The sequence below is a fragment of the Bradyrhizobium sp. SZCCHNR1098 genome, from assembly GCF_032489375.1.
Taxonomy (GTDB): Bacteria; Pseudomonadota; Alphaproteobacteria; order Rhizobiales; family Xanthobacteraceae; genus Bradyrhizobium.
Genome location: NZ_JAUEXY010000010.1, coordinates 111,964 through 167,223 on the forward strand (window position 1 = coordinate 111,964; position 55,260 = coordinate 167,223).

The 55,260-nt window shown below is 65.6% G+C and carries 56 protein-coding genes and 1 pseudogene (2 of these 57 cut by a window edge); 19 read left to right on the forward strand and 38 right to left on the reverse strand.

Going from position 1 to position 55,260, the window contains the following annotated elements; translation table 11 throughout:
• Both QX135_RS21520 and QX135_RS21525 read right to left on the reverse strand, forming a co-directional pair.
• Positions 1-824, reverse strand: the start of a protein-coding gene (locus QX135_RS21520) for a PAS domain S-box protein (RefSeq protein ID WP_315741147.1). It extends 1,243 nt beyond the left edge of the window; the window shows 824 of its 2,067 coding nt (coding positions 1-824); its start codon is at positions 822-824; the stop codon falls past the left edge of the window.
• A gap of 61 nt (positions 825-885) precedes the next feature.
• Positions 886-1,623, reverse strand: coding sequence for a Crp/Fnr family transcriptional regulator (locus QX135_RS21525; protein WP_315712288.1), 738 nt, complete (start codon positions 1,621-1,623; stop codon positions 886-888).
• 396 nt (positions 1,624-2,019) lie between these two features.
• Here QX135_RS21525 and QX135_RS21530 point away from each other — a divergent pair, with 396 nt between their 5' ends.
• Entirely contained in the window at positions 2,020-2,196 is a 177-nt protein-coding gene (locus QX135_RS21530) for a hypothetical protein (protein ID WP_316159887.1), read from the forward strand.
• A 110-nt stretch (positions 2,197-2,306) separates the two neighbouring features.
• On the opposite strand, the pseudogene QX135_RS21535 reads toward QX135_RS21530, so the two are convergent.
• The 5 genes and pseudogenes from QX135_RS21535 to QX135_RS21555 form a co-directional block, all read right to left on the reverse strand.
• A pseudogene (locus QX135_RS21535) lies at positions 2,307-2,450 on the reverse strand (DUF305 domain-containing protein); the annotation flags it as partial.
• Between the two features lie 26 nt (positions 2,451-2,476).
• Positions 2,477-3,271: a DUF72 domain-containing protein gene (locus tag QX135_RS21540; protein ID WP_316159999.1), complete on the reverse strand. Its 795-nt coding sequence runs from the start codon at positions 3,269-3,271 to the stop codon at positions 2,477-2,479.
• Between the two features lie 95 nt (positions 3,272-3,366).
• Positions 3,367-3,573 (reverse strand): hypothetical protein, encoded by a 207-nt coding sequence (locus QX135_RS21545; protein ID WP_316159886.1) that lies wholly within the window; start codon positions 3,571-3,573, stop codon positions 3,367-3,369.
• Between the two features lie 129 nt (positions 3,574-3,702).
• Positions 3,703-3,900: a hypothetical protein gene (locus QX135_RS21550; RefSeq protein ID WP_315755672.1), complete on the reverse strand. Its 198-nt coding sequence runs from the start codon at positions 3,898-3,900 to the stop codon at positions 3,703-3,705.
• Entirely contained in the window at positions 3,873-4,094 is a 222-nt protein-coding gene (locus QX135_RS21555; protein WP_410052061.1) for a DUF2231 domain-containing protein, read from the reverse strand. The genes QX135_RS21550 and QX135_RS21555 overlap by 28 nt, the downstream gene beginning before the upstream one ends.
• A gap of 488 nt (positions 4,095-4,582) precedes the next feature.
• Here QX135_RS21555 and QX135_RS21560 point away from each other — a divergent pair, with 488 nt between their 5' ends.
• The 5 genes from QX135_RS21560 to QX135_RS21580 all read left to right on the forward strand — a co-directional run bounded on the left by QX135_RS21560 (position 4,583) and on the right by QX135_RS21580 (position 9,100).
• Positions 4,583-5,434, forward strand: coding sequence for a 3-hydroxybutyryl-CoA dehydrogenase (locus QX135_RS21560; RefSeq protein WP_315741150.1), 852 nt, complete (start codon positions 4,583-4,585; stop codon positions 5,432-5,434).
• Positions 5,435-6,324: 890 nt separating this feature from the next.
• On the forward strand, positions 6,325-6,621 hold the full coding sequence (locus QX135_RS21565; protein ID WP_316180166.1) for a copper-binding protein: 297 nt from the start codon (positions 6,325-6,327) through the stop codon (positions 6,619-6,621).
• A gap of 25 nt (positions 6,622-6,646) precedes the next feature.
• Positions 6,647-7,480, forward strand: a complete 834-nt coding sequence (locus tag QX135_RS21570) for a DUF2066 domain-containing protein (protein ID WP_316180164.1) — start codon at positions 6,647-6,649, stop codon at positions 7,478-7,480.
• A gap of 115 nt (positions 7,481-7,595) precedes the next feature.
• On the forward strand, positions 7,596-8,435 hold the full coding sequence (locus tag QX135_RS21575) for an SH3 domain-containing protein (protein WP_410052057.1): 840 nt from the start codon (positions 7,596-7,598) through the stop codon (positions 8,433-8,435).
• Between the two features lie 230 nt (positions 8,436-8,665).
• The gene (locus QX135_RS21580) at positions 8,666-9,100 is read left to right on the forward strand and encodes a Rieske (2Fe-2S) protein (protein ID WP_315712272.1); all 435 of its coding nucleotides are present in this window, start codon (positions 8,666-8,668) and stop codon (positions 9,098-9,100) included.
• 27 nt (positions 9,101-9,127) lie between these two features.
• Here QX135_RS21580 and QX135_RS21585 read toward each other — a convergent pair whose 3' ends face one another.
• The 6 genes from QX135_RS21585 to QX135_RS21610 form a co-directional block, all read right to left on the reverse strand.
• The gene (locus QX135_RS21585) at positions 9,128-9,358 is read right to left on the reverse strand and encodes a zinc ribbon domain-containing protein (RefSeq protein WP_315755665.1); all 231 of its coding nucleotides are present in this window, start codon (positions 9,356-9,358) and stop codon (positions 9,128-9,130) included.
• A 228-nt stretch (positions 9,359-9,586) separates the two neighbouring features.
• Positions 9,587-9,802 carry a hypothetical protein gene (locus tag QX135_RS21590; RefSeq protein ID WP_315741157.1) on the reverse strand — a complete coding sequence of 72 codons (216 nt, stop codon included), beginning with the start codon at positions 9,800-9,802 and terminating at the stop codon, positions 9,587-9,589.
• A 467-nt stretch (positions 9,803-10,269) separates the two neighbouring features.
• Complete coding sequence (locus tag QX135_RS21595) at positions 10,270-10,461, reverse strand: hypothetical protein (protein ID WP_315741158.1); 192 nt, start codon at positions 10,459-10,461, stop codon at positions 10,270-10,272.
• A 63-nt stretch (positions 10,462-10,524) separates the two neighbouring features.
• Complete coding sequence (locus QX135_RS21600; protein ID WP_315741159.1) at positions 10,525-10,875, reverse strand: zinc ribbon domain-containing protein YjdM; 351 nt, start codon at positions 10,873-10,875, stop codon at positions 10,525-10,527.
• Between the two features lie 132 nt (positions 10,876-11,007).
• Positions 11,008-11,292, reverse strand: coding sequence for a DUF2312 domain-containing protein (locus QX135_RS21605; RefSeq protein ID WP_315780548.1), 285 nt, complete (start codon positions 11,290-11,292; stop codon positions 11,008-11,010).
• A gap of 147 nt (positions 11,293-11,439) precedes the next feature.
• Positions 11,440-12,255, reverse strand: a complete 816-nt coding sequence (locus QX135_RS21610) for a transglycosylase SLT domain-containing protein (protein WP_410053226.1) — start codon at positions 12,253-12,255, stop codon at positions 11,440-11,442.
• Between the two features lie 128 nt (positions 12,256-12,383).
• Between QX135_RS21610 and QX135_RS21615 the strand changes: the two genes are divergently transcribed.
• Entirely contained in the window at positions 12,384-14,453 is a 2,070-nt protein-coding gene (locus QX135_RS21615) for a methyl-accepting chemotaxis protein (protein WP_316234265.1), read from the forward strand.
• Positions 14,454-15,353: 900 nt separating this feature from the next.
• Positions 15,354-15,587 (forward strand): DUF2171 domain-containing protein, encoded by a 234-nt coding sequence (locus QX135_RS21620; RefSeq protein ID WP_315798501.1) that lies wholly within the window; start codon positions 15,354-15,356, stop codon positions 15,585-15,587.
• 197 nt (positions 15,588-15,784) lie between these two features.
• On the opposite strand, the gene QX135_RS21625 is transcribed toward QX135_RS21620, so the two are convergent.
• On the reverse strand, positions 15,785-16,096 hold the full coding sequence (locus tag QX135_RS21625) for a helix-turn-helix domain-containing protein (protein WP_316234266.1): 312 nt from the start codon (positions 16,094-16,096) through the stop codon (positions 15,785-15,787).
• Between the two features lie 90 nt (positions 16,097-16,186).
• Between QX135_RS21625 and QX135_RS21630 the strand changes: the two genes are divergently transcribed.
• The 3 genes from QX135_RS21630 (at position 16,187) to QX135_RS21640 (ending at position 19,756) form a co-directional block, all read left to right on the forward strand.
• Complete coding sequence (locus tag QX135_RS21630) at positions 16,187-16,939, forward strand: glucose 1-dehydrogenase (RefSeq protein ID WP_316234267.1); 753 nt, start codon at positions 16,187-16,189, stop codon at positions 16,937-16,939.
• Positions 16,940-17,354: 415 nt separating this feature from the next.
• Positions 17,355-18,896, forward strand: a complete 1,542-nt coding sequence (locus QX135_RS21635; RefSeq protein WP_316234268.1) for a hypothetical protein — start codon at positions 17,355-17,357, stop codon at positions 18,894-18,896.
• A gap of 605 nt (positions 18,897-19,501) precedes the next feature.
• Entirely contained in the window at positions 19,502-19,756 is a 255-nt protein-coding gene (locus tag QX135_RS21640; RefSeq protein ID WP_316234269.1) for a hypothetical protein, read from the forward strand.
• A 42-nt stretch (positions 19,757-19,798) separates the two neighbouring features.
• Here the strand turns inward: QX135_RS21640 and QX135_RS21645 are convergent, their stop codons facing one another.
• The 4 genes from QX135_RS21645 to QX135_RS21660 form a co-directional block, all read right to left on the reverse strand.
• Positions 19,799-20,500 (reverse strand): metallophosphoesterase, encoded by a 702-nt coding sequence (locus QX135_RS21645; protein ID WP_316234270.1) that lies wholly within the window; start codon positions 20,498-20,500, stop codon positions 19,799-19,801.
• A 132-nt stretch (positions 20,501-20,632) separates the two neighbouring features.
• The gene (locus QX135_RS21650; RefSeq protein ID WP_316234271.1) at positions 20,633-21,688 is read right to left on the reverse strand and encodes a PIN domain-containing protein; all 1,056 of its coding nucleotides are present in this window, start codon (positions 21,686-21,688) and stop codon (positions 20,633-20,635) included.
• Between the two features lie 76 nt (positions 21,689-21,764).
• Complete coding sequence (locus QX135_RS21655; protein WP_316234272.1) at positions 21,765-22,547, reverse strand: ImmA/IrrE family metallo-endopeptidase; 783 nt, start codon at positions 22,545-22,547, stop codon at positions 21,765-21,767.
• Between the two features lie 167 nt (positions 22,548-22,714).
• Positions 22,715-26,488, reverse strand: coding sequence for a vitamin B12-dependent ribonucleotide reductase (locus QX135_RS21660; RefSeq protein WP_316234273.1), 3,774 nt, complete (start codon positions 26,486-26,488; stop codon positions 22,715-22,717).
• An 831-nt stretch (positions 26,489-27,319) separates the two neighbouring features.
• On the opposite strand from QX135_RS21660, the gene QX135_RS21665 reads away from it, so the two are divergent.
• Complete coding sequence (locus QX135_RS21665; RefSeq protein ID WP_316180140.1) at positions 27,320-28,213, forward strand: DMT family transporter; 894 nt, start codon at positions 27,320-27,322, stop codon at positions 28,211-28,213.
• Positions 28,214-28,215: 2 nt separating this feature from the next.
• Here QX135_RS21665 and QX135_RS21670 read toward each other — a convergent pair whose 3' ends face one another.
• The 3 genes from QX135_RS21670 to QX135_RS21680 all read right to left on the reverse strand — a co-directional run bounded on the left by QX135_RS21670 (position 28,216) and on the right by QX135_RS21680 (position 34,131).
• Positions 28,216-30,468 (reverse strand): CHASE3 domain-containing protein, encoded by a 2,253-nt coding sequence (locus QX135_RS21670; RefSeq protein WP_316180138.1) that lies wholly within the window; start codon positions 30,466-30,468, stop codon positions 28,216-28,218.
• Between the two features lie 214 nt (positions 30,469-30,682).
• Entirely contained in the window at positions 30,683-33,001 is a 2,319-nt protein-coding gene (locus tag QX135_RS21675) for a CHASE3 domain-containing protein (RefSeq protein WP_315774616.1), read from the reverse strand.
• Between the two features lie 455 nt (positions 33,002-33,456).
• The gene (locus QX135_RS21680; protein ID WP_316180135.1) at positions 33,457-34,131 is read right to left on the reverse strand and encodes a BA14K family protein; all 675 of its coding nucleotides are present in this window, start codon (positions 34,129-34,131) and stop codon (positions 33,457-33,459) included.
• A 162-nt stretch (positions 34,132-34,293) separates the two neighbouring features.
• Here QX135_RS21680 and QX135_RS21685 point away from each other — a divergent pair, with 162 nt between their 5' ends.
• Entirely contained in the window at positions 34,294-34,704 is a 411-nt protein-coding gene (locus tag QX135_RS21685; protein WP_315755810.1) for an NADH:ubiquinone oxidoreductase subunit NDUFA12, read from the forward strand.
• A gap of 87 nt (positions 34,705-34,791) precedes the next feature.
• On the opposite strand, the gene QX135_RS21690 is transcribed toward QX135_RS21685, so the two are convergent.
• Positions 34,792-35,490: a DJ-1/PfpI family protein gene (locus QX135_RS21690; protein WP_316180133.1), complete on the reverse strand. Its 699-nt coding sequence runs from the start codon at positions 35,488-35,490 to the stop codon at positions 34,792-34,794.
• Positions 35,491-35,662: 172 nt separating this feature from the next.
• Here QX135_RS21690 and QX135_RS21695 point away from each other — a divergent pair, with 172 nt between their 5' ends.
• The 5 genes from QX135_RS21695 (at position 35,663) to QX135_RS21715 (ending at position 39,896) form a co-directional block, all read left to right on the forward strand.
• Positions 35,663-36,604, forward strand: coding sequence for a GlxA family transcriptional regulator (locus QX135_RS21695; protein WP_316180131.1), 942 nt, complete (start codon positions 35,663-35,665; stop codon positions 36,602-36,604).
• Between the two features lie 72 nt (positions 36,605-36,676).
• A complete protein-coding gene (locus tag QX135_RS21700; RefSeq protein ID WP_316180129.1) occupies positions 36,677-37,006 on the forward strand; it encodes a hypothetical protein in 330 nt (109 codons plus the stop codon).
• 158 nt (positions 37,007-37,164) lie between these two features.
• The gene (locus QX135_RS21705; protein WP_316180127.1) at positions 37,165-37,923 is read left to right on the forward strand and encodes an SDR family NAD(P)-dependent oxidoreductase; all 759 of its coding nucleotides are present in this window, start codon (positions 37,165-37,167) and stop codon (positions 37,921-37,923) included.
• Positions 37,924-37,945: 22 nt separating this feature from the next.
• Positions 37,946-39,196, forward strand: a complete 1,251-nt coding sequence (locus QX135_RS21710; RefSeq protein WP_316180125.1) for an FAD-dependent oxidoreductase — start codon at positions 37,946-37,948, stop codon at positions 39,194-39,196.
• Between the two features lie 31 nt (positions 39,197-39,227).
• Entirely contained in the window at positions 39,228-39,896 is a 669-nt protein-coding gene (locus QX135_RS21715) for an amino acid ABC transporter permease (RefSeq protein WP_315780581.1), read from the forward strand.
• Between the two features lie 127 nt (positions 39,897-40,023).
• Here QX135_RS21715 and QX135_RS21720 read toward each other — a convergent pair whose 3' ends face one another.
• The 9 genes from QX135_RS21720 to QX135_RS21760 all read right to left on the reverse strand — a co-directional run bounded on the left by QX135_RS21720 (position 40,024) and on the right by QX135_RS21760 (position 48,181).
• Entirely contained in the window at positions 40,024-40,902 is an 879-nt protein-coding gene (locus tag QX135_RS21720) for a transporter substrate-binding domain-containing protein (protein WP_315737759.1), read from the reverse strand.
• Positions 40,903-41,035: 133 nt separating this feature from the next.
• On the reverse strand, positions 41,036-42,049 hold the full coding sequence (locus QX135_RS21725) for a Na+-dependent transporter (RefSeq protein WP_316180193.1): 1,014 nt from the start codon (positions 42,047-42,049) through the stop codon (positions 41,036-41,038).
• 101 nt (positions 42,050-42,150) lie between these two features.
• Entirely contained in the window at positions 42,151-43,215 is a 1,065-nt protein-coding gene (locus tag QX135_RS21730) for a ketopantoate reductase family protein (RefSeq protein ID WP_315755634.1), read from the reverse strand.
• A gap of 260 nt (positions 43,216-43,475) precedes the next feature.
• A complete protein-coding gene (locus tag QX135_RS21735; RefSeq protein WP_315737761.1) occupies positions 43,476-44,087 on the reverse strand; it encodes a YitT family protein in 612 nt (203 codons plus the stop codon).
• A 25-nt stretch (positions 44,088-44,112) separates the two neighbouring features.
• Positions 44,113-45,279 carry an amino acid aminotransferase gene (locus tag QX135_RS21740; protein WP_316180121.1) on the reverse strand — a complete coding sequence of 389 codons (1,167 nt, stop codon included), beginning with the start codon at positions 45,277-45,279 and terminating at the stop codon, positions 44,113-44,115.
• Positions 45,280-45,470: 191 nt separating this feature from the next.
• Complete coding sequence (locus tag QX135_RS21745) at positions 45,471-45,806, reverse strand: hypothetical protein (protein ID WP_316180120.1); 336 nt, start codon at positions 45,804-45,806, stop codon at positions 45,471-45,473.
• A gap of 72 nt (positions 45,807-45,878) precedes the next feature.
• On the reverse strand, positions 45,879-46,235 hold the full coding sequence (locus QX135_RS21750) for a cupin domain-containing protein (protein ID WP_316159873.1): 357 nt from the start codon (positions 46,233-46,235) through the stop codon (positions 45,879-45,881).
• Between the two features lie 181 nt (positions 46,236-46,416).
• The gene (locus QX135_RS21755) at positions 46,417-47,379 is read right to left on the reverse strand and encodes an alpha/beta hydrolase (protein WP_316180117.1); all 963 of its coding nucleotides are present in this window, start codon (positions 47,377-47,379) and stop codon (positions 46,417-46,419) included.
• Positions 47,380-47,407: 28 nt separating this feature from the next.
• Complete coding sequence (locus QX135_RS21760; protein ID WP_316180115.1) at positions 47,408-48,181, reverse strand: SDR family oxidoreductase; 774 nt, start codon at positions 48,179-48,181, stop codon at positions 47,408-47,410.
• Between the two features lie 213 nt (positions 48,182-48,394).
• Here QX135_RS21760 and QX135_RS21765 point away from each other — a divergent pair, with 213 nt between their 5' ends.
• A complete protein-coding gene (locus tag QX135_RS21765; protein WP_315737766.1) occupies positions 48,395-49,375 on the forward strand; it encodes a DUF2155 domain-containing protein in 981 nt (326 codons plus the stop codon).
• Between the two features lie 6 nt (positions 49,376-49,381).
• Here the strand turns inward: QX135_RS21765 and aat are convergent, their stop codons facing one another.
• From aat to aroQ, 7 genes are all read right to left on the reverse strand, one after another.
• Positions 49,382-50,062: a leucyl/phenylalanyl-tRNA--protein transferase gene (gene aat / locus QX135_RS21770; RefSeq protein ID WP_315798524.1), complete on the reverse strand. Its 681-nt coding sequence runs from the start codon at positions 50,060-50,062 to the stop codon at positions 49,382-49,384.
• A 59-nt stretch (positions 50,063-50,121) separates the two neighbouring features.
• Positions 50,122-51,210 (reverse strand): sensor histidine kinase, encoded by a 1,089-nt coding sequence (locus tag QX135_RS21775; RefSeq protein ID WP_315774627.1) that lies wholly within the window; start codon positions 51,208-51,210, stop codon positions 50,122-50,124.
• Complete coding sequence (locus QX135_RS21780; protein ID WP_315737769.1) at positions 51,207-51,644, reverse strand: response regulator; 438 nt, start codon at positions 51,642-51,644, stop codon at positions 51,207-51,209. The genes QX135_RS21775 and QX135_RS21780 overlap by 4 nt, the downstream gene beginning before the upstream one ends.
• Positions 51,641-53,161: a sensor histidine kinase gene (locus QX135_RS21785; protein WP_315737770.1), complete on the reverse strand. Its 1,521-nt coding sequence runs from the start codon at positions 53,159-53,161 to the stop codon at positions 51,641-51,643. Before QX135_RS21785 ends, QX135_RS21780 begins: the two co-directional genes overlap by 4 nt.
• A 114-nt stretch (positions 53,162-53,275) precedes the next feature.
• Positions 53,276-54,625 carry an acetyl-CoA carboxylase biotin carboxylase subunit gene (gene accC, locus QX135_RS21790; RefSeq protein WP_315737771.1) on the reverse strand — a complete coding sequence of 450 codons (1,350 nt, stop codon included), beginning with the start codon at positions 54,623-54,625 and terminating at the stop codon, positions 53,276-53,278.
• A gap of 83 nt (positions 54,626-54,708) precedes the next feature.
• Positions 54,709-55,194, reverse strand: coding sequence for an acetyl-CoA carboxylase biotin carboxyl carrier protein (accB, locus tag QX135_RS21795; RefSeq protein WP_315737772.1), 486 nt, complete (start codon positions 55,192-55,194; stop codon positions 54,709-54,711).
• 51 nt (positions 55,195-55,245) lie between these two features.
• Positions 55,246-55,260: the final stretch of a type II 3-dehydroquinate dehydratase gene (aroQ, locus tag QX135_RS21800; protein WP_315755619.1), read on the reverse strand. The gene runs 465 nt beyond the window's last position; only the last 15 of its 480 coding nucleotides appear in the window; its start codon lies off the right edge, out of view; the stop codon is at positions 55,246-55,248.

A 55,260-nucleotide genomic window follows, 5' to 3' on the forward strand; every position in this document is an offset into this window, starting at 1 on the left:
TAGCCTGTCATCGCCAAGAAGGCCTCGTTGGCGTCGATCAGGGTGCCGGCTGCATGATCGAAGAACAGCACGCCGACCGAATCGATCTCGAGGAGGCGGCGCAGTCGATGATCGCTGGCATCGCCGCCATTCGAATGCGGCTGCTGTGCGGGCGGCCCAGCGTCCGGCAGCTCGCTGCAGCCGAGGCAGACGGCGAGCTCAGGATCGGCCTGTGCGAGGGCAAGCACATCGGAATCGATCGTGAGCAGGTGAGCATCGGCCCAGAAATGCGCTGTGCGCAGATAGGCGAGGAAGGCCGCCAGCAGATCGAACCTGGTGTTGCCGAACGCGTGTCGGATCGCGCGCCGCGAGCGGTCGGAATCAGCACTTTGCATGAACAGCACCGACGCTGCCTCGAACAGGTCCGCCTCGCCGTCGCTGCCCGGCTCCGGGATGTCGAGCGGGGGCTGGAGAATCTCAAGCCGGCCCAGCGCCGCCGCGGTGCGCACGGGATCCGCGAGCGGCCGCGCGAGCAGTTGACGCGCCCGATCGATCGTCTCGGGGCGGGATGCCGAGTCGCCCGCGGGCTTGCCCAATCCGACCAGAAAACCGAAATGCCGGGTCAGACAATAAGGCGAATGGTTGAGGCGCGACAGATGGACGGCGAGCCGCTCCTTGAACAGGGCCGGCAGCGGGGTGTCGAGATAGGCGGATTTGGCGAACTGCCAGAGCTGTCGGGTCGCCTCAGGCGCTGACGGCGCCGACCTGAACAGGTTGGGCATCAGCCCGAGGCGCTGCACGATCTCCTGCTCGAAGGGTCCGTCAACCATGCGCTGTTCGACCATCGCCGTTTCCCCGGCAGAGTGCCGAGCCGGTCAGCATAGCGCAAGCGCCGCTCCGAACCTCTCACTCATTCGCGTCGAGCTGACGGCCTTCGCGGTCCAAATGCAAGTAATTCGCGTTGAACAGGCCTGCGCTCATCAGGCGCTCGAGGTCCGGAAGTACCAGCATCTTGCCCTTGAGCACGATCAGGTTGCTGGCGCGCAGTTCCTGCAGCGTGCGGTTGACGTGGACCTTCGACAGGCCGGTCGCCTCGGCGAGATCGGCCTGGGTGAGCGGGAAGCTGCAGCTGCTGTCGTCGGCGAGACCCGCCAGGCGCAGCCGGAAGAACAGTTCGCACAACAGGTGCGCCATGCGTTCGGACGCGGTGCGCTGCCCGAGATTCATGGTCCATTCGCGCTGGATCGCGGCATTGACCAGCGTCTCCCACCAGAATGCGGTCGCAATGCGCGGATAACCGGCGCTGATCTCGTCGAAGAACTCGCGCGGCAGATCGGCGATCGACACCGGCGTAATGGTGCCGATCGAATGGTCCATCTCGCGCAGAATGAAGATGTTGAGATCGCAGATATCGCCAGGCAGGAAGAACGAGACGATCTGGCGGCGGCCGTCCTCGAGCTGCTTGTAGCGGCAGGCCCAGCCGTTCAGGATCAGATGCACGTCCTTGGGCTTCTCGCCTTCGCGCGCGATGTCGGTGCGTGGCGCGAAGGTCCTTACCCGCTGAGCCGCAGCGCGGTTGAGCATCAGGCGGTCGGCCGCAGAGAGGCGGACGAAATTCTCGAGCTTGCGTACCAGATGACTCAAAGAGCGGTTCCCCCGAGTTAGTTTATTGGGGTTCCATGTGGTGCGACTTCAATAACTTATGTTAGCATCGTACCGCGTTGGCCGCTGGATCTTTCTACACTTGCATGAGGAATCAGGGCGGGGCCCGGAGTCGGAGAGATTGCCGCGGCTTCTTGCGATGCCCGTGCTCCCAAGCGATGCTCGAAGCACGAGCAACATCGCGCGATCCCGACCAACCCTTCGCGCCTCTGTCGTGGAACTCTCATGAAAGCTGATGAGGACCACCGTTGAAGCCCGTTGATTTACGGGAATCGAAGCGTGGTGGCGACGATCTGGCGCCACGCCAGGTCCGCGGACTTAAGACCCCCTCAGGCTCCGCTTCCTAAGTTGATCAAAACAATCAACTGGAAATGCATCATGCGAGTCGGTCAGCTCTTTGCGCTGTCGATGCTCTCGGTCACGGCGCTTGCCTGTATTCTCGGGGCCCCGGCGATCGGCGCCAAGCGCCCGCTGGCTGCGGCCGAGTACTCCAGCATCGATCGCGCGCAAGGCCGGATCGAGGTCGATCGCGAACGCGATCGAATCGAGCATTGATCAACTCGGCAATCCTCCGAAAGTCGCGCAGGCGATGTCTGTCGAGGCGTATTTCACCAATGCAGCGGGACTGATCGAGAAGGAGACCGCGGCGTCGCGCAGCAATGCCGGCTGATGGCGACCTGCTTGACGAAGTCCTCCGTGCTCGGCGCAATGCCGAGCGCCGAATTCACCCCGGTCTTTTCGCAGACTGATTGGGCGAGGGCAGGGCCGGCGAGTACCAGGCAGCCAAGCGTGCTGAGTGTGCGTCGCATGGGTTGTTCCTCTCGTTGGTTGCGGCCTAAACCGAGAGATGTCCACGATGTTCTGTCGACCTCGCGCGCGCCGCGCCGTGTGTCCGGTGAGGGGACGCCGCGAGCAACCGGCGCAGCCGCAAAGCGTCGGCGGGCGCCGCGCTCTTCTGGTCGTTGTCGAAATAGACGTAGACGTCGATCCCGTGCGTCGCCCAGGCGCGAATGCGTTTGGCCCAGGTCGCGAGCGTTGCGTCGGTATAGTTGTCCTTGTAGCGGCCGTCGGGGCCGTGTCCGCGCACATAGACGAAATCGGCCGTGCGCTTCCACGGCGCCGGGGCGTCGTGATGGTCCGACAGGCAGAGCGAGATGTTCGCGTCCCTCAGCAGGCGCATGATGGCCGGCGTGTACCAGCTCGGGTGACGGAATTCGAAACTGTAGCGCCGGTGCCTCGGCAGCAGCGGCAGAAAGGACTCGAGGCGCTCGGGATTCGCTTCGAAATGCGGCGGCAGCTGGAACAGCACGGGGCCGGCCTTGTCGCCGAGCAGCGACAGCCGGCTCTCCATCAGCGCAATGCTGTTGACCGAGCGCGCGGATAGGCGCTTCCAATGCGTGATGAACTTGGAGGCCTTCCAGGCAAAAACGAAATCGGGGCCGGTCTGATCGCGCCAGCCGCGGACGGCGGCTTCCGTCGGCGTCCGGTAGAACACGCCATTCAGCTCGGTGGTCTCGAACTGGCTGGCGTAGTAGGGCAGCTGGTGCCTGATCAGAAGGCCCCGCGGAAAGAAGGCGCCGCGCCAGGACCCGTAATGCCATCCCGATGTGCCGACCACGACCCGGGCCATCATCGTCCTCTCGCCGAGACAAGAACTCGAGAGCAAAGCATCGTGCCGGCGTTCGGGTTCCTCTCGCAATCGCGACAGATGACGAGGCGAGTGTCCTAACGCCCCGCGGCGTGCAGCACGGGCGCACTCAACAGCTCGCTGATATGCGCCGCCGTCTCGGCCTGCATCGCCTTCTTCAGCATGATGTCGCGTTCAGGGCCTACTGGAAGACGCGCTGCCGCCTCGCGGGCAGCGGTTGCAGCCTGCTGCAGCCGCTGGCCGAACGACGCTGTCTGCTTGCGCCGGTTCCGGTTGACCTTCATGGCGAAACTCCTGTTCCTTTTGGACAGAAGTGTGCGGCGCCGAGCCTGTGACGTCGCTAACACACGTTACCGTGCAGTTCACTATCCCTGGAGGTCATTTTGGACCCAACAACAAGGATGCCGTGCTGATTAGTTATTTGATCGATCGGGGTCGTTACCCGGAACGCTGAGGTGCACCTCATGACCCTGCTTGATGGCAAGCGTCGCGGCTGATGCCGCCGATTCGAACGCTGCTTCCTTGGTGGCATAGTCGCCGTGCGCGTTGCCGTCGTGCAGCACGCTCCAATGATCGTCCACTGCTACGATGGCGTATTGAGCCAGTCCCATGTCGTCCTCCGTTTCTCCGCGTCCAATTCGAGGAAGTCGATGAGGCCGGCGATGCCGGCCAGCACGCCCATGATCGGTCCGGCCAGCAGCAGCCAGGCGGAGATATCCGCCCACATGATTTCGGCGGTCCGCCAATAGGCGATGTCGGTGACGAGCGTTCCGATGAAGCAGACGATAGGGAATGGCACCAGCATCGGGTGGATCGAACGCCGTGCGATCTGCGCCGTCGGCTGCAGGGAAGGTCGGGTGGTTTCGGCGGTCGCCACGGGGGTCTCCTCGATTGGGCACGGCCTGTTGCTGCGTGGAGAACCGTCGGCCTGACCGGGCGTTCCGATGACGACGACGGATTTGGCGTGGCGCTCACGCGTGACACGCGACAGCGGGTCGACCGCCCGGTCACCCGTGCCTGCGTATCGGTCAGTGGTTCCTGTTCAGCGGTCCGCTGCCGCGCCCGGCGCGGCTCATCTCGCCGAGCACGAGACCAACCAGAGCAAGTTGCATCCGTTCCTGCGCATGCGGACGAACCTCGGGTGACGCGTCCGCTTCCCGACGCCGGCGAGCCGTGGGGCAGCCGGCCCGGTCTGGCTCGTCGTGTTGGGTCTACCCGGCCGGGCGATAGCCTGTTAAGCAACGGCGCAGGACGGGGCGGTCCCCGCGGATACGAGACTGAGAGGGAGCGGCAATGATTCAGACGGTCGGCATCATCGGAGCAGGCACCATGGGCAACGGCATCGCGCAGGTTTGCGCCGCCGCGGGCGTTCCGGTCGTCATGGTCGACATCTCGGAGCAGGCGGTGGCGCGCGGGCTCGCGACCGTGGGTTCCAGCCTCGACCGCCTGGTCAAGAAGGAGAAGATGACGGCCGCCGACAAGGACAGGGCGTTGTCGCTCATCACCGGCACTGCCGACAAAGCGAAGCTGGCGAGCTGTGACCTGGTCATCGAGGCAGCGACGGAGAACGAGGAGCTGAAGCTCAAGATCCTCAAGGACCTCTGTGCCGGCCTGAAGCCCGAGGCGCTGATCGCGACCAACACCTCTTCCATCTCGATCACCAAGCTCGCCACCGCCACCGACCGGCCCGATCGCTTCATCGGCATGCACTTCTTCAATCCGGTGCCGATGATGGCGCTGCTCGAACTGATCCGCGGCCTGCAGACCTCGGATGCGACCCATGCGGCCGCCGCCGAATTCGCCAAGCGGATCGGCAAGGTTGCGATCACCGCGAAGAACAGCCCGGGCTTTGCCGTGAACCGCATCCTGTGCCCGATGATCAACGAGGCGATCTTCGCATATTCGGAAGGCATCGCGACCGCCGCCGACATCGACGAGGGCATGAAGCTCGGTTGCAATCACCCCATCGGTCCGCTGGCGCTGGCGGATCTGATCGGTCTCGACACGATGCTGTCGGTGATGGAGGTGTTCTACAACGGCTTCAACGATCCGAAGTATCGTCCGGCGCCGTTGCTGAAGGAAATGGTGGCTGCAGGCCAGCTTGGCCGCAAGACCGGCAAGGGCTTCTACGACTACAGCAAGTAGCTGCGGCAGATTGCTTCGGCGGCGGGTGACGCCTGCGCCCGCCGCGCATCAGCCGATGATGGATTTCGTTTCGGGGACATTGGGAATGCGGCGATGCCGCGAGCCGATATCTCGGCTGGCATTGGTCACCTGATCGCTGCACGCGATCGGCTGATCACACGTTCCAATGTTCGCGTTGCGCAGTATCAGCCCGAGTATTGCCGCAGCTCCCGAATGATAGCTACCAGGCTCGCGCTGAAGTGATCCAGATGGACGGCACAGCGCCGGGCGGGCAAGGGGCCATGCCTCGCTGATGCAGCCCACTAAGCCGCGACCCGGCGTGCCGTTCGTGATTTGCCGCTATGCGATGGTCCGAAGCGAGTCCCGTCGCACTCAGCGGATCTGGTACGGAGGTGGAGTCATAGAACCTCCCTGCAATCAGATGGGTTGTTGTCGTTCGGACATCACCGGCACCGTGGTGAGCGGCCACCGGAAATGCACGACGGGGTGATCGTCCTCCTGGCTGTCTGTGCTGTCAAGGTGCATCCTGACGCATTGATGAATTCGGCGTTACAGGGCGTCGATACTGCGAGTGCAGGAAAACTTTGATCACGCGGCGGTCTGATGACAAATCCGTGCAAATCACTACATGAGGGTGGCCGAGCCGTGTCGGTCGAAGAAGGTTCGCGTTTGCGCCCGGTCGAGCGCGCGTCGTCCGCAGGGCGGAGACGATCAGGATCTTGTATGTAGGCGTAGTGCTTGGGGGGCAACAAAAAAAGCTGCACGGCGCAGCGACATTGATTGCGGTGCGTCAAACGGCCCTAGGTCGTCAGCGACGAAGCTGAAGGTTCCGGGAACCAAAGAATTCGTGGTGTTTTGTTTGCCGCGAAAAGCAAGGCAGGAGAACAGCGATGAGAGCAGTTGGCATTACTCTGGCGACGGTCGCCCTGTTTGCGGGGACTCTGCCCGCTCTCGCAGCGGAGCAGGGCACGGCGGGCATGGTCACGGGGATCAACCGTCTCAACGGCACGATCGCGATCAAGCGCGTCCCCAACGGGACCGTCGGCGCCAACACGGTGGGAGCGGACCAGGAGTTCAAGATCAAGGACAGCGCCATGATCGAGAACATCCACGCCGGCGATCGGGTGACGTTCTCGACGTCCGACGCCGCCACACCGACGATCATCAAGCTCGATCGGCAGAAATAGCCGACATAGCCGGATCGAGGACGCGATGCAGCAGTACGGTGTTCTCCGCGGGCTGGGCGTTTGGCGTCTCGGGCTCTGGGTGATGATGACGGTCGGGGCCTGCACCGTTGCGAATGCGGCCTCGACCGACCTGTATCAGGCGCAGACGGTCGTGACCGGTCAGGGCGATGACAATCGCCGGGCAGCCTTTGCAGCATGTCTGGAGGACGTGCTGATCAAGGTATCCGGTGCATTTCAGCTTAGGAACGACGCAAGGCTCGCGCCACTCGAGGCGCGGGCGGCGGAGTTCGTCACCGGTTTCGACTATCACGATCAGATGTCGGGCAAGCCGAAGCACGACGAGCAGGGCACGCGCGACCGGCCGTATGACCTGACTGTGTCATTCGATCGCGCGAGGATCGATCAGTTGCTGGCGAGCTTGAACGTCAAGCCGTGGCCGGGGCCGCGCCCGTCGATTGCCGTGATCGTGGCGATGACGGCAGGCGGCCGCACGTTCCTCGTTGCATCCGACGACCGGACGTCCGATCTGCAGCGCGACGCACTGCGCGCGGCTGCCGTCAAGCGTGGACTCGAGATCGCTCTGCCAAGCGCCGCCGAGATCTCGAAGGCCGCTATTGAGAAGACCAAGCTGAACGGTGTCCAGCCCGTGGCCGTCGCGTCATGGTTTCCCGGAGCTGAGGTCATGCTCTTCGGTGATCTCACCTGGGACGACGCCGAACTGGGCTGGGTCACGCGATGGCGCCTCGATCGCGCGGGCAAGCAATATCGGTGGCAATTCCGTGGCGTGACGTTCGACGAAGCATTTCGCCGCGCTCTCGGTGGAGCAGCGCAGCTCCTCTCCGACAACGGAGCGCCGTGAGGTTGCCGCGATAGTCTGCAACCATCCCTGTCGAGTGCATGCTGGAGCCGCGCATGCGGGCGCGAGAGTCTCGCGCCCGAGCTCGCTCCGGCAAACAGACAGGAGGGTGTCCGTGGTGAAACTCAGAACGTGTCTCGTTGCTGCGCTGTTGATTGCCACGCCCGCCTCGCTGGCGGTGGCTGCGCCGGGCCTGGTGCGCACCGCGGCCGCCATGCGCGCAGGACCTGGCCCGGGTTTTCCCATCGTCGAGCGCATTCCGGCCGGGGCCCGGATCACCATCCATGGCTGCATTCAAGGCGGCGCGTGGTGCGATGTCAGCTTCGGAGGCGAACGCGGCTGGGTCTCGGCGCGGACACTCGCCTATCTGTACCGTGAGCAGTACGTCTACCTGCCCGAATATGTCGAGTACGTGCCGACTGTCGGCTTCACGCTGACCACCTATTGGAGCAGCTTCTATTTCGGACGGCCCTGGTATCATCGGCACGCGTTCTGGAACCGCTACTGGCATCGCCATCCGCCGGTCATGGCGCAAAATCCGCCTCAGCCTGGCATGACCCCGGGAATGCCGGGTCGTGGTCCCGGCGGAACGATCCAGCCTGGCGCCGGAGCGGGCGCGGTCGCCGGCACAGGCCAACAATCCGGACCGCCTTCGGGCATGCAAGGTCGTGTGCCGCCTGCGACTGCCGCCGGCCCCGCCGCACCTCCTGTCGTGGCTGGTGCTCCCGCTCGAGCTGGAACACCACCCATGATGCAGCCTCTGATGAGCCGGAGCGGTGGTGCGCCGCAGAGCGCCCGCGCGCAGATGGGCGGCATGCGCATGGTCGGGACTTCGCCGCAAATCGGCTTGGCGCATATCGGGGGCGGCCCCGCCATGGGTGCTGCGCGTGTCGGCGTCAGTGGCCCTCGCGGCGGCGGCGGGCGTTCCGGCCCGGGCGGCGGTTTCCGCAGGCACTGAGTCTTCAGCGCTGGCGTGGTGTCCGGATTGTGAAGGTGGCGTGCCGGCCGGCGCTGGCGACGGCGGGCGCTGAAATTTCCCGGCATCGGCCGCCTCGGCATGCCACCGGCCTGAGGCCCGCGATCTGCCTGTCGGGCACTACTGGCTGGCATGCTGCTTGCTGCGAGCCTCTTCAGCGCGCCTGCGATGTCGCGGATGCGCCAAACGCCGGGCGAGGCGAAAAGAGGCGGATGATGAGCACGCTGTTTGCGATCTGCGCGACCTATGAGGTGGACGATGGCGCGGCGCGGGGCTTCGTTCTCCAGCGCCGCGAGCCCGATGGCAGCGCCAAGCCCTGGCCGATCCTGGTCACGCGCAAGGGCAACAATTTCTACGGCTTCGAGAATGCCTGCCCACATCAGGGCGCTCGCCTCGACAAGCATCCTGGCGAGTTCATGGACGAGGAAGGCAATTTCCTCGTCTGTGGCGAGCATGGCGCGCAGTTCGACCTCGATACCGGACAATGCTTCATCGGGCCGTGCCAGGGCCGGACGCTGTCTCCGGTCGAGCTCGTGATCGATGACGGTGACATCTGCCTCTCCGGGATCGATCTGGATGAGGAGGACGGCCTCGACATCGACGATCCCGAGGATGACGTGCCCGAGGTGCAGATCACATCGGACTGAGGCTGAGGGCCGGCCGCCGCTGCCGGGTTAGCGCTTCTTTCGTTCGGCGCGGCTGTAGTTGCTGAAATGCCCCTCGCGCGCTGCCTGGCTGCGCGCGGCCTTGATCAGGCCGGGGCTGCGCGCTGGCGGCGCCGGCAGCGAGGGCAGGCGGGTCAGCTTGCGACTGCCACAGGTCGGACAGACCGGCCTTTCAGAAATCCCGATCAGCAACTCGAAATCCTCTGCGCAAGCTGCGCAATGGAAGCTGTAGAACGGCATGACGTCATCCCCCATTGTCGCGAGGGGCATTGCACGAAGCGGGCCAGCGTCATTGCGGGTCGAATCGCCGATTCCGGGCTCGTTGGCACGCGAACGGCAGCATTCTCTTTGCTGCGCGTGTCCCGAATGCGACGCGGCTGGGGTCGAACATTCGACAGCAGCGCAGAGGTCCTGCGCCCGGCCGGCCGGTCCCGGATACCCGGGCGCCGGCCGGATGGGCAAAGCGGATCAGGCGTTGGTCTTCGGCACGTACTTACCGGCGACACACTTGTAACTCTGCAGACGCCACTCGTGATAGGGACCCTTGGACATCCAGTCTGCGATTCCGATCTGCGCGCTGACGGCGCAGGATGTCATCGTGATGCCGGACATCTCGCTGTTGGTGACGACCTTCTCCATGCAGAGCTGGCCGTTGCATAGCATTGCGACGAGAGTGACGAGCACGTTGATTCTGCCTCCATAGAGTGGGACCCGGTCAGGATCGAGAAAGCAGGGTTCATGCCAAGTTATGAATCTGGGCCGTGCTCCTACGGAACGGATTGCTACGGGTGTCACTTCATGGCTACAGAAGCGTGATGGATTCACTGCTTGGATCACGCAGCGTTCGGCAACGGACCCGCGCGGGCTGGCCGATGAATTCGGGATTTGCTTGTGTGCGGTGCCTTCGGCCTGATGGTCGAGGCTGGCCCGGGTCTGCCGTGCCAAACAACAGGCACCGCCTGCGCAGTCCTGCGGCGCTCGCGGCCATTGGACGGCCGGGTCTCTTGATGAACGCCGGGGCCGAACACGTAGACTTGCGCGACCAACATCCGATGCCCAGGACACGAGAATCAGTCGGAAGCCCGTCTCATTTGGCGGGCTGATATCAACGGCTTGATGCAGATGCCGGGGCCCTTCGGTCGTCCGTGGCGTCAGGCCTCGTTCAATCCGGCACCTCGATCGGTCAGGATCTTCTGCCCCTTCGCCGTCAGCTCGTAGATGTCGCCGTCCTTGGCGACATAGCCTTCGCGGATCAGTCCATCGAGCTCGTCGTGCCGGTCGGGCGAGAAGGCGATCGCCTGGCCGATATCCGAAAGCGTCGCGATCTGGTCGTCCGTCAGCATGGCCATCCTCCCGTTGTTGATCCGAACGCCATAGCGTCGCGAATGTTCCGGGAGCACTCGGAACTACGCCTTGCGCACGAACTCCGACTTCAGGTTCATCTGGCCGATGCCATCGATCTTGCAGGCGATGTTGTGGCCGTCGCTCGCTTCTTGCAGGCGGATGTTGCGCACCTTGGTGCCGCCCTTCACCACCGAGGACGATCCCTTCACTTTCAGGTCCTTGATGACGATGACGCTGTCACCGTCGGCCAGAACGTTGCCGTTGGCGTCGCGGATGCTGGCATCGTCGCTGGACGCTGCCGCGACCGCGGCGTCGCCGCTCCATTCATGGCCGCATTCCGGACAGACCCATAGCGCGCCGTCCTGATAGGCGTGCTCGGAGCGGCATTGCGGGCAGGTCATTGCGTCGGTCATCTCATCCTCGGGCGCGGGCAGGAGTGTAGCGCAGCGTTAGAGGCTCGGACGGAACCGGGCAAGAAAAATCCCGAGGTAGGGCAGCGCGCGGCACAGATCGGCAGCGCGCCGCCATCGTCGGTCGGCAGCGTGTCACGCCGCCTTGCGCTCGGGGGTTTTGCTGGCCGGCGCGGTCTCGGCCGCTTCCATCGCCCGGAGGTAGGTATCGAGCAGCGTCTCGTGCTCGTCCCGCTCGTCCTGGTCCTGCTTCCTGAGCTTGATGATCTCCTTCAGGATCTTGACGTCGAAGCCTTCGCCCTTGGCCTCGGCGAACACTTCCTTCTTCTGCTCGTTCAGCTCCGCCAATTCGCCATCGAGGTGCTCGATCCGCTCGATGAAGGACCGGATGCGCGCGCCGGGAATGCCGATCTCTGACATGGTGACTCCTGTACTAATGGGATGGAGAAAATGCGCGGCAGTTCGTTGCCAATGTCTTAACGCGCGCGCCTTGCACACACCCGCAAATCCGACGTGCTTAACGCGGGACCGGGCGGGCTGCCGATGTTGCCGAGCGGGCGCCATGCGCTAACTTCGCTCCGCTGCCGAGAGCTTCTGAAACTGCTTCTTCATCGCATTGACGCGGCCGAGATAGCCGGCGACCGAATGGTCGCCGCAGCGCTCGCCATCCGCCGGCTTGAAGCCGCGGCGCACGAATCCGGCCGCCGGACCGGCGCCGCACAGATGAATGACGGCCGCGAGATCCTGCCGCTGCTGCGCGCTCGGCTTGGCGCCAGGCTGCCGTGCGAGCGCGGCGGCGACTTGGCGGTCGAGCGAGATCACCGTGAGCGCCACCGCGTGCGCCGGCCAGGCGCGAACGTACAGGCTCGGCGAGCCGCAGCCGTCGCTGACCACCTCGTGATCCCGAATGCAGAACCGTGCGGCGTCCGCAAAGGCGCCGTCGGTCATCTGGAACAGGCCGACGGCGCTGGAAGCCGGCTGATAGAGCGCGAACGGATTCCACGCGAACCGCCAGCGCCAATAAGTGCGCGCCACCGGATTACCCGAGCTCTCGGTCTGCGCCAAGGCGGCGAGCAGCTCCGGCGTGATCGATCGCGTCGCGCTCTCACGGAACAGCGCGCCATATTGACGCCAGGTCTCCTCCGGCTCCTTGTCGAGCGAATGACCCGTCACCACGAACAGCTCGGTCGGCTTGCGCATGACGTGATAGGCCAGATTGACCAGCGCGAAGGTCACGAGCAGCACCAAGGCGCCGCAGGTGATCTTGATCCATCGCGGCGCCGCGCCCACCGTCCGGCCCAGCCGCTGCGCACCACGCCCTGCGATTCGCTTCGCATCGCGCCGCAGCGCGCGCCAACGGCTGCCGCGTTGCGGCTTGCGCATTTTTTGTTGTCGTGGAGCAGGGGAATTCGGCAACTGATTACCTCGGTCGCCGGTGTGCCGGTCCATGGTTAAGGAAGAATTTGTGCAATGGCGTCATCCTGCCACTTTCCGGTGTGGGGCGGTACGTGATGAGGAAATCGGTCAGTACTCTGCTGATGGTGCTGCTGTCGGTGCTGGCCGCGGGCATCCTGGTGTCCACGGCGATCCTGATGAGCGGTGCCGCGAGCCGCTATCGCGAGAGCGTCGCGACCGAGCAATTGACCGCGGCCGACAAGGCGATCTTCCAGAACGTCCTCGTCATGCGTGCCCACCGCGGCGACATCCAGAGCGTGCTGCTGAGCGAGGCCGATCCGCGCGCCAAGCTCACCGAATATCAGGGCATCGAGGCCAAGGGCTATGACGGCATCGTCACAGCGCTCGCCGGCGTCGACATGCCTGAGCGCGACGACCTCATGGCCAGGCTCAAGTCGAGCTGGGACGCCACGGTTCCGCAGTTCAAGCTGCTGTTCGATGAAGCCGCGAAGCCGCGCTCCGAACGCGTGCTGGCGCGTACGCAGGCCTGGTACGAGGCAATGACCAAGACGCTGGACGTCGCCAACGCCGCCTCGCTCGCCGTCTCCAACCGCGCCTGGATGACCGATCCGGCGATCGCCAAGATGGTGCAGGCGCGGCGGCTGGCCTGGCAGGTCCGCGACCGCTACGGCCTGCAATGCTCGGCGCTGCGTCCCAACATCAACGCCTCCAAGCCGCTCGACGACGCCCAGAAGGGCGCGATCGCGCAGTGGCGCGGCACCGTCGCGGCCGGCTGGTCCGGGCTCGACGACCTCCTGGCGGGGGGCGGCAGCACCGCGCTCGCCGGTGCCGTGAAGACCTCGCGCGCCGAGGTCGAGGCCGCGCATCAGCGCATGGACCAGCTCGCCAAGGGGTTTGACGGCAGCGGCAAGCCGGCGATGCCGGCGCCGGAATGGAACGCGTTCTGCCAGGGCCCGTTCGCCGGCATCATCGCGATCGGCATGACCGCGCTCGACGGCTCGATCGCCCGTGCCGAGGAGATCAAGACCGCAGCGCTGAGCAGCCTGATCGCACAGTCGCTCGCCTTCATCGCCGCGCTCGTGGTGGCCGGCCTGGCGCTGCGCGCGGTGCGCGTCCGCCTGATGCGCCCGGTCGGCGTCCTGATGCAGGCGATCCAGCGCATCGGCCAGCGCGACTACCAGACGCCGGTGCCGCAGTTCGCTCATGCCGACGAGTTCGGCGCCATGGCTGCCGCCCTCGAGGGCTTGCGCGAGAGCGCCGCCACCGCCGAGCAGCTGTCGCGCGAGCGCGAGCTCGACCAGGGCCGCCGGCTGGAGCGCTCGCAGGCGATCGACAGCGCCTGCAAGAGCTTCGACGACACCGTGCAGGCGGTCATCGTCAGCATGGGCAACTCGACCGGCCAGCTCGATTCCAGCGCCGGCGACGTCCGCAAGCTGGTCGATGAGTCCACCGAGCAGACGGCCGCGGTCGCCAGCGCCGCGGAGACCGCGACCACCAATCTCGAGACCATCGCCGCCGCCACCGAGGAGCTGACCGCGTCGGTCTCCGAGATCGCGGCGCAGGTGCAGGCCTCGGCGGCCGATGCGCGCCAGGCGGTGGAGAAGGCGGCGCAGACCAACGCCACCGTCGAGATGCTCGACCGCGCCGCCAACCGCATCGGCGAGGTGGTCAAGATGATCACCGCGATCGCCGCGCAGACCAACCTGCTGGCGCTCAACGCGACCATCGAGGCCGCGCGCGCCGGCGATGCCGGCCGCGGCTTCGCCGTGGTCGCCGGCGAGGTCAAGAATCTCGCGGCGCAGACGGCGACCGCGACCGACGACATCACCCGGCAGATCGCCGAGATCCAGGCCGCCACCGGCGAGTCGGTCGAGGCGATCCACGCCATCAGCCACAACATCTCCAGCATCGACGAGAAGATGACGGCGATCGCCGCGGCGGTCGAAGAGCAGCGCGCCGCCACCACCGAGATCTCGCGCAACTTCCAGCACGCCGCGCAGGGCACCCGCGCCGTGACCGACACGATCGGCTCGGTCGCAGCCCTCAACCGCCAGACCGGCAATGCGGGCGCGGCGATGGTCGACTCCGTCCGCCGCATGTCGACGGATGCCGATCGTTTCCGCGTGGCGGTCGAGGGCTTCCTCGGGACCGTGCGCAAGGCTTGAAGCCGGTGCCTGCATCGTGGCGGCGACGCTGCCTCGCGTCGTCGTCAGGACATGCGCTGAAACGTTGTCAAACAGCCCGTGAGCGGATGAGTTCGGCGCACGATATGCGCTGACGATCCCGCGACGCAGATTGCGCCCGAGTCTTGCTCTTTGTTTGCCCTCCGAAGCAGAGAGGGCGCGGGGAATGCCGGGCGCCGGCCGCACCCATGGCCCGCCTGCGAAAGAAATGCAGGCGGCAGGAACCACAGGTTCAGCCGAGGCATCCCGGCATTCCCCGCGCGATGGTTTTCACGCTTATGTCGCGATCTCCTCGGTGTCCGGCCTTTTAGCCACCGTCGCCCTCGGGATCATCAGCCCCTCGGACTTGGCGCCAGCATCGGGGCGCCAGGACCACGCGTCTTCACGTCCGCAAGCGTGCCGTTCGTCGGCGGGCATCAAGCCCGCTGCGGCACACTCACAGCCACCGCATCTCCGGCCCACGTCTCGTGACGATCGCGATGCGCCCCTCTCGGCGGGCCGGGATGGGCGTAGACAATCATGATTTTTGAAAAAGCGAAAGTGATTTATTTTTCACCGAAGGACTGGACAGGCCAAATCAGCTTGAGACCAAACACGAATTGGCTGGTGACGCGGACGGGCCTCTCCCGGCGTCATTGCGCTCGCGATGACGGCAGATGAGGCGGTCGGGTGGGCAAAGGCGCCCGGCTGGACATTGTCTGACGGCAAGTTTCGCGCGCCGCGCCCACCGTCCGCATCCGCCGGTACCGATGGTGGGCACGCGCCGCCTCGCGGCGTCGCTTTGCCCAGCCTACGACAGCGTCCGCGTGGAGGTACGTTCCGGAACACTTCCCCGAGCCACAGGTTGAAAATGCTTCCAGATCGGACACGGAGCCCTTCATCATGCAGGACATCAAGGAACACATGGAGATCATCGGCGCCGACGGCGTGCATGTCGGCACCGTCGACCACGTCGAAGGCAATCGCATCAAGCTGACGAAGAAGGACAGCGGCGAGGGCAGCCACAAGGGGCATCATCACTTCATCGACAAGGGCCTCGTCGCCGACGTCGAAGGCGACAAGGTGCGGCTGTCGGCCATCGGCGCCGTCGCGGTGACGATGGAGGAGGAGAAGTAGGACACGTCCACTTCTGTCTGCGTCGCTGCGCTCGCAGTGACGATGAGTGACAACCGTAGGGTGGGCAAAGCGGCGCCGTCGGGCGGCGCGTGCCCACCATCAGGGCGGGCGGGTGCGGCCGGTGGGCACGGCGCGGAATACATCATGTCCCATATCAACGTGAGGGGCGCGCCTTTGCCCACCCTACGCTTCTACGCCTACTCCGCGTAGCCGACGATCGTCTTCAACAATTTCGGGAACCTTGCGTTGAGGTCGGCCTCGCGCACGACGTTGCGGTGCTCGACGCCCTTTTTCGTGGTCTGGATCAGGCCGGCCTCGCGCAGGATCCGGAAATGGTTCGAGAGCGTCGATTTGGCCATGTCGGGGCAGGGCGCGGCCGCGGAGCAGGACATGCACTCGTTCTGCTGCATCAGGCTCTTGACGATGCGCAGCCGCATCGGGTCGGCGAGCGCCGAGAGCACGCCGGCCAACGTGATGTCCTCCCGCGACGGATGAAACAATGGCGCCATGAAAAAACATATAGCGACGGCCTTGCGCCCGTTCAATAGTTCACTAGTTCTGAACTATTGAACGGAGCGCCGCGGCGCAAGGAGAGCAGGATGAGCAGGAGATTCGAAGGCAAGGTGGCGCTGGTGACCGGCGCATCCAAGGGGATCGGCGCGGAGATCGCCGCCAGACTTGCCGCGGAAGGCGCCGCGGTCGCCGTCAACTACAGCTCCAGCCGCGAGGGCGCCGACCGCGTCGTGGCCGCGATCACCGGCAAGGGCGGCAAGGCGGTGGCCGTGCACAGCAATCTCGCCAATCCCGGTGACGTCAAGACCGTCGTCGCCGAGACCGTCAAGGCGCTGGGCCCGATCGACATCCTCGTCAACAATGCCGGCGTCTACGACTTCGCGCCGCTCGACGGCATCACGCCGGAGCACTTCCACCGACAGTTCGACGTCAACGTGCTCGGGCTGCTCCTGGTGTCGCAGGAGGCCGCGCGGCATTTCAATCCGGCCGGCGGCAGCATCGTCAACATCTCCTCCGGCGTGTCGACCCTGACGCCGCCGAACACCGCCGTCTACACCGCGACCAAGGCCGCCGTCGATGCCATCTCGTCGGTGCTGTCGAAGGAGCTCGCGCCGCGCAAGATCCGCGTCAACACCATCAATCCCGGCATGATCGTGACCGAGGGCGTCGTCGCCGCCGGCCTGCACGAGGGCGACATGCGCAACTGGATCGAAACGACCACGCCGCTGGCCCGTGTCGGCAAGGCCGAGGAGATCGCCGCCGCGGTCGCGTTCTTTGCGTCGGATGATGCGTCCTACGTGACCGGCGAGACGCTGCACGTCACCGGCGGATTGCGCTGAGCGTCACGTCGCTCCGCTCGTAACAACGGCCGGCGAACCGTAGGGTGGGCAAAGCGCCGCCGTAAGGCGGCGCGTGCCCACCATCGGCGCCGGCGGGTGTGGGCGGTGGGCACGGCGCGTGAGATATCGGGCCTAACAACGTCGTGCGGGGCGCGCGCCTTTGCCCACCCTACGCGCCGGAAACCGGCTCTGGCGAATGGGCCGTCATGCCTCCGCCAGTGCGGTCCAAGACGAATGACGGAGACAACGATAGGTTGATTATCTATTTGAGATCGGATCAAATCGGGCTCGCCGAATCCGTGATGCGCGCATCGCGGACAAGATCAGCGTTTCAACCTCCGGCCGGCCGGACGATGGCGTTTTGCCATCTATTCAGCTCCCTGCCTGCTGCATTTCGAATGACCAAGGAGTTTTCATGCGCATCGGCTTTGCACTTTCGACCCTCGCCGTCGTCGTGGGATCGGCGGTTCTCGGCTGGGGGCTGACCGCGCCGCGCACCGCGCACGCGTTCCTGGAGGACATCTGCGTCCCGCGCGTGAAGGGCGGGCTGAGGAATTGTCTCGCGCCGGCCAGCGCGTGCCGCAATCCGGCGGAAGCGCTCAACCGCGGCTGCCTGCTGGAGGCGGTACAGTTCGCCGTCATTCCGCCCGGCCGCAGCATGGTTCATGCCGACTCCACCTATTTCATCGCCCAGGCGCTCGGCTATCGCGCCGACGTGGCCTATTGGATCGCCGCCTACAACGAGAACTCCGACTACGCGCAATATGCGCCGATCGATCAGTGCGGCGGGCAGGCGACATCGACCAATTCGGGCGCCAGCTACATCACCGCCAAGTTCAACGGCTTCCAGCGCACCAACAACACCACCGACGGGCCGCTCTATCATTATCTCCTGAACTTCTCGCCGAACGGGCAGGGCACCGACGTGCACGGCGCCAGCGGCGTGCAGGCGGTGTATCCGTTCCACTATCCGCCGCCCGGCTATCCCGTGACCATCGACAGCGTCTATCAGGGCACGCTGTACGATCTCCGGCAATGGGCCATGAAGGGCGACGAGGCCCCCGGTCTGCTGTGCACCGCCGGATTCACGACGCCGAACGGCTCCTCGAACTTCAGCGGCCCGCAATGCCTGGCGAACGTGCCGATCAGCGGCAACGTGCCGCTGCTGGAGAACTACGCCATCGGACCGGCCATCAACATCACCTCGGGACCGAAGGTGCTCGACAACAGCAACGGCGTCGTCGACTACACCCAGCTCAAGTCCTGGCTGGACGACAAGAGCCGGACCACCGGCGTGCTGTTCGACGACCCCAGGAAGCCGCCGGTGCCGGTGCAGATCGCCCGGATCGGGCTCTATCTGCACTCCTTGCAGGATGCCTCGTCGCACGGCACCTTCTGCGGCGACGACGCGCCGTCGCCGCCGGGCGGCTCGGACGTCGGCAGCTACATGGCCATGAGCTCCGGCAGCGTGAAGCTCGCGTTCGGCACCTATTGCGCCACGGGCCCGCATCTGGCGAGCCACGTCCAGGAGACCGGCACGGGTGACGCCAGCCTGCCGCTGCGCGACTATGTGGCGCTGAACAACACGCTCGACGAGCTGATCCTGTTCGGCAACAATGTCGCCAAGCCGCGCGGCTGGATCGTCAATCCCAGCCTGCTGCCGCCGAACGTCGTCGGGGCTAAGAGCGCCGCCGGCGACAGCGCCGCCGATTTGAAGTCGCGCCTCGTCGGCCGCATCGTGCAGGGCCAGCAATGGTCGCGCGCCGAGGTCTATGCCTCCGGCGTCGTGACACTGCCGCTGCAGCGCACCGACGCCCAGGACAGGCTCAACACCATGAACGCCGCGCTGGGCTCCTATTCGAAGCGGCTGACGAATGCCAACCCTAAGCTGACCCCGCTGCGGCCGATGCCGGGGAATTCGTTCGTGGCGGGCGATACGTCGGTGTGTTTCCGCTAAGTAGCCATGTCGCTTCGCTCATCCGGGCTACGCGCTGATCATCGCGGTGCGTGGAAGAAAACACGCGGCGCCCATGAATGCGCCCTCTCCCCTTGTGGGAGAGGGCGTGTCAGGAAGGTCGGCAAGCTCGGTCGGGTGAGGGGTATGCCTCCACGCGCATCGTTTGCGGAGAGATACCCCTCACCCAACCGAGTCCGTGGACGGGACGGAGATGCCCTCTCCTACAAGGGGAGAGGGCGCTGTATCGCTCAGCGCGACGAGTCGATGGGATGCGCAAAGCGCCGCCGTCGGCGTGCCAACAATGTCACCCGTCCGGGCCGCGGTGGGTCCGACTCCGCAGCGTCGCCGGGCGGTCAAGCACGATCCGCTCATCCGCGCGCGTGGCGCGGTCCGGCGATCAGCACCATCCCTTCTTCCAGTGGCCCGGCGGACAATGATGGCCGCGCCATCCGACCTTTCGGCCGCGACTCCAGCCGAAGGCCCGGTGACCGCCTCCGCGGCCCCAGCCATGACCATGACCATGGCCATGACCGCCTCTCACCTCGATGAGATCAGAAGCGCCGCGATCGACCTGAAGGGGAGCGCGGGGCAACGCGCTGGCAGGCATGACCAGCGCGGTTGAAATCGATGTTGCCAAGATGAAGATCGCTTTGCGCATGGGACTCCTCGGATGTCTGGAAGATGAACTGAGAGGCTTACGGCTTTTCTGTGTCTTCAAGCGAAAGGGGGCCGGGAAGCGGAATCTCGCACCCCGTTCGCGCGCCCACTACTTCCTATGCGTGCTGGAGCCGGTGGTTGTCATGCGCTGGCCAGGCGCGCTTTCGGAATGCCCCGGGCCGGCGGCGGTGTTGCTCTGGTGACCGGGCGCGTACTCCGAAGCGCCGGGCGCCGTCGACGTCTTGCTACGCTGCATCTGTTGACCGGGCGCCTTCTTCGACGCGCCGTGCGAACTTGCGCCGGTCTCTGCGGCGAACACCGGCGAAGCGGCGAACAGAGCCGCCGTCAAAACGATTGCCATACGCATGGACGAACCTCCTTCGTCGTTGGGTTCGTAGCAAACTGCGGCGTGTCGGCGATGGTTCCGGTCCTCCGTGAAATCCCGGGATCGTACAGGAGCGCGGTATGATGTTCGGGCAGGGTTCAAGTGCCTCGGTCTCGCCAAACACGAACATGGAAGTCGGTGCAGGCCGAGCGCCTCCTGCGGCCGAAACCGCAGCCAGGGCTGCTTGTGCCAGGGTGATGCGGCGATGGTCGTTCATCCGGTCGCGGCAGACGGCCATGGTGTGGACCTCGCTGCCGAGGCCGAAGATGGCATAGTCGGTCCATAGCGTGGCGCCCGCAAAGCGCACACCACCGAGCACGACCGCGTCGTTCTCCAGCAGATCCACGCCGAACCGCGCCGCCTCGGCCCGCGCCAGCTTGAGCTCCGTAGGGAGCGTGCGGTGATAATATTCATGGTTGCCCATCACCATGATGATCGGCACGCCCTCCGCCACGATCTCGCGCAGCCGCGCAAACCCGTTCACCACCCCCTCGCAGACATCGCCGGCGACCACGACGACATCGACCCCGGGCAGGGCCTCGATCGGCTTGATGTCGGCCATGTCGGCGTGGAGATCGGAGAAGATGTGGAGGTGCATGGGGGGTAGGGAGGTGGAGCCCAGAGCTCACAGCGTAGGGCGCGTTAGCGAAGCGTAACGCGCCGATCCGGTCAAGCGGAGGATGACAAGTAGCGTCTACCGAAGCGACCGGTAAATATCCAATTCTCTCAACCCAACCTCCATCAACGGGTTAAAATCCAGCAGATCGACTTGAGGGATGCTTGGATTTACTAAGTCAAAAGCCACGAAAATCTCCGCTATAAAAGAAAACTCAACAGACTCAGATTCGAAATATGTGCGCCCGCGTTCATAGCCAAAGCCTGTATAGCTTTCGCCGAAAGACATCTCCAATTCTATGTCCACTCTCGCGTCGAAGTTGATCTCACACGAGAAGCCGCCGCGCCTCTCCGAGAGAACGTTTAGCTCGTAAATTTCGAGGTTCGATATTCCGTACGCCGTGCCCGTTGCGGAGACGTCATGGTGATAAATGCCGCGAAATGGGTTAAGAATAGAGATCGGCTTCCCAATTATCGCGGCAGAAAGTTTCTCTTTCAATGACTGAGCCCGTTTTATAAATGCCAATAGCTCGTCATGAATTTTCTTCGTCACCGTCGCCTTAGAGATAATCTCGCTCACCGTTTCCGAATGAAGAAGAACATCGTCGCAGCAGGCCTTCATATCGGGATCAGCAGATACAACATAAGCTTTGCAAAATTTAGAATTGCACCAGCGTCGAAGTGCGTGGACGACCACGGCGTCCGGAAATTCTGACTTCTTCTTGTTGCTAAAGGGTGGCCGCTGCTGGAAGTAGTCTTCAAAAACAGCATTCACATCAATATCGAGCGGAACTTCGATCGACCTTGATCGGCTGAGGAAGTCATCCAGCAGCTCTTCGAGCCTGTCGTAAGCTTGATCATCAAGCGTGGCCGCAAGCGGATTCGATGGTGCGAGCTGGAGCAGTAAGATTTCATATTTTTTCAGTGCGGACGAGGCATTCGTCAGGTGTTCGCGAAGTTTGTTGCAAATCTCAGCTTTCGTGATTGTTGTTGTCAATAATCGAATGTGGTTAGAGTTCGCTAGCTCCACAAGGCGAGAAAGAGCCTTCGAATTCCAATCAAACTTCTCCCTGACGAATGCCTCTGTATCTAAGAATACAAACTTGGTCTCAAGTTGGGTGCCAGGTTCGATCATGGTCGATTCGCGAAGGCAAAGAATTTCTTTGATTTGTAACTGAAAGCCGGAGGCTAGCTAATCCACCCTGCGCTTGTTACTCGACACCGTCGCCGTCCTGGAAGCGGTCGTAGACGGTGTCGCAGGCTTGGCACATGAATTTATGCCCGACAGGAAATAGCTTTTGCTGACCACAGCAGGAGCAGGGGTCATTTAGAAATGCTATTGGCGCTATGGATGGCTTAGGCGCCAGCGCCGCTCGCGCCTCGTCCGCAATTTTTTGCACCCGCGCAGCAGCGGTAGGCCGCGCCAAATCCTCTTGGACCTGCTCGAAATATATCCTGGCGGCCGTTAAGCTGACACCGGCCTGTACCGAGATTTCCTCCGGCGATGACAGCCGCCGAGCCGTAGCGTCGTTGATGAGAAGTGCTGCGCCGAAGATATTCGCTTGGTGCTCGGCCGACTTGAACTTCGGTATCCACTTAGGAAGCGTATTTCCGGCCAGCCGTCGCGGAAGCGCAGCGCCTAGCATCAGCTTGTCGAGATGGAGCGACGCATGTCCGAGTTCATGGGCGATGGTGAATCTCGCGTAGCCGTCGCCCATGAACGCCTTTTGCCGAATGCGCCGCGGAATCTTTACGAGGATCTTCGTGCCATCGTATGTCGTTAGCCCGGATTCCCCGGACATCTCAGCATCCGCTGCGAGTTCGAGCTTGAACGGCCTTTTGCCTCGTATCGTCCAGAGTTCTGTCGCGGGTTCGAGCGAGAGCGGATCGACGCGATCGGCGTCAGCCCAGCCCAATGCGCGGCGGAGGGTCTTGGCATGCTCGCGGACTTCAAAGTCCCGCAAGGGATCAACGATGTAGTCGTCGGTGGACATAAAAGAAGACCCTGTGTTGCAATCCCCCTTGCGCGACACCACGAGAGCTCGCCGCTGTCGGCAGCAAGCCGAGCAGTCGGGCCGAACGAAGACGACTCAGTTCGGCACGACGGACTCGGGGAGGCCGTGTATCGGCACGTCCGCCCCGAGTCCGACGGTCGACATAATCAGCTACACCCCGTCGTGCTGCCGCATGTATCACACTTCATACAAGTGCCATTCCGGACCAGCGTGAAATTCCCGCACTCCGAGCACATCTCACCTTCGTAGCCCTTGGCCTTGGCTTCGGCGCGGCGTTCGGCCTTGGAGGCGACCTGGGTGTTCGCCGTGCCGGCCTTGCTCCATTGCAGCGCCTCGAGCTTCTCGGTGGGCGAGAGGTCGTGCTGCGGCTCCTGCTTCAGGGCGACGGCGCCGTCGACGGAATCGCCAGCGCGGGCATGGGAGAGGGCGGTGACAGTCACCCCACCCCGATCGGAAGCTGCGCTTCCGATCGACCCTCCCCCTGCAGGGGAGGGTGACGAGGAGCCGCCGCGCATCACGACGAGATTGTCGGTGCGGGAGCGGGTCAGGCCGCGCGACACGTACTTCGCGGCCTGCTGGCTCCCGTCCTCCGACGGCTTGCCTTCGTCGACTCCGCGGCCGAGCGCGTCAAAGTTGCTCTCGGAGGGGTCGACATGGGCGAGGTCGAAGCGCGACATGTAGCTGACGGCGAGCTCGCGGAACACGTAGTCGAGGATCGACGTCGCGTATTTGATCGAGTCGTTGCCCTGCACGGGACCTGCCGGCTCGAAGCGGGTGAAGGTGAAGGCGTCGACATACTCCTCCAGCGGCACGCCGTACTGGAGGCCCAGCGACACCGCGATGGCGAAGTTGTTGATGAAGGAGCGCAGCGCCGCGCCTTCCTTGTGCATGTCGATGAAGATCTCGCCGAGGCGGCCGTCGTCATACTCGCCGGTGCGCAGGTACACTTTGTGGCCGCCGACGACCGCCTTCTGGGTGTAGCCCTTGCGGCGATCCGGCATCTTCTCGCGCTCGCGCATCACGACGATGCGCTCGACCAGCTTCTCGACGATCTTCTCCGAGACCTGCGTGGCGCGCGCGGCAAGCGGCTTCTCGTAGAAGGACTCGACCGCATCGTCCTCGTCCTCATCGTCGGCGATGAGCTGCGAGTTCAGTGGCTGCGACAGCTTCGAGCCGTCGCGGTAGAGCGCGTTGGCCTTCAGCGCGAGCTTCCAGGACAGCAGGTATGCCGCTTTGCAGTCCTCGACCGTGGCGTCGTTCGGCATGTTGATGGTCTTCGAGATCGCGCCCGAGATGAACGGCTGCGCCGCCGCCATCATGCGGATGTGGCTCTCGACCGAGAGATAGCGCTTGCCGATCTTGCCGCAGGGATTGGCGCAGTCGAACACCGCGTAGTGCTCCGCCTTCAGATGCGGGGCGCCCTCGACCGTCATCGCGCCGCAGATGTGCACGTTGGCGGCCTCGATCTCGCGCTTGGTGAAGCCGATCGCCGTGAGCAGGTCGAAGGTGGGGGCGGCGATCGCATCAGTGGTGACGCCGAGCTGCTTGACGATGAAGTCCTCGCCCAGCGTCCACTTGTTGAACACGAACTTGATGTCGAACGCGGTCGGCAGCGCCTTCTCGACCTTGGCGATGGCCTCGTCCGTAAAGCCCTTGGCCTTCAGGGTCGTGGCGTTGACGCCGGGGGCGTTCGACAGCGAGCCGTGACCGACGGCATAGGCCTCGATCTCGGCGATCTCGCTCTCGCGATAGCCGAGCACGCGCAGCGCCGCCGGCACGGCGCGGTTGATGATCTTGAAGTAACCGCCGCCGGCCAGCTTCTTGAACTTCACCAGCGCGAAATCAGGCTCGATGCCGGTGGTGTCGCAATCCATCACCAGGCCGATGGTGCCGGTGGGGGCGACCACGGTGACCTGGGCGTTGCGATAGCCGTTGGTCTCGCCGAGCGTGAGCGCGTCGTCCCAGGCCTGGATGGCGTGGCTGACCAGCGAGACCTGCGGGCAGTGGGCGTGATCGAGCGGCACGGGCGCGACCGAGAGCGCCTCATAGCCGGTCGCCTCGCCGCGCGCGGCCCGGCGATGGTTCTTGATGACGCGCAGCATGTGCGCGGCGTTCTTCTTGTAGCCGGGGAAGGGGCCGAGCTCGCCGGCCATCTCGGCCGAGGTCTTGTACGCAATGCCGGTCATGATCGCCGACAGCGCGCCGCACAGCGCGCGGCCTTCCTTCGAGTCGTAGGGCAGGCCCATGGTCATCAACAGGCCGCCGATATTGGCATAGCCGAGGCCGAGCGTGCGGAACTCGTAGGACAGCTCGGCGATCGCCTTCGACGGGAACTGCGCCATCAGCACGGAGATCTCGAGCACGACCGTCCAGAGCCGGCAGAGATGCTCATAGGCGCCGACGTCGAAGTGCTTCGTTTCCGTGTTGTAGAAGGTCAGCAGGTTGGCCGAAGCCAGGTTGCACGCCGTGTCGTCCAGGAACATGTATTCCGAGCACGGATTGGACGCGCGGATGTCGCCGGACGCCTTGCAGGTGTGCCAGTCGTTCATTGTGGTGTTGAAGTGCAGGCCGGGATCGGCGCTCGCCCAGGCGGCGTGGCCGATCTTCTCCCAGAGGTCCCTGGCCTTCAGCGTCTTGACGACCTTCTTGTTGGTGCGGCCGATCAAATTCCAGTCGCCGTCGGTCTCGACCGCGCGCAGGAAGTCGTCCTTCAGCGACACCGAGTTGTTGGAGTTCTGGCCGGACACCGTGAGATAGGCTTCCGAGTCCCAGTCCGTATCGTAGATCGGGAAGTCGATGTCCTTGTAGCCCTGCTTGGCGAACTGGATGACCCGCTTGATGTAGTTGTCGGGCACCAGCGCGCGGCGCGCGAGCTTGATCTCGCGGCGCAGCGCAGGGTTCTTCTCGGGATCGAAGCAGTCGTCGCCGGAGCCTTCGCAATTGACGCAGGCCTTCATCACGGCCTTGAGGTGCTTCTGGTTGATCTTGGAGCCGGTGACCAGCGCGGCGACCTTCTGCTCCTCCTTCACCTTCCAGTCGATATAGGCCTCGATGTCCGGATGGTCGGCGTCGACCACGACCATCTTGGCGGCGCGGCGGGTGGTGCCGCCCGACTTGATGGCGCCGGCGGCGCGGTCGCCGATCTTGAGGAAGCTCATCAGGCCGGACGAGCGGCCGCCGCCCGACAGCCGCTCGCCTTCGCCGCGCAGCCGCGAGAAGTTGGAGCCGGTGCCGGAGCCGTATTTGAACAGGCGCGCCTCGCGCACCCACAGGTCCATGATGCCGCCGTCATTGACGAGGTCGTCCTCGACGCCCTGGATGAAGCAGGCGTGCGGCTGCGGATGCTCGTAGGACGATTTCGACTTGGTCAGCTTGCCGGTCTTGTAGTCGACGTAATAGTGGCCCTGGCCGGGGCCGTCGATGCCGTAGGCCCAATGGAGGCCGGTGTTGAACCATTGCGGCGAGTTCGGCGCGACCATCTGCTTGGCCAGCATGAAGCGCAGCTCGTCGTAGAACGCCACCGCATCCTCCTCCGACGAGAAGTAGTTGCCCTTCCAGCCCCAATAGGTCCAGCAGCCGGCGAGGCGGTCGAACACCTGCTTGGCGGAGCGCTCGCTGCCGTAGCGCTCGTTCTCAGGCAGCGCAGCCAGCGCCTCGGTGTCCGGCACCGAGCGCCACAGCCAGGACGGCACGGTCTCTTCCTCGACCTTCTTCAGGCGTGCGGCGACGCCCGCCTTGCGGAAATACTTCTGCGCCAGCACGTCGGAGGCGACCTGCGACCAGAACTCGGGCACCTCGACATTCTCGAGCCGGAACACCACGGAGCCATCCGGATTCTTGATCTCGGACGTGGTCAGGCGGAAGTCGATCCCCGCATAGGGCGACTGTCCTTCGGTGGTGTTGCGCCGTTCAATCCGCATCGCGAGCCCCAATAGTTCTTGCCGGACCGCGCTTGGCGGCCGGGATCATTGCATCCAAGGGCGACGGCTGGAAGTCCCCGGACGCTGCCGGAAAATTCGTCTGCCGCCGCAGTTCAACCGGTTGCCCGGTCCGCATCTGTTCAGCCTCGAAGGCGAAGGCCTTGCGCCGTTGACCGGCGTCTCGCCCCGTCTTTCCTCGCCGGCCCGTGCAGCCCGTCCGCTGCCCGCGCCGACGTCTCAACGCATCACGCTCTCAACGCATCACGCCCGCCATCCGGCTCCGTCATCACCGCAGGGGAGCCCCCATATCTAGTGGGGTTCCCTTAAGGGGACACCGGCTGCCACCGTCCCAGCCTGGGACAGACGAGGCCCCGCACGCCGGGCCGACTGGCCAAAGAGCGTGATTGTCCTCGAACCCTTCTGGGAAGCGGCCGGCCAGACCCGAAACTGACTGTGCGCCGAACCGGGCCGGAAGCTAGGACGACTCCGCTTCCCACGTCAAGAACTAGTGGGGGTTCCCTAACCAAACACTAAATATGGGGGAAAGTACGGGAAAACCAGGGCGCGTGCCGGTACCGTGATGGCCGTAACTATCGGCGAGTCCTCGCGGATTCGAAACCGAAAAAATTTGCCCGGAGCGCTGTCCACAGGGCTTCGTCCCGCTGTTCACAGGGGCAGATTTATTCGCGTGCGGACGACGTGTTTTGCTTGCATCGGCGGGACTCACGGGCGCCTACGGAGCGCTCGCGGGGCAGGCATGCCCCACAATCCCTGGTGTGGCCGGAAAAGCGCCGGCAAGCTCATCGTCCAACGGACGGTGCCGGTGATTCCATGACAGACAAGCCAGTGGCCAGCGGGCGGATCACGCCCGCCGGGCTGATGTTCCTCGCCATCACCTCGCTTGGCTGGGGCTTCAACTGGCCGGTCACCAAGCACCTGGTCGGCGTGCTGCCGCCCTTGACCCTGCGCGGCACCACCGGGGTGGTCGGCGCGCTGCTGTTGGCGCTGCTGGCCGTCATCCGCAGCCAGAGCCTTGACGTGCCGCGCGAGGTCTGGCCGCGGCTCATCCTGGCCGGGATGCTCAACGTCACCGCCTGGATGGTGCTGATGGGGCTGGCGCTGCTGTGGCTGCCGGCGAGCGAGGCGGCGCTGATCGCCTACACCGTGCCGGTGTGGGCCTCGCTGCTGGCGTGGCCGATCCTGGGCGAGCGGCCGACGTTCTTGCGCGTGCTCGCGCTGGTGCTGGCCTTCGCGGGGCTGGCCTCGATCATGGGCAGCAACGGGCTCACCGCCAGCCGCGACAAGCTGCCGGGCATCCTGATGGTGCTCGGCGGCGCGTTCGGCTTCGCGCTCGGCACGGTCATGGCCAAGAAGCTCCCGATCAGGCTGCCGCCGCTGTCGGCGGCGGCCTGGCAGATCGGCATCGGCTGCGTGCCGATCGTGATCGTCGGATTCGCGGTCGAGCACTCCGACTGGACGAAGCTCGACCAGCTCGACTGGGCGCTGATGTTCTATTCCACCGTGATCCAGTTCTGCGTCGCCTATGTCGCGTGGTTCGCGGCGCTGTCGCGGCTGCCGGCTTCCGTCGCGGCGATCGGCACCATGGCGGTGCCGGTGATCGGAGTCTTGGCCTCCGCGATCGCGCTGCGCGAGCCGCTCGGGGCAGGGCAGGTGGCCGCGTTGGCCTTCACGCTGGCTGCGGTGGCGATGGCGACCCGCGGCTAGCGTCAGCCGCCCGCCGGCCTGCCGTCCAGCGCGTGCCGCACCATCTGCGCGAGCTCGGCGCGGCGATAGGGCTTGGTCAGCAGCAGCGCGTCCGGCACAAGCTGCCGGTTCTCGGCGATCGCATCGTCGGTATAGCCGGAGGTGTAGAGCACCCGGAGCGCGGGGCGCGTCGTCATCATGGTTTCGGCCAGCTGCCGGCCGCTGATGCCGCCGGGCATGATGACGTCGGTGAACAGCAGGTCGAAGGGCTGGCTCTGCGCGGCGATGGCCAGCGCCTCCGTGGCCTGCGAGGCGACGAGGGTGGTGTAGCCGAGGCCCTGCAACTGGGCGAGCACGAAGTCGCGCACCAGCGGATCGTCCTCGACCACCAGGATCGTCTCGCGGCCATGCGGCAGCGCCTGCTCGTGCTCCGGCTCGATCTGCTGCACCGCCTGAGCCGCCGGCAGATAGAGCCGGATCGTCGTGCCGCGGTTCTGCTCGCTCTGAAGCTTGAGGTGGCCGCCGGACTGCCTGACGAAGCCATAGACCATGCTGAGGCCGAGACCGGAGCCCTTGCCGGCATCCTTGGTGGTGAAGAACGGCTCGAAGGCGCGGTCCTTCACCTCCCGCGGCATGCCGCTGCCGGTGTCGCTGACCGCGACCATGACGTAGGAGCCGGGCACGATGCCGGGATTGGCGGCTGCGTCGGCCTCGTCGAGCGCGGTCTTCATCGTCTCCAGGCGCAGCCTGCCGCCGTCGGGCATCGCATCGCGCGCGTTGATCGCCATGTTGACCAGCGCGTTCGCGAGCTGCGCGGAATCGACATGAGCGATGAGATCCTCGTCGGCGAGAACGGTCCTGATCTCGACCTGCTCGCCGAGGGTCGGCCGCAGCAGCTTGGCGATGTCCTCCACCGTGGCGTTGACGTCGATGTCGCGCGGACGTAGCGGCTGCTTGCGGGCGAAGGCGAGCAGATGCCGGATGAGCTCGGTGCAGCGATCGGTGGCTCTGCCGATCAGGGCCGCGAACTCGGCCGCCGCCGGCCGGTCCTGCACCGCGTCGATCAGGACCTCGATCGACCCGGTGATGATCGTCAGCATGTTGTTGAAGTCGTGCGCGACGCCGCCGGTGAGCTTGCCGATGGCATCGAGCTTCTGCGCCTGCTGCAGCAGGCGCTCGGTCTCATGCACGTCGGTGACGTCTTGATACACCAGCGCCGCGCCGCTGATCGCGCCTGCGGAATTGCGCAGCGGCCGCCCGCTGACCATCAGGCGAAACTGCGGCCGGCCGTCGGTCGGCTTGACCACGACCTCGCGGCGGTCGAACGACAGCCCGCGCAAGGCGCACGCGATCGGGAGCTCCTCGTCGACGATGCGGGTGACGGCGTCGCTCTCGTAGAACTCGTTTGCCGCCAGCATCTCGACGAAGGTCTCGCCCACATTCGTTCCCAAGAAACGTCCCACCGCCTGGTTCGACAGCATGATCGTGCCTTCGGGATCGACGACGAGGACGCCCTCGGCCATGCTGTTGAAGGTGTTTGTGAGAATGGCGGAGAAGCGGCGCAGCCCGTCATAGGCGGCGGCGAGATCGCCGCGCTGCTGCACGGCCTGGGCTTCCAGCGAGGTCGCGGTCTCCTGCGACCGGGTGAGGGACGAGCGCAGTGCCCGGTCGGAAAGTTGAGCGCGCCGGACGAGATAGGCCGACATCAGGAGCAGCAGGCCGACGCCGGCGAGGTCGATCGCCAGCAGCCAGGATCCGGTCCGTCGCGAGATCGTGGCGCGGTCCGCCAGCAGCCGGCGCTCGTCGTCGGTGAAGGCGTCGAGCGCCTGGTTGATCGTCGTCATCGCCGCCGGACCGGCCGCGCTCGCCGCCGCCGCCTGCAGGCCGTCGCGATCGTTCGCCGCGTGACGACGGATCAACTCGCCGGCAAGCTGGATGCGCCGCTGCACGATGCCGTCAATCGATCGCAGCCGCTCGCGCTGCGAGGAATTATCCCGGACGAGCCCCTGCAGGTCCGCCCAGGCCGCAGGGATAAGTCCGCTCGTCTCCCGAAGCTCGGTGATGAACCGGTCGGCTCCGGACAGTGCGAAGCCGCGCGAGGCCGCTTCTGCCTGCCGCAGCAGGACGCGGAGTTCGGAGGATTTCTCCAGCACCTCCATCGTGTGCTCGACCAGGGCGGTGTCGTTGCGCGCCTTGATGTCCAGCCCCGTCGACGCGGCGCCGATCGCGAGCAGAGTTCCAAGGCCGAGCCTGATGACCACGCGCCGGCGGATCATCGGTGGCTTCCAATGGCGCGGGATGCGCTCGGTCGATCAAGCAGCATCGTGACTATGACTTGCCCTATCGTGTATGGCGAATAGTTCGGTCAGCCAATGTCGTGAGTTGTAAGCAGCGCGTCGCGTCCTGCCAATTGCATGGGGTAGGTTTCCATCGGAATTTGTGGCGCCGAGCTCCGTGATGATTGCAGTTCCAATCCGCGCGATGGTCAAGTCAGGAGAAGTGAGCGCGCGTCGGCGCGTCCTCGGAAAAGGCGTTCTCGGCCAAGGCATCATCGGCCAAGGCGTCCGCGGCGGCGCCGGCCAGCGCGAGCCGCACCATCTTGGCGAGCTCCGACTTGCGATAGGGCTTGGTGAGCAGCAGCGCCGCCTGGTCGAGGCGGCCGTGCTCGACCATCGCATTGTCGGTATAGCCGGACGTGTACAGCACCTTGGTGCCGGGCCGCTGCCGCAGCGCCTCCTCGGCGAGCTCCTTGCCGTTGACGCCGCCGGGCATGATGACGTCGGTGAAGAGGAGATCGAAGCTTTGGCCGGAGTCGATCTTGGCCAGCGCCTCGACCCCGGTCGATGCGGTGATGGTCTTGTAGCCGAGGCTCTGCAACTGCGTGACGACGAAATCCTGCACCAGTGGATCGTCCTCGACGATGAAGATCGTCTCCTCGCCGCGCGGCGGCGGCGGCTCGGGCGGAGCGGGGCTCGCAGCCTGTCCCTTGGGTGTGGGGATGTAGAGCCGGATCGTGGTGCCCCGTCCTTCCTCGCTGTAGATCTTGATGTGGCCGCCGGATTGCTTGACGAAGCCGTAGACCATGCTGAGGCCGAGGCCGGAGCCCTTGCTGGCTTCCTTCGTCGTGAAGAAGGGCTCGAAGGCGCGGTCGCGGACCTCCGGCGACATGCCAGTACCCGTGTCGCTGACGGCGACCATGACATAGGATCCGGGCGTCACGCCGGCGTTGGCTGAGGCATAGGCCTCATCGAGCTCCACCCGGCGCGATTCCAGCAGCAGCTTGCCGCCATTGGGCATCGCGTCGCGGGCGTTGATCGCCATGTTGACCAGCGAGTTGGCGAGCTGCGCCGAGTCGATATGCGTGATCAGCGTCTCCTCTTCGAGGATCGAGTTGATCTCGATCTGCTCGCCAAGCGTCGGACGCAGCAGCTTTGCGATGTCGAGGATCGTGCTGTTGACGTCGCTGTCGCGCGGATGCAGTGGCTGCTTGCGGGCGAAGGCGAGCAGATGCCGGATCAGCTCGGTGCAGCGGTCTGCCGCCTGTCCGATCAGCGCGGCGGTCGCCGCGGCGGCGGGGCGGTCTTTCACCTCGTCGGCCAGCGTCTCGATGGTGCCGGTAATGATCGTCAGCATGTTGTTGAAGTCGTGTGCGACGCCGCCGGTGAGCTTGCCGATTGCATCCAGCTTCTGCGCCTGCTGCAGCAGCCGCTCGGTCTCGTGCGCCGTAGTGATGTCGTGATAGACCATCGCCGCGCCGGTAATGCCGCCGGCGGCGTCGCGCAGCGGGCGGCCGGAGATCATCAGCCGCAGCGTCTCGTCCCGGTCGGGCCGGTAGACGATCAGCTCGCGGCGGTCGAAGCTCTCGCCCCGCAAGGCTCGCGGCGTCGGCAGGTCGTGCGCGGCGACCGGCGTCACGCCGTCGCTTTCGTAGACGCGGAGGTGCGCGCGGACGTCGGTCAGATTCTTTCCCGGGCTGTAGCCGAGCAGATGTTCGACCGCGGGGTTCGAGAATACCACGGTGTCCGCGGCATCGATGACGAGCACGCCCTCTGCCATGCTGTTGAACGTGCTCTGCAGGATGTCGGCGGAATGGCGCAGCCTCTCATGGGCGGCGATCAGGTCGAGATGCTGCTGCTCGGCCTTTTCCGCCAGCGAGATGGCCTCGGCTTCGGAGCGGACCAGGGACGCGCGCAGCGCACGATCGTGCAGATACGTCCGCCGGATGAGGTAGAAGGCGATGATCAGCAGCAGCGCGAGGCCGCACAGGTCGATCGTGAGCAGCAGCGATCCGGTGGCCTTCGACGTCATCGAACGCTGCGTCAGCAGCTTGCGCTGATCGGCAACGAAACGGTCGAGATGGGCCGTGATCTCGCTCATGGTCGCCGGGCCTTCGGCGCGGCTTCTGAGCGCTTCGAGCCCCGCACGATCCGAGGCGGCGCGCAACCGGATCAGCTCCGCAGCGAGCTCGACCCTGCGGGCAATCAGGGCTTCGGTCTCGGTCAGAAGCTCCAGCGGTTCGGGATTGTCGGCCACGGCGCGCCGCAGCTCGGCCATGGCGACCGGGATTCTCGTGCTGACATCGGCAAACTCCGTCCTGAACTGATCGTCAGCGATGAGCGCGTAGCCGCGAGAGGTCGCTTCCGCTTCGCGGAGCAGCAGGCGCAGATCGGAGGTCTTCTGCAGGATGTCGAGCGAGGAATTCACCCAGGCCGCGTCGTGGCGCGACTTGATGTCGAGCGCCGTGGACGCAGCGCCGATCGCCAGCAGCGTTCCAAGACCGAGCCCCAATGCGAGGCGCTGATAGGTCATCTGCGTTTCTCAATCATCGACATGTCCGCCAGCTGGGCCGGGGATCACCGCGGCCGGCCACATGCATCCGAGTTGCGATGCAGCTGCGTCCAAGCAGTGAAGATATGTCGGCAAGGCGCGCCTCCTTGTTCGAAGTTCCTGGCGCGTCCGCGGGTGGCAGGCCCAAGCCGTTCACCCGCGGCGTTTGCACTGCGCGAGTCCCGCGAAAATCCATGTGCCCATCGAGAGATATCAATCCAGCCTGCGAAACGGCCCGTACGGGCAGAATCACGAGCTCAAACGATATTGGACCGGAACGGGCGGATCATCTGCATGTCGCGGGGCACATTTTGGAATATGGGCGAAAATCAGCCTGCAACGTGGCGCTTCAGACACAGAACAAACAACAATGCGGCGCGAAAAAGGCGGCGAGCATGGCCTCGCCGCCTTATTGTCGCAGCTACTACGTCAGACTCTTACGGGCATGGATGGCGAAAACCGTCATAGCCGAGATAGGTTCCCGAAGCCGGATCATACGAGCGGTACCGGCGTGCGCAATAGCTCGGGTCGACGCCTTCGGTTCCGATGACGGCGACAGGCGCGGAGTCGTCATAGTACGAGTAGTCGGAGTAATAGCCGGGCCCGTAATAATACGGATCATTGTAGTAGGCATAGCTGCTACCCAATCCGATCCCGACGCCAACGCCGACACCCGGCCAGAAGCCGCCGCCGCGGCGATGCCAGCCGCCACGGTGACCGCCCTGCCAGCCGCCGCCACTCCAATTGCCGCCGCTCCAGTTGCCGCGGCCGCCACCAGTGTTGACGGCGACGTTGGCGCCGGCCGCCGGGCCGCGACCCGCCAGGGCTGCGCCGCCAACGGCTGCGCGTCCGGCGAAGCTGCCGCCGCTCATGCCGCCGCCACCCGGGCCGGCCGCAAAGCCGCCGCGTCCGCCGGCGCCGATCGCGCCGCCGCCGCCACCACCGATAGCCGCGCCACCGCCACCGCCCCCGCCACCGCCGATGGCGGCACCACCACCGCCCGGACCACGACCGCCGCCGCCGGGACCCTGGGCAAAGCTCGTCGTCGCTGCCGCCAGCGGCAGAATCAGCGCCACTGCCGCCGCAGTGCTCCATGTCTTCAGTCTGGTCATCGCTATCGCTCCATCAGGGGAAAATGACCTAACCGCAGGCCGCGGATGTCGTTCCCCGCCGCGAACCGATACATCGTCGCGGGCGGAGGCGGTGCAACACTGGACAAGATGCGGGCGGGGTGGCATCAGAGCCGGGACCTTCACAGAACCGGCCCCAAGCCCATGAAACAGTTCTTTCTCAAGCTCTTCACGTGGTGGAACGGCCAGACTTTCGGCACGCAATTGTGGACCTGGCGGTTCGGCGAGCTCGTGGGGCAGGATGCACAAGGCAACCGCTATTACCGGACCGCCGGCGGCAAGATCGATCCGGTGCTGCATTTCGAGCGCAGGTGGGTGATCTACAACGGCCTGGCCGAAGCCAGCCGCATTCCGCCCGAATGGCACGCCTGGATGCATCACATGGTCGACGTGCCGCCGACTCAGGACGGCTACAAGCCGCGCGAGTGGGAAAAGCCGCATCAGCCGAACCTGACGGGGACTGCTCTGGCGTATCGCCCGGCCGGCTCGACCTTGGCCAGCGGTCGCAGGCCAAAGGCCACCGGTGATTATCAGCCTTGGACTCCTGGCAGCTGATTCGATTTCGCTCAAGATGATCCGATCGGAAGATGCCGCCCCAGCTCCGGGCGGCCTCTTTGCTTTCGGGAGCCTGCCAAGCCTGCGCTACGTCGGGTTGGTCCTGAGGGCGGCCGCCGCATGCTCCGCCGCCGCGATCCGCCGCCTCCGGGACGGTGCGATCCGCTCCAGCATGCGTGACACCACTTCGGGCGGTGCCGTGTCGGGGGAACCGGCGGTGAAAGGGGGCGCCGGATTGTATTCGAGCCTGAGCTGGATCGCCTCCGCCGTCTGACGATCGACCAACTGCGCCACCAGGGTCAGCGCGAAGTCGATGCCGGCCGTGACGCCGCCGCCGGTGATCCGGTTGCGGTCGATGCAGACGCGCTCGGTGCTGACGGTCGCGCCGAACAGCGGCAGGCACTCGCGCGCGCTCCAATGGGTCGCCGCGCGATAGCCATCCAGCAGGCCGGCGGCGCCGAGCGCGAGCGAGCCTGTGCAGACCGACGTGACGTACCTGGCCCCTTCGGCCTGGCGGCGGATGAAGCCGATGACCTCGTCGTCATCGAGGATGGCGTCGACGCCGAAGCCGCCGGGAACGCAGATGACGTCCGCCTGCGGACAGTCGGCGAAGGTTGTGGTCGGCATCAGAGTGAGAACCGAGTCTGTCGGAATGGGTTCGATCCTCTTCCACGCCAGATGCAGCGTCGCGCCGGGCACGCTGGAGAACACCTGAACTGGACCGGTGAGATCGAGCTGGGTCAGATGTGGAAACAGGACGAGAGCGATCGAGAGCGGTTGGGCCATGGCGGTGCTCGCAGGGTCTGGTGCTTGACGGCCGTCATTCTGCATGGTCCGCTGGATGGCTGATATGCCAAGGTTCCCTCGTTTCCGGACAGACTTGGATTTCACACCTGGGATCGCGGACTTGGGATCTCAGACTTGGGACCTCAGACTTGGGTTCACGGAGCAATCCACCATGATCGGCGTGCTCATCTATCCCGATTTTCAGTTGCTCGACGCCGCCGGGCCGATCTCGGTGTTCGAGATCGCTTCGCGCTATGCGCGCGCCGCGCCATCGATCAGGGTCGTCGCTGCCACGCCCGGACCCGTGCGGTCGTCGTCGGGGGCCGAGATGTTGGCGCGCAAATTCGGTCCGGTGTCGGCGCTGACCACGCTGCTGATCGCCGGCGGCGAGGGCGTCGAAGCGGCGAGCCGCAACGCATGCACGCTGAACTTCGTCCGTAAGGTCGGGCAGCGCGGCACCCGTCTTGCCAGCATCTGCTCCGGCGCCTTCATGCTGGCCGAAGCGGGCCTGCTGGACGGGCGGCGCGCGACGACGCATTGGCAGCGCACGCGGCAGTTCCTGCGCGCCTACCCTCATGTGAAGCTCGAGCCTGACAGCATCTATGTCCGCGACGGCAATGTCTGGAGCTCGGCTGGGATCACTGCCGGCATCGATCTCGCGCTTGCCATGGTCGCCGACGATCACGGTGAGGAGATCGCGCAGAAGACCGCACGGCAGCTCGTGCTATATCATCGCCGCAGCGGCGGGCAGTCGCAGTTCTCCTCGCTGCTGGAGCTGAAGGCGCCGAGCGGCCGTTTTGCGGATCTGCTCACCTGGGCGCGGGAGCACCTCGATGCCCCGCTGACCGTCGACGATCTCGCCGAGCGTGCCGGCATGAGCACGCGGCATTTCACCCGCGCCTTCGTCGCCGAGACCGGCACCACGCCGTCGAAGGCGATCGAGCGTCTGCGGCTGGAAGTGGCGCGCGATCGGGTGCAGGCCTCGCATCAGCCGATCGAGCTAGTGGCGGAAGCGACCGGCTTTCGCGATCCTGAGCGGATGCGTCGCGCCTTCATTCGCGCCTTCGGCCAGCCGCCGCAGGCCCTGCGGCGCGCGGCACGCGTCACCACCTGACCTGCATCAGCGGACGAGGAGCCGCGGGCAGAGATCCTCGTCGGCAATTGAAGCAATTTAAAGTTGTACAGAATGCAGGAAGCGCTCATAGTGAGCGCATTGCCACTGTTCATGGAGGATACGATGCGCGTATTGCTTTACCTGATTTTATTCGTTGCTGCCGTGGTCGGCGGTCTCGACAGCGCTTTTGCGGCGAAGGCCGAACTCACCGGAATGTGCGTCTGCAAGAAGGGCGGCAGCGTGCTGAGCACCTATAGCGAGACGCAATGTGTGAAGAACGATCATGCGGGCTGCACGTCGGTGAAGGTGGCCTGCGTGAACGCCAATGCCGCCGCATGCCGCACGGCCGGCGGCACGATCTCCCAGTCGACCAAGACGTGCAGCGTCGGCGCCAAATGCTGAGCAACTGATTTTATCAGCTTCGCTCGGACGGTTCCGAACGTCTGAGGTAACAGGCAGTCCCGCGCGGCGGACATCGGCGCATGTCCGTCCGCGTGTTGGCATCGGCAGGTCCGGGACCTATAGTCCGCCCCGCGAAACGAGGGGCAGACCAGGGCGCGATGCGTGTCACCATCATCACCGGCAGCGGGGCCGGCATCGGCGCTGCCGTGGCGCGCCGCCTGGCCGCGCCGGGGCAGGCCGTGATGCTGCACGGGCAGGGGGCTGACGAACCGGGTCTCGCGCGTCTGCGGGACGTCGCCGCCGCGTGCCGGGAGGCCGGCGCCGAAGCCGAGTTTCATTGCGGTGACCTGGCCAGGCAGGGCGTTGCCACCGGTTTGGCGGCTGCGGCACGAACGCGTTTTGGCCGGATCGACGCGGTGGTGCATGCCGCCGGCTTTGCCGACCGCCGCAGCTTTCGCGATCTGCCGCGCGACGGGCTCGACCGCTCACTCGCAGTGATGCCGGCGGCCTTTCATGAGCTTGCCAGCGCCGCGCTCCCCGACCTCGTGCAGAGCACCCATGCGCGCGTGGTCGCGATCTCCAGCTTCGTCGCGCACCGCTTCGTGCCGGGCGGCACCTTCCCGGCCTCGGCCGCCGCCAAGGCGGCGCTGGAGGCGCTGGTGAAATGCCTGGCCATCGAGCTGGCTGCGTGCGGCGGCACGGCGAATGTCGTCGTGCCCGGCTATACGCGCAAGGATGCGGGACGGCTCGGCTCGCTCGATCCGGCCGCGTGGCAGACGGCGGCGTCTGCCAATCCGCAACAGCGCCTCGCCGAGCCCGACGACATCGCCGCGGCTGTCGCCTTCTTGCTGTCGAAAGATGCCGGCCACGTCACCGGCGCGGTGCTGCCGGTCGATGGCGGCCTGACCCTGATGTAAACGGCGGATGGATCGAGAGACGATGGAGCGTGTGCAGCAGACAGCCGACGTGGTCGTGCTGGGAGCGGGGATCGTCGGCGTCTCCTCCGCCTACGCCATCCGGGAGCGTGGGTTCTCGGTGGTGCTGGTCGACCGCAAGGCGCCGGGCGAGGAGACATCGTATGGCAATGCCGGCATTCTCTCCTCCGGCTCGATCCTGCCGCTCAACAAGCCCTCGCTGTTCTCGGCGTTGCCGTCCTATCTCCGCAATCGGAGCGCGGCCGTGCGCTGGGATCCATCGTGGACTCTGCGCAACCTCGAATGGGTGCTGCGCTTCCTCGCCAATGCCGTCGAGTCCCGCGTCAAGCCGCGCGCGACCGCGCTGCATGGCCTGATCGGCGCGTCGCTGACGCTGCATCGCGACTGGATCGTCCGATCTGGCGAGCCGCAGCGCATCCGCGAGACCGGCTGGCTGAAGGCGTGGCGCAGCGATGCGATCGCAGCCGCCAAGGCCGAGCAGGCGTTCCTGGCCGAATACGGCATCAAGAGCGAGCTGCTCGACCGCCAGGGCATTTCGGCGCTCGAGCCGAATTTGCTGCCGGTCTACAAGGTCGGCCTGCTTCATAGCCAGACGGCGTCGGTCGATTCTCCCGGCAACGTCACCAAGGCCTATGCGCGCATGTTCGAGGGCACGGGCGGCGTGCTGCGGCAGTCCGAGATCAGGGCGGTGCTGTCCGACGGTGACGGCTGGCGTGTCGTGCTCGGCGACGGCGAGATTCGCGCCCGCCAGGTCGTGGTCGCGCTCGGGCCGTGGTCGCCGGACATTCTCAGGTCGCTCGGCTACCGCGTGCCGATGGCGTTCGAGCGCGGCTATCACCAGGAGTTCACACCCAATCCGGCGCGCATGCTGCACCGTCCGATCCACGACGCCGAGGGCAGTTTCCTGATGACGCCGATGGAGAACGGCGTGCGCGTCACCTCCGGCGTCGAGCTGACCGATCGAGATGCGCCGTCGAATTTCGCCCAGCTCGAGCAGGTGGTGCCGCTGGCGCGCGGCGTGGTCGAGTTCGGCGAGGCCGTGGCCCAGCCCTGGCGCGGCGCGCGGCCGACCTTGCCGGATTCGCTGCCGATGATCGGGCCGGCGCCGCGCCATTCCGGCCTGTGGCTTGCATTCGGCAATCAGCACATCGGCTTCACCACGGGGCCGGCCACGGGCGCGGCGATCGCCGCGATGATCGCGGGCGAGGCGCCGCCGTTCGACGCCTCCGCCTTTGCTCCGAGCCGGTATCTGTGAGGGGCCGCGACCGCGTTACGCCGGAGCTGCGATGAACTATACCTGGGATTTCGCCATCCTCGCCAAGTACAGCCATCTGTTCTGGGTGGGGCTCGGCTGGACCATGGCGTACACGCTCGGCACCATCCTGCTCGGCTCGGTGATCGGGCTCGTCGTCGGCATCGTCAGGCTGCGCCGCCCGGTGGTGATCGACTGGCTGCTGATCGGCTATATCGAGCTGTTCCGCTGCACGCCGCTGCTGGTGCAGATCATTTGGTTCTACTACGCGTTCCCGGTGGTGATCGGCGTCAACATTCCGGCGCATGTCGCCGCCGTCACCGTGCTGTCGCTCTATGCCGGGGCGTTCTATGCCGAGATCGTGCGCGGCAGCATCGAGAGCGTGCCGCGCGGGCAGTGGGATGCGGCACGCGCGCTCGGCCTGCGTCCGTGGCGGATGATGCGGCTCGTGATCCTGCCGCAGGCCCTGAAGCCGATGCTGGCGCCTTATGTCAACCAGTCGGTGACGCAGTTGAAGAACACCTCGCTGGTGTCGGTGATCGCGGTGCCGGATCTCGTCTACAACGCGACGCTGATCAATGCCGACACCTACCGGCCGCTCGAGGTCTACACCATCATCGCGCTGATCTACTTCGCGATCCTGTTTCCGGCGACGCTGCTCGGCCGCCGCTTCGAGCGCGGCATGACGTACGACAAGGCGTGAGGCGATACATCATCGAATGCCTCCGTCATTGCGAGCGAAGCGTAGCAATCCAGGGCGGCACGCGCGGTCCTGGATTGCTTCGTCGCTGCGCTCCTCGCAATGACGCTAGGAGAGAGCGTAGCTTCGCTTAGATATTCACCTCGACCGGCACGTCCTCGGCCTTGACGCCGGCCAGCCCCAGGCCCTTGACGAACCATTCGCGCATCTGGCCGATGCCGCGGTTGTAGTCGATCCACACCGCGAGGAAGTCGCGCCAGCGCTTGTCGGCCTCGCGGCGCACGCCCATGCTGGAGGGGATCGCGACCGAGGGCGACTGCAGGATCTTGTAGGTGCCGAGATTGGGGTTCTTGGCGATTGCGGTGAGGCCCAGGATCAGCGCGTTGACGACGACGTCGACGCGGCCCGAGGCCATCTCCAGCATCACCTCGTCGCGCGACTTCAGCGACTTGATGGTCGCGTTCGGCGCAAAACGGCGCGCCACCGCCTCGTTGGCCGAGCCGACGTCGACGGCGATCTTCACTTCCGGCTTGTTGATGTCGGCCCAGGTCTTGGCCTCCATCCCCTTCTTCAGCATCGCGCCGAACGGATGCGGAAACACCGTGCCGCAGAAGTCGATGACCAGCGCGCGCTGCGGCGTCGGGTTGAGCGCGAAGCCGAGATCGATCTTGCCGGCCTGCAGGTCGAGCACCGAATTGCCGTAGGTCGACTCGACATATTCGAGCTTCACGTCGAGCAGCTTGGCGATGTCGTTGGCCATCTCGATCGAGAAGCCCGACCACGTGCCGGAGGCGAGGTCCTTGTTGAAATAGGGCAGCTCGCCCGGCAGCACGGCGATGCGCAGCACCTTGTTGGCGCGGACCCGGTCGAGCGTGTTGTCGGCCGCTTGCGCCGAGGCGGGCGTCGTCGTCATGGCGGACGCGAGCGCGGCACCGGATCCGATGGCGAGCGCGTAGCGCAGCGCATCGCGGCGGTCTTCGGAAATTTTCTGATCGTCTGACGTGGTCACATAATCCTCCTGCACCAACAGCCACGGAGCGTAGCGCCGGCCTTGCACGCCAGCAACAACCATGTCGGCCTTGATAGTAAGCGGCTGGCCGTCGCGTCATGCCGAAGCGGCCGCAGGCCGTTGCTGCTCTGCCTCATTCCGATGCAGGGCTGGTCAAGCCGTGATCGGTCCCGCCAGATGGAAGCGCCTTGGGACGCAGGCGCTCGGCGAGCGGCCGCAGCAACTGCGGGGCAAGGTGAATCGGGAACTGGCTCATCGCGAAATACAGCCAGGTGGTGCCCGGGATCGCGCCCTCGGTCGCCGCCAGCATCAGCCCCATGTTGCGCAGCGACACCATCATGCCGAGCGCCATGGCGCGTTCGCGGCCCGCGCCGCGAAACAGCAGCATCGTGGTACCAAGCAACAGCAAGAACACGGCGAAGGCGAGCAGCGCCAGTCCCAGCATGCGGAACGGGCTCGCGGCCAGGTCGGCCAGGAAATGAGCCATGATGGCGGAGGCGAACACGAACAGGATGAGGACGTTGAGGCCGTCGATCGGCGCGCGATGGCGGCGGATCGTATCGATGCCGAGGGCAAGGCGGATCGCGGCGGCCGCAGCCAGCGCGCCCGCAAGGATGGCGGCGAGCTTCAGCCCGAGCGCGGCCGGAGACAGTGACAATGTCTCGCCCAGGAACACAGAGGCGAACAGCGGTGCCGTCAGCGGCACCAGCGCGGTCGAGGTCACCAGCGTGATGAGAACGAGCGTCGCGTCGAGCCCCATCAGCGCGGCGAGCGCGGGCGAGGCCATCATCGGCGAGGCCGTCCCCTGCAGCATCAGCGCGAGATACAGGTCGGGCGCTGTGGCATCGACGCCCGTGATGCGCCCGATCGAGCCGACCAGCGCCGGCACGGCGATCGTGGTCCAGGCCGTCGCGGCCACCACCAGCAGCGGGCGGCGCAGATGCGCTGTTAGCATCCCGACGTCGACGCGCATGAACGAGATGCAGAGCAGCAGGAAGATCGCGTGCGTGACGTAGGGTCGCGCCAGCTCGCCGAGCGGCGGCACGGCGATCGCCAGCAGCAGCACCGCGACGATGGCGCGGGTGCCCTGATTGCCGAGCCAGCTCAGGGCCTGCAGAGGAAAAGCGAGAGGCCCGAAGGACGGCATCTTCATCCGAACGCTGTGAATCAATGAACGCGCGAACCATGCGTTGGCCGCGCGTTCATGCAAAGTCACATCTGGTTACGGACGATGTCGGCGCCTGCCCATCACTGCGCGCTGGAGCCGCCGACCACGATCTTCTCGTTGAGCTTGAAGTCGACGGTCTGCACCGTCTGGTCGATCTCGGCATTGGGCATGCCGAGCTGCTGCGAGATCAGCTTCACCAGAAGGTCGACGCGCTCGATGAACGGCGCGCCCGCGGCGACGGCGCGCGCGGCCGACGACGGCTTGAGCAGGCTCTCGGCCGCCTTGGCGTATTTCTCGAACGGCACCTGGTCGCTCGGATCTGCGCCGAGCTTGCGCGCGATGGCATCGACGTGCTCGTAGATCGATTTCGACTGGGCGAGATTGCCATGAACGGCATCACGGATGGCCTGCGGCTCGCCGCGCGTGATGCAGCGATAGTTGCCGGTGAGCAGCATCGACCACTTCGCCAGCGGCACGAACAGCGAGTCGAACACCTTCAGCTTCACCGGCACGTCCTGGCCGTCGAGCCTGACCGCGTCGATGTCGCGCTCCAGCTCACGCAGCAGCGCATTGTGCTTTTCGTCCTCGAAGGCGGCGGCCTTGAAGTTGGTCGGCAGGCCGACATGCAACACGTTGGCGGCTTCCTCCGGCGGACGGAAGGCCTGCGGATCCGGCGAGCACAGCGTGACCAGCCCGGGCGTGAAGCGTTCCCACACCGCGGGGTTGGTGTAGGCCTCGTCGAGGTCGACGTTGGCGAGCGCCGGGATGCGCTTGAGATAGGGCAGCGGCGGCATGTTCATGATCGACAGGCACGGCAGCCTGGCCTCGGCGATCTTCACCATCAGCACGCGAATGGTGTGGTTGGTGTATTGCGGCTCCTGCATCGCAAGACCAACCAGGTCGTAGCGCGACAGGTCGACGCTATCCGGCGTGGCCGCGTCGAGCTTGCCCGGCAGGTCGCGCGAGAAGATCGAGCGATGCGCCGGCTCGTCGCGCAGCTTGATGCGGACCTCCGTGCCGTCGCGGTTGATCAGCTCGGCGGTCTTCTTGCGGCAGACCAGCGTCACGTTGTGGCCGGCCATCAGCAGCTTGGTGCCGAGGAGGGAGCCGTAGGAAGCCCCGAGAATCAGAATGTTGCGTGCCATACCTTGGTCGTCCCCAGAGATCGGTTCGAGATTTTGCGTTCGCGTTTCTTGTTGGCGATCCAGCCGCACCGAAGAGTCCGTCAGGCGCCCCGCAGGGGCGGACGGAGGCGGTAATCCATTGCCTCGGTTGCTGGCATACCAGAGCTTTCATCCCACGGAATGCGCCGTCTGGCAAGGTGCAGCGCACCCATGCGGCATCCGGCGCGTGTCACGGTGGGGTATCCGAGCGCAGATCGACCTTGCGGTTGGAGCTCGGCCGCTCAGCTCAGCGCCATGTAGCGCCCCGGCTTGTGGTTGATCGCGATGATGACGTTGACGATCACGATGCCGATGATCGACAGCGCCAGCCGGTTCACGGGGATGACGAAGAATGCGGCGATCATGATGAGGAAATCGACGGCGAGCTGGAAATAGCCGGCGCGGATCTTCCAGTGCTCCTGCAGATACAGCGCCAGGATGTTGATGCCGCCGAGGCCCGTGCGATGGCGGAACAGCATCAGCAGCCCTGTGCCGGTCAGGCCGGCGCCGATGATGGTGGCATAGATCGGCTCGATCCACGCAATCTCCACCCAGGACGTCGTCAGGCGCGAGAACAGCGCCACAAGCCCGACCGCCAGGAAGGTGCGGATCGTGAACGGCCAGCCCATGCGCTTCACGGCCAGCACGTAGAAGGGCAGGTTGAGCAGGAAGAAGCTCAAGCCGAAGCCGTAGCCGCTGATATAGCTCAACAGCAGCGACAGACCGGCGGTGCTGCCGACCAGCAGCACCGTCTTGCTGTAGATCAGCATGCCGAGCGACACGAACAGCGTGCCGAGCGTCAGGGCCATTGCGTCTTCGTAGAGCTTGTGCCGTTCCTGGACGATCTCGGTCACGCTGTCGTTCCTCGCCCGCGCTCGCTCAAAGCGACTTGAACAGGCCGGCGACGCGCGTCACGTCTGACAGCTTCAGGCCGGCGACATTGATGCGGCCCGAGGTGGGCATGTAGACGCCGCTCTTCTCACGCAGGGTCAGCACCTCCGCCGGGGTAAGTGGCAGCAGCGAGAACATGCCTTCCTGCACGCCGATGGCGACGGTGTTCGACCAGCGGCCGCCGAGCGCCTCGGCAAAGGAGCGGCGCAGCGTCGCTAGGCGCAGCCGCATCGACTCCAACTCCTCGGCCCAGTCGCGGCGCAGATCGGGGCTGCCGAGAATGGTCTTCACGATCGCCGAGCCATGGTCCGGTGGCATCGAATAGCTGGTGCGCGCGATCGCGACGAGATTGGAGCGCGCGGTGTCGGCCGCCGCCTGCGATGCCGCGACGGCGTAAAGAGCACCAGTGCGCTCACGATAGAGTCCGAACGACTTCGAGCAGGACACTGCGACGAGCGCTTCGGGGGCGGCCGCGATCAGCATCCGCAGACCGGCCGCATCGCCGTCGAGGCCGGCGCCGAAGCCCTGATAGGCGGAATCGATCAGCGGCACGAGGCCGCGCGCTGTGATCATGGCGGTGATGCGCGTCCAGTCGTCGGCGCTGAGGGGAGCGCCGCTCGGGTTATGGCAGCAGGCATGGATCAGGACGGCATCGCCCGGCTGAGCGCGCCGCAGCGCGTCGAGCATGCTGTCGAGCTGCAGGGTCTGCGATGGCACGTCGAAGTATGGATAGGTCTCGACCTCGAGCCCCGCCGCGGCGAAGATGCCGGCGTGATTGGGCCAGCTCGGCAGGCCGAGCCAGATCTTGCCGGTGCCGGCCTGCCGGATCAGATCGGCGGCGAGGCGGAGCGCGCCCGAGCCGCCCGGAGTCTGCACGCCTGCGGCATGGACCGATGGCGCGGGGCCGCCGACGAGCGACCACAACAGGTCGAGGAAGCGCTGGTCGCCTTCCGGCGCCACATAGCTCTTGCTGTCCTGGCTCTCCCAGATGATGCGCTCCGCAGCTTTCACAGCGCGGAAGATCGGCGAATGGCCGGCCTCGTCGCGATAGACGCCGACGCCGAGATCGACCTTGTCCGGCCTCGGATCGGCTTTGAAGATGCCGATCAGAGCGAGCAGGGGATCATCGGGCTGGCGGGTCAAGCGGTCGAACATCGGGGCGATCCTATCGGAGGAGGGGCCTGCCAGACGGCCACAAGCCGTCCTTGCGGGCGAGGGGACACTATCTCGGTTGCAGCGCAAAAACAGCGGACATTTCGGCGATGCTCCGCTTCGTCCGCTGCATGGGCGGCCGTTGCGCCCTCAGAACTTGCCGTGGCCCGCCTGAGCGAACTGAGCGACAAGCGTCAGCGACCGCCTTCTGAGCCAGAACGGGGCTCGGGAGCCGGCTGTGGGGGCTCGGTGCGGATCTTGCGCGCGCCCCTGGCGGCAAGCTGTGAGCGAACCCTGCCATCGACTTGGCGCCCGGTCGCGCGTTGCCATTTCCGAAGCTCGACCGCGGTCGGGATCACTTTCACGATCCGCTCGTCCGGGCGACTGCCGATCGTGTCGATGACCTCCTGAGCGCTGGCCAGCCATTCTTCGTAGGTGTCGTGCAGATCTGGACAGATCCGCCTGAAATCCTCCCACTCTTCGGGCTTGAACCAAGCCAGCGCAATCTCCAGAGTTGGCTCAATGTTCATCCTGCTCACCTGTCCGCTCTGAATGATATCTCAAGCTCGCGGAGTCCCGAAGCTCTGACGTCTTCCGGCGAGTCAGATGCGCGGCTTGGGCGCGGGCACCCTGTCGGAGTCGCCGGAGTTCGGTTCGCCCTTGGGTTCGATCAGGAGCACCTTGACCTCTTTGGCCGCGCGCGGCCGGTGGACGACCCCTTTGGGGACGACGAACAACTCGCCGGCCTTCACCGTCCGCGAAGGCTGCCCCTGAATGTCCATCTCCATCTCGCCTTCCAGGACCAGGAAGAAGTCATCCGTCGTGTCATGCTTGTGGAACGGGAATTCTCCCATGAACTTCACGACCATCACGTCATTTTCGTTGTAGTCCGCGATCACGTGCGGGTCCCAATGGCCTGAGAATTGGCTCAGCTTGTCGGCGAGGTTCACGGTCTTCATGCGGGAGTCTCCTGCTGCGAGGAATGAGATGTGAGCTGCCCAGTCGTCCTGGCCGGCTTGCACGGGATGTAGCTGCTGCTCGAGGCGAGCAAGCCGATCTCACACGAGACGACTTCGGCTGCATGTGAGCACGACCCGCGAACTCGCGGGTCGTTGCGTTCTGAGCTCAGCGCGGTAACGCTCAGATGCCGCCGGGCCGGTCGAGCTGCTTCAGCCAGACGCCGATGTCGCGCGCCGCGACATTGGCCTGGTCCAACAGCTTGCCCATCGTGAAGAAGCCGTGGAACTGGCCGGGATGCGTTCGGTAGGTCACCGCCACGCCGGCCTCGCGCAGGCGCCGCGCGTAGTCGTCGCCTTCGTCGCGCAGCGGATCGGCGCCGGCGGTGAGCACATAAGCGGGCGGTAGCCCCACCAGGCTTTCCGCCTTCGCCGGCGAGGCACGCCAATCGTGAATGTCGGCGGCAGTGTTGAGATAATGGTCGCGAAACCAGCGGATCACCGAATGCGTCAGCAGCACGCTGGTCTCGGGCTCGCTGTGGGAGGGATGGCTCATCGTGAAGTCGGTGGCCGGATAGATCAGCACCTGGCCTGAGAGCTTCGGGCCGTTGCCGTCACGCGCCGAGAGTGCGACGACGGCGGCGAGATTGCCGCCAGCGGAATCGCCGCCGACGCTGAGCCTGGCGGCATCGATGCCGAGCGCGGCGGCATTGTCGGCGATCCATCGTATGGCCGCGACGGCGTCGTCGACCGCCGCCGGAAACTTGTGCTCGGGCGCGAGGCGGTAGTCGACCGAGATCACGATCAGTTCGCCTTCGTGCGCCAGCGCGCGGCATACCACGTCATGCGAATCCAGATTGCCGATCACCCAGCCGCCGCCGTGATAGAACACCAATCCCGGCGCAAGACCGTTGGTCTGCCGCACCGCCCTTGGCCGATAGAGCCGTGCCGGGATTGCGCCATGCGGGGCAGGGATGGCGAGGTCCTTGACGTCCGCAAGCTCGGGCGGCTCGGGATTGCTCACGACGCGCGCGGCCAGATAGTAGTCCCGCGCCTCCTGCGGTGTCAGCGTCTCATAGGCCGGCCGACCGCCCTCCTGGAACGCCTTGTAGACGGCGGCGGCATCGGCATCGAGCTGAACGGGCATTGCAATCGACCTGTGCGTTGAGGGGACGTCAAGCGGCGGTGCGGCCACCATCGACGGTGTAGGCGGCGCCGGAGACGTAGCTGGCATCGTCGGAGGCGAGGAAGGCGACGATCGAGGCCACCTCTGCGCCCTGGCCGAGTCGGCGTGCGGGGACGCGATCGACCACCTTGTCGGCCGGAACCGGGGCGCCGCTGCGTCCTTCGATGATCGCGCTCAGCATGCGGCTCTCGATCAGCCCGGGGCAGATGCAGTTCACACGCACATTGGTCCCGCTGCACTCCCAGGACGCGCTCTTGGTCAAGCCGATGACCGCGTGCTTGCTGGCGCTGTAGACGGCGATCTGCGGCGAGCCGATCAGGCCGGCGATCGAGGCGGTGTTGATGATCGAGCCGCGGTTCTGCTTCAGCATCACCGGAAGCACGTGCTTGAGGCCGAGGAAGACGCCGACGACGTTGACGTCGAGCACGCGACGAAACGCGTCGAGCGGATAAGCGGTGATCGGCTTGATCTCGCCTTCGATGCCGGCGTTGTTGAAGAACACATCGATGGTGCCGAACCGATCGCACGCTTGTCGCACATAAGCCGCGACCTGGTCCTCGTCGGTGACGTCGGCGGCCACGGCGAGCGCCTCGGCGCTTGCGGGCAGGGCGGCCGTCGCGGCGGCGAGATCGGCCTCGCGCCGGTCCACCGCGACGATGCGGGCACCGCGTGCGGCCAGCAGCCGCATGGTCGCGGCGCCGATGACGCCGGCCGCACCGGTAACGACGGCCACTCGGCCGTCGAGACGGATCGAATCAGACATCGGTTTCCTTCCCTTTGACGCCGGTTCCGATCGGGCTCTTGATCACGACTATCTCATTGGATGAACCGGCTGACCAGCACGCGGAGCGCTGGCAGCTCGCCCTTCCCCCGCCGTATTCGACATGTTAACGGGAGGGCTGATCGAGAGCGGCGGATGGGTCATGACGCGATTTGATTGTCCCGAACCCCGATTCGCCTGATAAAGCCGCGCGAGATGCACCGAACAATCGTCCTGACCGGTATCGCGGCATTGCTGGCCGCCACATCCCTCACGCTGTCCGTGCCGGCGCGCGCGCAGATCGGTACCATTTTCTCCGATCCCGTTCCGCGCCCGCCGGGCAACATTCCGCGCCGTGGCGAGCCGATTCCGCCTCCCGAGGAAGAGGAGGAGGTCCCGGAGCTGCCGCAGGGCCGGGTGCTGCCGGCGCCGACCCGTCCGCCGCCAGGGCAGGGCGCCGCCCTGCCGGGCCCGGTCCAATCCCAGCCGCTGGCGCCGCCGCCGGGAACGACGATCCTGCCACAGAACAATCCCCCCGTCGCGGCCGTGCCGCCGCCCGGCCAGGCTGCGCCCGGTCAGCGGCAGGCACCGGCTCGCGGCGCCCCCCAGAATGCGGCGATCCCGCCGAACGGCGCGGTGCCGCAGACGCCGGCCACCATCCAGCCGGGCGACGAGGTCGTGACCGAGCCGCCGGCGCAGAAGATCGTGAACAAGAAGGCGAGCTTCTCCGGGCTCGACAAGATCACCGGCCGCATCATCAATTTCGACGAGGACATCGGCGAGACCGTGCAGTTCGGCGCGCTCCGGGTGAAGACCGACGCCTGCTACACGAGGCCGGCCACCGAGGCCGCCAACACCGACGCGTTCGTGCAGGTCGACGAGATCACCTTGCAGGGCGAGGTGAAGCGCATCTTCTCGGGCTGGATGTTCGCGGCCAGCCCCGGCCTGCACGGCGTCGAGCACCCGATCTACGACATCTGGCTGGTCGACTGCAAAGAGCCGCAGACCACGGTGGTCAGCGCAGCCCCCGATCAGAAGCCCACGCCCACGGCGCAGCCGGCACAGAAGCGGCCGCCGCAGCAGAGGCAGGCGGCTCCCAGGCCGCCATCGCCGCCGCAGCAATATCAGACCCAGCAGGTGCCGCCACCGCCGCCGCCGCCCCAGGCGGGCGGACCGTTCGGCGGAGTGTTCAGATAACCGGGCTCAGCCGCGCGCGGCGATGATCGCCAACGCTTCGGTACCCGGCATCGGCCGATCGACCGCCAGCCTGGCGAAATTGGCGGCCGGTCCCCTCAGGGCCTTTTCGAGCAGCACGGTGTAGCGCCGGCGCGGGATCTCGACGGCGCCGAAGGTCTTGAGGTGCTCGGTGACGTATTGGGTGTCGAGCAACTCGAAGCCGCCGGCGATCAGCCGCGCGACGAGATGCACCAGCGCGACCTTCGAGGCGTCGCGGGTGCGATGAAACATGCTCTCGCCGAAGAAGGCGCGGCCCAGGCTGACGCCGTAGAGGCCGCCCACAAGCTCGCCATCCTGCCAGCATTCGACGCTGTGGCAATGGCCGAGCGCGTGGAGGCCGCTGTAGAGCTCGCGGATACGCTTGTTGATCCAGGTGTCCTCGCGGCCGGGCTGCGGCTCGGCGCAGCCATCCATCACCGCCTTGAAGGCCTGGTTCACGGTCACGGCGAAGGCGTCCGATCGCACCGTGCGCGCAAGGCGCGAGGCGACGCGAAAGCCGTCGAGCGGAATGACGCCGCGCAGCTCCGGCTCGACCCAGAACAAGGTCGGGTCGTCGGCGCTTTCGGCCATCGGGAAGATGCCGCAGGCATAGGCACGCAGCAGCACCTCGGGCGTGATCTCGGACGCTGCAGAGTCGCGCGTATTCATGGGATCAGCATAGCAGGCCGACGTCGGATGCGCGACGGTCGCGTGCCGGCTGCCTCGGCTCAGCCAACCCCAGCAGCCGCGGGCTTGGGAGCATGTTTTTCGAGGCGGAAGCGGACCACGATCTTGGTGCCGGCATGGCTCGGATCGGGGCCGACGGTGGCATCGAGCTTGGTCGCCATGGCGCTGACGATGCGCTGGCCCATTCCGGTCGAGCGCGGATCGCTGGTTGCGTTGAGGCCGACGCCGTCGTCGGCAATCGACAGCACGATGTCCTCGCCTGCAAGCTTCAGCTCGACATGGATCGGGCCCGGCCCATCGGGGTAGGCGTATTTGACCGCGTTCATGACCAACTCGTTGACGACGATGCCGATCGCGACCGCGCGATCCGGGTCGATCTCGACCGGCTCCGCCTTCAGGGTCAGCCGCGACATCCGGTTGCCCTCGGCCGAGCGGCGCAGGTCGTCGAGCAGCGAATCCAGATACTGGTTGAGCAGCACGCTCTTGAGATCCTGAGACGTGTAGAGCCGGCGGTGCACCTGCGCCACGGCGGCGACGCGGCCCATCGCATTGGTGAGCGCGGCCTTGACGTCGTCCTGGGTGCTGGAGTTGGCCTGAAGATGCAGCAGCGAGGCGATGATCTGGAGCGAATTGCCGACGCGATGATTGACCTCGCGCAGCAGGACCTCGCGCTCCGCCGCCAGCGCCGCGTAGCGGTCGCGTGACGCCCGCACTTCGGCCTCCGCCTCGTCGCGGGCCTTCTGCAGCCGTGCCTGCCGCACCGCGCCTTCGGCCGCGACCTGCAGCAGCGGAATGAACTCGCCCTGCACGTCCTTGACGAGGTAGTCGGCTGCGCCCGCCTTCAGGGCCGTGACCGCGATCTTGGAATCCTGCGAGGCGGTGACGAACACCACCGGCGGCGGTTCGGGCAGCGCCATGATGCGCTCCAGCGTCTCGAGCCCGTCGAAGCCGGGCATGTACTGGTCGAGCGCAACGACGTCGATCCCGCCGCGCTCCAGCCTCTGCAAGCCCGCGCTGCCGTCGGCGGCGTGTTCCACCGTGAAGCCCAATCGCTTGAGCCCGCGCTCGACCAGCCGCGCCAGCGCCGCGTCGTCGTCGATGTAGAGCAGCGTGGGGGCGGCGGAGCTCATGCGGCGGGCGGAACCTGGATGACGGAGAAGAACAGGCCGAGCTGGCGAATGGCGTTGGCGAAGCTTTCGTAGTTGACCGGCTTGGTGATGTAGACGTTGCAGCCGAGCTCGTAGCAGCGCTTGATCTCCTGCGAGTCGTCGGTCGTGGTCAGGATGACCACGGGCGCGCTCTTCAGGAAGCTGTTCTGCTTGACCATCTTGAGGATGTCGATGCCGGTCATGTCCGGCAGGTTCAGGTCCAGCAGGATCAGCAATGCTTGCCCCTTGTGATCGAGGCCGGTGCCGTCAGCACCCAGCAGATACTTCACGGCATCTGTACCGTTGGTGAACGGCTTGATCTCGTTGTTGACTCCCGAGCGGCGGATGTTGCGCTCGATCAGGCGGGCGTGGCCTTCGTCGTCCTCGATCATGATGATCGTCACGGGCATGGTCATCGGTCTGAGTTCCGGGTTGAGGCGTTCCAGTTGATCGGGAGCGTGATGGTGAACGTGCTGCCCTGGTCGAGCTCCGACGCGACCGACATGGTTCCGCCGAGGCGGCGCACCAGCGCACGGACATGCGCCAATCCAATCCCCTGACCCGGACGGTCCTGGGTCCCGGCGCGGCGGAACAGATCAAAGATACGTTGGTGATCCCTGGGATCAATCCCCCGGCCATTGTCCGTGATCTCGAAGATGGCGAAACCGAGCTTGGTGCGGGCGCGAATGGCGATGTCACCGGCAACGCCGGGCTTCAGATATTTGATCGCGTTGTCGATCAGGTTGGAGAAGATCTGCTCCAGCGCAAGGCGGTCGCTGACGATGGCCGGCAGCGGCTCCACGCGGATGGTGGTGTTGGTTTCCGCAGCCTGATGCGCGAGCGTCGAGACGATGCCCTCGATCAACTCGCGGGTGTCGATGCGCACCGGCACGAACTCGCGGCGGCCTTCGCGGGTCAAATTGAGGATGGCGGTGATGAGCCGGTCCATTTTTGCGATCGAGGACTTGATGAAGCCCAGCGCCTCGGAGAAATCCTCCGAGAGCTGCTTGTCGGCGCCTTCCAGCTCCGGCTCGGTGCCTTCGGCCGGCGGCGGCGCGTCGGACACCGCGCGCGCGAGCGCCGCGATGCGCCGGAAGATGTCGCTGCGCAGCTCGTCGAGCTCGCTGGTGAAGCCCATGATGTTGACCAGCGGCGAGCGCAGATCGTGGCTCACAATGTAGGCGAAGCGCTGGATCTCCTCATTGGCCTCGCGCAGGTCGGCGGTACGCTCGTCGACGGTGGCTTCGAGGTTGAGGTTGCTCTCGCGCAGCTTGGCCTCGGCCTCGTCGCGGGCGCTGGTCGAGCGGCGCACAAGGAGCAGCGAGATGACGGCGAGCAGGACGACCAGCGCCGAACCGGCGACAGTGACGATGGTCGCGAGCTGCTGGCTTTCGTCGGCATTGGTGGTTCGCACCGCCAGCAGGCGTTCCTCCTCGGTGCGCATCGCCTCGGCGGTGGTACGCATGGTCGTGCTGCTGTCGATCGATGCGGCATCGCGCACCAGGGCCACCGCACTGGGAAGATCGCCGGACGCGACGAGAGCCTTCTCCCGGTCGAATTGCGCCAATCGGGTCTCGATGATGCTGCGCAATCTGGCGAGGTTCGCCACCTGAGCCTGGTTGTCGGCGAGGAGCGTCGCAAGCTTGTCGAGCACGGGCCGGATCGCGGCAACGGCGGCTTCGTGATCTCTGAGAAAATCCGGGCCCTGGGTCAGCAGGTAGGCGCGGGCGCCGCTCTCGGCGCGGCGGACCTCGAGCAGCAGCGCATTGATCTGGTTCTCCGCCTCGATGGTGTGCACCACCCAGGCGCTGTCTCTGCGGGCCTTGTTGACCAGCAGCACCGAGGCCGTGCTGACGACGACCAGCACCAGGAATCCCGCCGACAACAGCAGGATTTGTCCTAGCGTGCGCCTCTGTCTGATCTCAGGCGCCACCGCTCACTCGCATGCCGATTGAAATACCTGCCCCCTCAGCGGAACCGCCGACAGAGCAGAACGTCGTGCAGACCGAAGAGTTCCCGCCGGGCCGCGGGATTCTTCAGGTGCTGCTCAGTCCGCGTTCTGGCCGGCGAGATACTGCTCGAGCCAGTGGATGTGGTAGTCGCCATCGATGATGGCGGGCTCGCGCACCAACGCCCGGAACAGCGGCAGGGTGGTCTCGATGCCGTCGACGACCATCTCGTCCAGCGCCCGCCGCAGCCGCATCAGGCACTCGACCCGGGTCTTGCCGTGGACGATCAGCTTGCCGACCAGCGAGTCGTAATAGGGCGGGATCACGTAGCCCTGATAGACCGCCGAATCGATGCGGACGCCGAGGCCGCCCGGCGGATGGTACTGCAGGATCTTGCCCGGCGATGGCCGGAAGGTGACGGGATTTTCCGCATTGACGCGGCACTCGATGGAGTGGCCGTTGATGACAACCTGGTCCTGGGTCATCGGCAGGTCGCCGCCGGCCGCGATGCGGATCTGCTCCAGCACGAGGTCGATGCCGGTGATCATCTCGGTGACGGGATGCTCGACCTGGATGCGGGTGTTCATCTCGATGAAGTAGAACTCGCCGTCCTCATAGAGGAATTCGACGGTGCCGACGCCGATATATTTCAGCTCCTGCATCGCCTTGGCGACTGTCTCGCCGATCTTGGCGCGGCTGGCCGGGTCGAGCACCGGCGAGGGGCCTTCCTCCCAGACCTTCTGGTGGCGCCGCTGCAGCGAGCAGTCGCGCTCGCCGAGATGGATCGCGCCGCCGCGGCCATCGCCGAGCACCTGGATCTCGATGTGGCGGGGCTTCTGCAGATACTTCTCGAGATAGACCGAAGCGTCGCCGAACGCGGATTTGGCCTCGTTGGCCGCGGTGGTCAGCGCCAGTTGCAGGTCCGCCTCGGTGTGGGCGACCTTCATGCCGCGGCCGCCGCCGCCGGCGGCCGCCTTGACCAGCACCGGAAAGCCGATCTCCTTGGCGATCGCCATCGCGTCCTGGTCGGGCGTCACCGCACCGTCGGAGCCGGGAACGACCGGAATGCCCAGCCGCTTGGCGGTCTTCTTGGCCTCGATCTTGTCGCCCATCAGGCGGATGTGTTCCGCCTTGGGTCCGATGAAGTGCAGGTTGTGGTCGGCGAGGATCTCGGCGAAGCGCGCGTTCTCCGAGAGGAAGCCGTAGCCGGGATGCACGGCGTCGGCGCCGGTGATCTCACAGGCGGCGAGCAGCGCGGGGATGTTGAGATAGCTGTCCTTCGACGGCGGCGGGCCGATGCACACGCTTTCGTCGGCGAGGCGGACATGCATGGCATCGGCGTCGGCGGTGGAATGCACCGCGACGGTGGAGATGCCGAGCTCCTTGCAGGCCCTGAGGATGCGAAGGGCGATTTCGCCGCGATTGGCGATGAGGATCTTGTCGAACATGGTGCCTCGGGCGCGAGTGGCGAGTAGCGAATAGGGAGTAGCGAATAGGGAACGGACGGCTATTCGCTATTCGCTACTCGCAATTATTCAATGATCACCAGCGGCTCGCCGAACTCAACGGGCTGGCCGTCCTCGACCAGGATCTGCGTCACCGTCCCGGCGCGCGGTGACGGAATCTGGTTCATCGTCTTCATCGCCTCGATGATCATCAGGGTCTGACCGACCGACACCTTGGAGCCGACCTCGACGAACGGCTTGGCGCCGGGCTCGGGCGCCCAATAGGCGGTGCCGACCATGGGCGAGGGCACCACGCCGGGATGTTTGGACAAGTCCGCACCGGCGGCTGCCGCCGTCGCAGCTGCGACCAGGGGAACGCCAGCGGCGACCGCTCCGATGGACGAATGGACGGCCGCCGCAACGGTCACGTTGCGGGCAACGCGGATGCGAAGGCCGGCACGCTCCAGCTCGATCTCGGTCAGGCTGGTCTCATCCAGCAGCGCTGCGAGCTCGCGAATGAGCTGGCTGTCTTCGGATTTCGCGATGGTCTTGTCGTCGGGCTGGGGCGCCATGATCTGATCCGGAACGTTGGGTGGCGTGAGGACTGTGACGTCAGGCTTGCGCTAGATGTCGGTCTG

Bases quoted from the DNA above. Each gene is read 5' to 3' on its own strand.
- QX135_RS21600 (WP_315741159.1), bottom strand. From the start codon at position 10,875: ATGACCGACGCAATGACCTGCCCGCAATGCCGCTCCGAGCACGCCTAT.
- QX135_RS21595 (WP_315741158.1), bottom strand. From the start codon at position 10,461: ATGCTGACGGACGACCAGATCGCGACGCTTTCGGATATCGGCCAGGCG.
- QX135_RS21605 (WP_315780548.1), bottom strand. From the start codon at position 11,292: ATGTCAGAGATCGGCATTCCCGGCGCGCGCATCCGGTCCTTCATCGAG.
- QX135_RS21725 (WP_316180193.1), bottom strand. From the start codon at position 42,049: ATGCCGTCCTTCGGGCCTCTCGCTTTTCCTCTGCAGGCCCTGAGCTGG.
- QX135_RS21570 (WP_316180164.1), top strand. From the start codon at position 6,647: ATGCAGCAGTACGGTGTTCTCCGCGGGCTGGGCGTTTGGCGTCTCGGG.
- QX135_RS21730 (WP_315755634.1), bottom strand. From the start codon at position 43,215: ATGGCACGCAACATTCTGATTCTCGGGGCTTCCTACGGCTCCCTCCTC.
- QX135_RS21750 (WP_316159873.1), bottom strand. From the start codon at position 46,235: ATGAAGACCGTGAACCTCGCCGACAAGCTGAGCCAATTCTCAGGCCAT.
- QX135_RS21780 (WP_315737769.1), bottom strand. From the start codon at position 51,644: ATGACCATGCCCGTGACGATCATCATGATCGAGGACGACGAAGGCCAC.
- QX135_RS21610 (WP_410053226.1), bottom strand. From the start codon at position 12,255: ATGCGCAAGCCGCAACGCGGCAGCCGTTGGCGCGCGCTGCGGCGCGAT.
- QX135_RS21760 (WP_316180115.1), bottom strand. From the start codon at position 48,181: ATGTCTGATTCGATCCGTCTCGACGGCCGAGTGGCCGTCGTTACCGGT.
- QX135_RS21765 (WP_315737766.1), top strand. From the start codon at position 48,395: ATGCACCGAACAATCGTCCTGACCGGTATCGCGGCATTGCTGGCCGCC.
- QX135_RS21775 (WP_315774627.1), bottom strand. From the start codon at position 51,210: ATGAGCTCCGCCGCCCCCACGCTGCTCTACATCGACGACGACGCGGCG.
- QX135_RS21560 (WP_315741150.1), top strand. From the start codon at position 4,583: ATGATTCAGACGGTCGGCATCATCGGAGCAGGCACCATGGGCAACGGC.
- QX135_RS21665 (WP_316180140.1), top strand. From the start codon at position 27,320: ATGACAGACAAGCCAGTGGCCAGCGGGCGGATCACGCCCGCCGGGCTG.
- QX135_RS21640 (WP_316234269.1), top strand. From the start codon at position 19,502: ATGACCAGCGCGGTTGAAATCGATGTTGCCAAGATGAAGATCGCTTTG.
- QX135_RS21550 (WP_315755672.1), bottom strand. From the start codon at position 3,900: ATGGGACTGGCTCAATACGCCATCGTAGCAGTGGACGATCATTGGAGC.
- QX135_RS21710 (WP_316180125.1), top strand. From the start codon at position 37,946: ATGGAGCGTGTGCAGCAGACAGCCGACGTGGTCGTGCTGGGAGCGGGG.
- QX135_RS21565 (WP_316180166.1), top strand. From the start codon at position 6,325: ATGAGAGCAGTTGGCATTACTCTGGCGACGGTCGCCCTGTTTGCGGGG.
- QX135_RS21700 (WP_316180129.1), top strand. From the start codon at position 36,677: ATGCAGGAAGCGCTCATAGTGAGCGCATTGCCACTGTTCATGGAGGAT.
- QX135_RS21670 (WP_316180138.1), bottom strand. From the start codon at position 30,468: ATGATCCGCCGGCGCGTGGTCATCAGGCTCGGCCTTGGAACTCTGCTC.
- QX135_RS21755 (WP_316180117.1), bottom strand. From the start codon at position 47,379: ATGCCCGTTCAGCTCGATGCCGATGCCGCCGCCGTCTACAAGGCGTTC.
- QX135_RS21585 (WP_315755665.1), bottom strand. From the start codon at position 9,358: ATGCCGTTCTACAGCTTCCATTGCGCAGCTTGCGCAGAGGATTTCGAG.
- QX135_RS21680 (WP_316180135.1), bottom strand. From the start codon at position 34,131: ATGACCAGACTGAAGACATGGAGCACTGCGGCGGCAGTGGCGCTGATT.
- QX135_RS21685 (WP_315755810.1), top strand. From the start codon at position 34,294: ATGAAACAGTTCTTTCTCAAGCTCTTCACGTGGTGGAACGGCCAGACT.
- accB (WP_315737772.1), bottom strand. From the start codon at position 55,194: ATGGCGCCCCAGCCCGACGACAAGACCATCGCGAAATCCGAAGACAGC.
- QX135_RS21660 (WP_316234273.1), bottom strand. From the start codon at position 26,488: ATGCGGATTGAACGGCGCAACACCACCGAAGGACAGTCGCCCTATGCG.
- QX135_RS21580 (WP_315712272.1), top strand. From the start codon at position 8,666: ATGATGAGCACGCTGTTTGCGATCTGCGCGACCTATGAGGTGGACGAT.
- aat (WP_315798524.1), bottom strand. From the start codon at position 50,062: ATGAATACGCGCGACTCTGCAGCGTCCGAGATCACGCCCGAGGTGCTG.
- QX135_RS21705 (WP_316180127.1), top strand. From the start codon at position 37,165: ATGCGTGTCACCATCATCACCGGCAGCGGGGCCGGCATCGGCGCTGCC.
- QX135_RS21695 (WP_316180131.1), top strand. From the start codon at position 35,663: ATGATCGGCGTGCTCATCTATCCCGATTTTCAGTTGCTCGACGCCGCC.
- QX135_RS21650 (WP_316234271.1), bottom strand. From the start codon at position 21,688: ATGATCGAACCTGGCACCCAACTTGAGACCAAGTTTGTATTCTTAGAT.
- QX135_RS21630 (WP_316234267.1), top strand. From the start codon at position 16,187: ATGAGCAGGAGATTCGAAGGCAAGGTGGCGCTGGTGACCGGCGCATCC.
- QX135_RS21645 (WP_316234270.1), bottom strand. From the start codon at position 20,500: ATGGCCGACATCAAGCCGATCGAGGCCCTGCCCGGGGTCGATGTCGTC.
- QX135_RS21625 (WP_316234266.1), bottom strand. From the start codon at position 16,096: ATGGCGCCATTGTTTCATCCGTCGCGGGAGGACATCACGTTGGCCGGC.
- QX135_RS21635 (WP_316234268.1), top strand. From the start codon at position 17,355: ATGCGCATCGGCTTTGCACTTTCGACCCTCGCCGTCGTCGTGGGATCG.
- QX135_RS21675 (WP_315774616.1), bottom strand. From the start codon at position 33,001: ATGACCTATCAGCGCCTCGCATTGGGGCTCGGTCTTGGAACGCTGCTG.
- QX135_RS21545 (WP_316159886.1), bottom strand. From the start codon at position 3,573: ATGAAGGTCAACCGGAACCGGCGCAAGCAGACAGCGTCGTTCGGCCAG.
- QX135_RS21690 (WP_316180133.1), bottom strand. From the start codon at position 35,490: ATGGCCCAACCGCTCTCGATCGCTCTCGTCCTGTTTCCACATCTGACC.
- QX135_RS21530 (WP_316159887.1), top strand. From the start codon at position 2,020: ATGCGAGTCGGTCAGCTCTTTGCGCTGTCGATGCTCTCGGTCACGGCG.
- QX135_RS21745 (WP_316180120.1), bottom strand. From the start codon at position 45,806: ATGAACATTGAGCCAACTCTGGAGATTGCGCTGGCTTGGTTCAAGCCC.
- QX135_RS21715 (WP_315780581.1), top strand. From the start codon at position 39,228: ATGAACTATACCTGGGATTTCGCCATCCTCGCCAAGTACAGCCATCTG.
- QX135_RS21740 (WP_316180121.1), bottom strand. From the start codon at position 45,279: ATGTTCGACCGCTTGACCCGCCAGCCCGATGATCCCCTGCTCGCTCTG.
- QX135_RS21555 (WP_410052061.1), bottom strand. From the start codon at position 4,094: ATGCTGGTGCCATTCCCTATCGTCTGCTTCATCGGAACGCTCGTCACC.
- accC (WP_315737771.1), bottom strand. From the start codon at position 54,625: ATGTTCGACAAGATCCTCATCGCCAATCGCGGCGAAATCGCCCTTCGC.
- QX135_RS21655 (WP_316234272.1), bottom strand. From the start codon at position 22,547: ATGTCCACCGACGACTACATCGTTGATCCCTTGCGGGACTTTGAAGTC.
- QX135_RS21615 (WP_316234265.1), top strand. From the start codon at position 12,384: ATGAGGAAATCGGTCAGTACTCTGCTGATGGTGCTGCTGTCGGTGCTG.
- QX135_RS21540 (WP_316159999.1), bottom strand. From the start codon at position 3,271: ATGGCCCGGGTCGTGGTCGGCACATCGGGATGGCATTACGGGTCCTGG.
- QX135_RS21620 (WP_315798501.1), top strand. From the start codon at position 15,354: ATGCAGGACATCAAGGAACACATGGAGATCATCGGCGCCGACGGCGTG.